The sequence below is a fragment of the Maribacter corallii genome (genome assembly GCF_047345415.1).
Taxonomy (GTDB): domain Bacteria; phylum Bacteroidota; class Bacteroidia; order Flavobacteriales; family Flavobacteriaceae; genus Maribacter_C.
In genome coordinates this window covers 1-57,671 of the sequence record NZ_JBLFEP010000008.1, presented here as the reverse complement: position 1 = coordinate 57,671, position 57,671 = coordinate 1, and the positions used below count along the sequence as shown (strand labels likewise).

The following is a 57,671-nucleotide window of genomic DNA, read 5'->3' as shown; positions in this document are numbered from 1 at the left end:
AAGACCATTTGCGACCGTTTGAACGACTCTCAGTTGTTGGATGTGCGTACGGTCACTTTGCAAGGGCACGAGCTCGTCTATTCGCAGTTGCAGCGCTCAAATGGCGCCTTGGAATATGCCCTCACCTTTTCGGTAAAAGAAGAAGGCAACACCCAACGGGTTTATAGCCTGTGGAACCTAGATGCCTACCCTAAGGGGGATTACCGCAACTTTCAAGTATGGGGCAGCTCTATGGGGCAGGTGACCAATACGGTGAACCATATTCTCAAGACCTTGGATAGCGAGAAAAAGTTATTGGCCCATAAGGGAAGCAATACATTACCGACGGTCTTTATCAAAAACGGTACCTACAAACAAGGTAAATTGTACCTGAACGTCGTCAACAAAGTAGGCGCGACCTGGATGAATATCGATGGCAACTACAAGGTGACCGAACAGGCAAAAGAACAAAACCTGAACCGCATGATCTCGTTGAGCGGTGCTTGGGAAGAAGAGGTCGTTATCGACACCGGACATTTGTTCGATATCGGGATATCGATTTTGGCGGAAGAATCTTATCAGCACGACGCAATGTATTTGGCTGACGGTCCATGGGGGGCGGATTTCAATACCGATGTAGATGCTATAGCCGCCTTCGATATTAGCGAAACGGATAGCAGCCCAACGCAAGGATACGCTATTGCACGTAATGTGAGCGCCAAAGGAGAAGTGAAGGAAACAATCAATATTTTTCGAAACCTGATGGGAGGCGACCAACGTTTGGACATCAGCGATTATAAATTTCTACAGTTGAATATACAGAACGATCGACCTATTGAGGTGAGTTTGGTCACTGATGCTACGAATCAATGGGGGGAACGTTTGCGGTATACCCTAAAGCCGAATGCGGAGCGTGCCGCTAAAAGTATCGCTTTTACCGACTTTAAAAACCACGAAGGCAGCACGCCAACCTTTACGACGCTAAAGAGCATTGTATTCTCCGTACAGGGCGATTACCAAAACTATAGTGCCTTTGAATTGGAGTTGGAGGGGTTGATGCTAACGACCAACGTGCCTAACGAAGAGGAAACCGAAGAGGAGTCGATACCCACGGAAACCGAGGAAGAAGTCTTAGATACGGTAGAAGTGACCCTAGTCGAAGATGAAGTGGAAGCCTCAAGTGAAGAAGAATTGACTGTCGCCATGAACGATGTTGCTGCCATGGAAAGCCTTTCGGAAATTACGGAAAACGAAAAACTGAGTTTGACACAATACCCAAACCCTTTTACTGCCTATACCACTATTTGTCTGCCTAGCGAAACCACGGAAGCAAGGGTCAGTCTGAGCAACCTTCAAGGGCAGCAGGTATTCGATGCCCAACTGCCCACGGAGAATGGCAGTTGCGTACGAGTAGAAGCAGGTCATCTCGCAAAAGGGCTGTATATCTATACCGTTTACAACCCTACAAGTAACACGACCTACCAAGGAAAGTTGGTCAAGAACTAAAGGTTTATGATAAAAAGGGGTTCAAACCCCAAGCACTCCCTTTTATGGTTGGGTTCGGGGGAGTGCAACTTACAAAGAGCAATCTTACGTTTAGCGTAAGGTTGTTCTTTTTGTTTAGGGAAAGAGGTATTTTTGTTTTCAACCGCCCTACCAAAAAAGGGTTTAGACAAAAAAGAAATAAGCATACGGGAGTATGTTTAGCCAATTGTTAGCTGTAATTTCAATGAACCACTACATAATAATTTTTATACTTTCTTTTTCTCTCCTAAGTTGTTCAGCCGACAGAGAAAACATTATTGTAAGTGGTAAAGTGATTGAGAAAACGAATGGAAAACCAATAAATAATGCTGAAGTAGTAGTTCTTTGTTGGTACGAAGCCAGCTTTGAGGAAGTAAGCTTTAAGAAAAAAAAAGTAACAACAGATGGAAATGGCTTTTTTAAAACCTCATTTGAAAAAGGACATAAAATTGACGTTGCTTCTAAAACTAAAAACCATCTACCTAGCCGAAGTTATAACACCTTAAATGAAAACAGACTTGAAGTTATATTACAATTAGCGAAACAAAAGAATAACCCAACTTTAGTTCAACTCTTGAGCACAGAAAATGGATTTTATCCCGATAACAAAGATTTTCCTTTTCTAAGAGTTCGAGTTCATTTTAAGGACAATCAACTAGATTTTAATAATCAGGAAACTTTTGGCTTCAATTTTGATCAATTAACTATGACAACTGACACTTCCAAATCAGATTTTTGGTTTGAGCCGATTGAGCAAGAGGTTCCACCAAGTGTAATTAGAACTAACCCCAATGGAGGAGTAATTCCGATTTTTGAGAATGAAATAAGCTCAGCAGTTCTCTATGAAAAAGCAATAGCTCCAGATAAAGGGTACAAGAATAAATATGTCCTCAATGGAAAAGAAGAAGGTTTTTTTGTGTTGTGTAAAGATGGAAAAACCGTTGGTAAATTAATTTTTGTAAAATCTAGTATTAGTGCTGGTGGTTCAGATGATGTGGGAAATAATTATACCGAGTTTGGTAAACATTTCAATTGGATTCATCAATCAAATGGTTCTAAAAATTTATCATATCCAAATGCTGAAATTGATTTGGAAAACTTTTTAGTTGATTATAGATTACGTTAGTAAAAACTACAGCTAACAAAGCCTAAACGTAATGTGGACTTTAGGGCAAAACCGAAAGGTCTGTGTATATTTATGAAGTCGCTAAATCTTATGGATTTAGCTTTGGACAAAAAGAGAAAAAGCAAAACAATAAGCTTTAGCTACGGCGGCAGACGGAAACGAAAAGTTTCCTTGCCTCCGCACTACGCTTAGCTCAACCGTTGAGTCAATTTGAACCATATAGACCAATTAAATGAAAAAATTGAAGTACATCCTTGTAGTAATTTTTGCTATAATGCTGGTACTATCAATTGTTGCACATATTCCTGAAAATCGAAAAGAAGCCAAAACCACACATTTTACTTTTCTATTTAGTAGTAGTATCGACGCTTCAAGTATTTTTGAACTGTCAAAAGCATTAGAGCACAGCTATTCAAGAGTTAGTGCTGACCTGAATACAATACCTGCGGAGAATATCGAAGTGAACGTCTATGCCCAAAGATGGAGATATGTGAAAGCGACCGGACATTTTAAGGCTTCCGGAAATGTTGAAGGGGTTTCTAAACTACATTTCGTGGAAGATACCTGGTTAGATACTGAAATCTCAAAAACAGCTATTCATGAATTTGTTCATGCCGTAGTCCTCAAATTGTTAATTGACCAAGAACCTAAGCCATTAAACGTAAAGAAGTTCGATGATAAGTTTGCAACCTTTCCTATATGGCTTTGGGAAGGGCTTAGCGTTTATGAAGCGGGGCAATTTTATGAACCCAAAACCTTAGCGTATCTTAACAGTGGAAAGTACCCAGAAGTATCGGAATTGAACAATCGCTCAAAAGGTCAAAAAATTTATTCTTGTGGATATACCCTAATTGAGTACATTTTGGCAGAGTACGGAAAGGATAAACTAATTACACTTATTGCGTCCTACGGGGACTTGCAAAATGTTTTGGGGCTGACAGAAGAAGAATTCTCAAGTAATTGGTATCATTTTATAAAGAATAAATACAACTTGAAGTGAAAGCTTCAAGCGACAAGACAATCGACCAGGAATACAATTGGAAGTATTGTAAGTGAATAAATAGCTACCTAACCAGTTAACCGCAGATGGACACTGTCGATTTGAAAAGTCTATCATCATACGGTACTAGGGCGAACAAAGCTATCCTAATGAAGCTACGCGCAGTCTTGACACGTTCCGGTCAAAACACAATTCACTGTTTCTAAGGTATAGCTGACGGGCAGGTTAAACTGCACGGGAATCGGCAAACATTCGATGGTTTTACAGTTTTTACAACGAAAATGAAAATGGTGTAGCGGTAATTGATTTTCATCACATTCGATACACAACGCAAAATACTGCTTGCCATTGTCGGCAACAATCCGATGCAAAACACCATCTTCACAATACCTGTTTAATACACGGTAGATCGTCGCTCTATTGATGGCAACACCTATTTTTTTTTCAATAGCCGCCTGACTCATCGCTTTTCCCGAGGAATGTAGCACCGCTAGTACTGCTTCTTTGGTAATCGTATTTCTTCTTTTCACTATAGCTAGTTTATTATTGCGATGATGTTGCAATAATAACGAATGTTTATATATTTGCAAAACAATTAATTGCGACAAAGTCGCATTTGTTAAATCGGTATGACCAGAAGGGAAGCTATAGAACTAGAAGTTATCGTTATACAGCATTACTCTTCCGATTCACATACCGAGTTTCAAAAAATAGGATAATATGAATACGAACACTGAAAATTTTGATGTAATCATACTAGGTGGAAGCTTTGCGGGACTATCAGCTGCCATGGCACTGGGTAGGTCGCTCCGTCACGTTTTGATCATCGATAGCGGCCTTCCTTGTAACAGGCAAACCCCACATTCACATAACTTCCTTACCCAAGATGGTGCGACGCCAAGTCAAATTGCGCAAAAAGCAAGAACACAGGTTTTAAAATATGATACGGTAACTTTTATCGAGGATCTGGCCATTAAAGGGAGCGCCGCTGATGACGGTTTTTACATTCTTACAGCATCAAATAAGGAATTCCACGCTAATAATTTAATTTTTGCAACGGGGATCAAAGATATCATGCCTAACATTAAAGGGTTCCCGGCCTGTTGGGGTATATCGGTGGTTCATTGTCCATATTGCCATGGGTATGAAATAAAAAACAAAAAAACCGGAATTATCGCCGATGTTGAAACAGTAATGCACATGGCACCTTTGGTCAAAAACCTGACCCATGACCTCAGTGTGTTAACTTCGGAAAAATCGGAATTTAATGAGGAACAGATCTCAAAACTCAGTAAAAACCGGATACGGATTATTGACAAGGAAATCACGGAAATTGAACATAGGAATGGTTATATCAAAAATGTGATTTTTAGTGATTCCACTACGGAGCCTTTTGAAGCGTTGTACGCCCCACTTCCATTTCGACAACAGTCGGATATACCCGAATTACTGGGTTGCGAACTCACGGAGCAAGGGTATATACAAGTTGATATGACATACAAGACAACAGTAAAAGGCGTTTTTGCCTGTGGTGACAACAGCTCTAGAATACGTTCAGTGGCGAATGCAGTGGCATCGGGCAACATGGTAGGGGCCATTGTAAATATGGAATTATCGAATGAACGGTTTTAGTCGAATCATAAATGATACCTATGGTTGAAGTGTTTATTACGGACATAAAAAAACAAACCCAGGTCAAGAAGATGGTGAAAACCCTTAAACGGTTGTTTTCTGAACTGAAGATTAGTTTTGATATGGATGAAACGGGCTTGCCTTTCCCACAGGGACATACCGTTTTAAGAGCGGAGGGAGAACCTATTGATGCTAACGCAATCGTATTGCAGGTCAAAAAATCAGGATTCATGTGCGACATTATGGAAGATATGCGCCATGAAAAAACTTCGAACAAAACGGTGTGTCCTTAAATTAGGGCCTGCATAGCACGAATACGAACAAATTCTTTAACCGCTATGCCATGCACTGATAGTAGTTAGGGGGGCAATTCGCCGGAATCTGTAATCGGAGTTAGAAAACTTGGCACCTATACTTGCTGTATCCGAACCTTCATTCGAAAGGTAGTGACATGGTATCAAGTATTGATTGCTGTAAAACCCTTAACAACTTGTCCTTCAGGGAACCTTCATTAATCCCGATCCACAACAAACAATGGTTTATCCTGAAACAACCACTTCAATTGCAGTCCCACTTCGGTAAATTCAAAACCGGCAGCTGTGTCGGAGGCAATATTACTGTATTTGCCATACATGCTGCCACTTAATCGTTTGGCGAACTGATGGTTGAGCTTGGCTTCGGCCCTAAAAATAGGAGTATTGGAGTCGTTTTCAACTTGTTGGTAACCCGCTGCTGTGCTGGCCATATACCCTGTTTTTTCTGAAAACTGACCGCGTACATCTGCAAAGAGCTCTACCGCCTGGTACTGTTCTGGGCTAAAATAAATCGTGGGTAATTGTTCGGCAAAGGTGATGTATTGGTAGTTGAGCCCCATCTTGACCGCTGGCTTTTGGCTGAGGGTATAGTACAGAGAGGTAAACAATAGATTACGGGTATTGGCATCGCTTTGTTGTGTATGCATAATTTGCGTATACCACCCCAAATTGAAGTTGGTTCCCAAATTATAATTCAAGCTGTAATGGTTTTGTACGATCTCGCGTTCGATCAGATCGGCATTGAAGTTTTGTACCTCACGTTGATACCCTAGATTGAGGTGCTGCATTTTCAGGGGTTGCAATTGCAATTGCGCGTCCAATACGGGTTGAGTATAGGCCTCGCTCATAAAACGGGAATTGTTCACACCCACGACTGTTTTTAGGGTAGTTTTGGGCATTAGCTTGTACTGAAGACCTGCCAAGGCCACATGCGAACTGGCTTGGTTGCCCGTAACCGTATTTTCAGTTGTTCGGTACATATAGGAAACGGTCGTCCGAAATTTAGTGGAGAGGGCCAGATCAGCCGTCGTATTTGTATAAAAAGCGACATTGTTGCCATTGTCAAATGTATAGGCCGCATGTTCGTTCACACTGGGAGTGTAGCTCAGGTCGAGTTTTTCGACAAAGGCCTTGGCATCCTTTTGATCTGCATAAATAGCCAAGGTTTTATAGGCGGCCCGGTATGCTGGTATGATGCGGTCAGCTGCGAAAAGAGCGTTCGCTTTTCCAAGGTTCCCATCAAAAGAGGTACTGTCTTGCGCTAGAATGGCATTATAATTCGCTAGACTGGTTTTGGCGTCCCCGGTATAGAGTCCTAGAGTCGCCTTTAGGGCGAAAACCCAATCGCGGTCGGCATATTCGGTTTCCAGGCTATCGATTTGTGTCTTGGCAGTTCGGAACTTTCGGTTCCAGATCAAGGCTTGTACGTAACGATTGAAAGTACGTTCGGTCAATTCATGATCGGCAAACCGTCCTACAGTACTCTTAGCGGTCATGGCAGCAGTCAAGGCTGCTTTCTCGTTCGCCGCAATGTGCTCGGCCAAGCTGATACCGTTCCATGCGGTAACGGAATCGATAGGGGAGGTGGCATATCGTGCATAGGTGGCCTTGGCGCTATCCGTTTGTTTGGCAATGAGATAAAGGTTGGCCAGGTTGAGTAGTGCCTCTTTGTCCTCCGGAAAATCAATAAAGATGTCTTGTAGCAAAGCCTTGCCTCGTGAATAATCCTGTTGATTTACAAATTGATTGGCATAGCCTAAGTGCATATATTTCCTGGAAATTTTGGCGCTCTGGTTGTTCGGTTGAATTTGCAAGGCCTTTGCTATCCAGTTAAGGGCTTCCTCATATTCCTTTAAATTACTTAGGGTATTGGCATAGCCCAATACGGCACCAAACTCATTGGGATGATCTGTTACCATTTGGGCGTACAAGGGCTTGGCGTCCGCATATTTCTTGTCCCACAAGAGGGCTTCCGAATAGTTGAGGGCCACCTCCATATCCTTGGGATAGGTTTCCAACAATCCTGCAAAGAGAATGGTCGCTTTTTCGGGCTCCCCGCTCAGGCCGACAGCGCGTCCGTAACAGATTTGGGCCGTTTTACTGGTGGGCTCTTCCTTTAAGGCATTTTCAAAGAAAGTTTCGGCCGCTTCGAACTTACCGGTTTCCAAAAGGGTAAAGCCTTCCTGAAAGGTATTCTGCGCATAAATACCCTGCACGTAGAGAAGGAAAACAACAAGGCGAAACCACCATTTCATGTTTTGTAGGTTAAAAAGTACAGGTGTAGAACGCATTTAGATGTCGTTTATTGGTTCGTATTGCAGAAATAAAAATACAACGGATGGTGAAAATTCAATCGAAAGAAAGCCTGCCACTGGTCTACAGTAATACGCGATTGGTCGATAGTAGTTGAAACGAAACCGCTAAAGAAGCCAGTAAACCGAAAGAAAACGAGTTGTTTTTAAGAATTACGATGATTTCAACGAAGACTTACAATAAAAAACAATATATCGGAAAAAAAAATGTTAATAGTAAGAAAATGACGATAATGTAAATCAATATTCTTACAACCTCAATACCGTCCCAAACCTAACCTATCTATGAAAGTCCTAACTATTGATGATCAGACCCTGATTCTCTTGTCTGTTGAAAAAAGACTCCAAGAACTGGGGTATACGGTCAAAACCGCTGCTACTGGAAAAGATGGCATTGCTATCTTTCAATCCTTTGAACCCGACTTGGTCCTAGTCGATATCAACATGCCCGACATGAATGGGCTTGAAGTCGTACAACATATTCGAAGCATAGAAGAAAACCGAACACCCATTTTGGTGATGTCGGGCAATACCAATGAAGATGTGATCATGCAAGGCTTTGACATGGGTGTAGACGACTATATGAAAAAACCGGTCAGCCTGAATGAGATGGTTGCACGGATCAAACGCCTGATCGGGAGCCCGGAAATACAAAAGACGTCACTCAGCTCAGAAGCACGCATGTTGCAAAAACACTGTGTCGGGGTGGTGATTCCCTGCTATAATGAGGAAGAACGGCTATCAAGTCAAGAATTCAAGGACTTTGCCCATAAGAATTTAGGATACCATCTCTGTTTCGTAAACGATGGCAGTACGGATAATACGCTACAAGTGCTCAATGAATTAAGGACAGGCCATGAGGAGAACATCAGTATCTACGATTGCGCCAAGAATGGCGGAAAGGCCGAGGCCGTGCGGCAAGGCATGCTACATTTGGAACAAGATCCGCAATTGGACTATATCGGTTTCCTAGATGCCGATCTCTCTACCGATTTCAGGGATTTTGATGAGCTCGTGCAAACCTTGGAAAAATCTGATTTTAAAATCGTCAGCGGTTCTAGAATGAGCCGCATGGGTGCTGATATCACTAAGGAGTCGGCTCGTAAGCTAATTAGTATGACGATCAATATGATCATTCGTACAATCCTTAAAATGCCCTTCAATGATACACAATGCGGGGCGAAGATCATGGAGCGTGATATGGTGAAAATGCTGTTTACCAAGCCCTTTATCACCAAATGGCTCTTTGATGTGGAAATCTTTATGCGCATGCGCAAATTCTATGGAAAACAACAGGTGCGTCAATACATCTGCGAACAGCCCCTGAAACGTTGGATTCATGCTGATGGTTCCAAGCTTTCCATGAAAGACTCCGTAAAGATTGTAGGGCAATTGGCAAAGATCGCCATCGCCTACAAATAGACGAATACTACCTACACACCAATCCCTAAAACAAACGCGCATGAAATTAGCAATCATAACGGCCTATCCGCCGAGTATGGTAACCCTGACCGAGTATGGATATTATTTGGTCAAACATTTCAGGTTACACGAAGCCATCACCGAAATCTATATACTATGCGACCATACCGATGGCCCCAAGGAGCTGGACTTTCAAGAAGAAGGCAGTACGATTATTGTCAAGGAATGTTGGGATTTCAATCGTTATACCAGCTTCTTTAGCGTTGCACGTTGCTTATCCGAGATACAACCCGATGCCGTGCTTTTCAATTTACAATTCCTGAAATTCGGGGATAAGAAGATTCCAGCGGCCCTGGGATTACTTTTGCCCGCTTATTGCCGGTACAAAGGTATTCCTACCATCTCCCTTTTGCATAATATTCTTGAGCAGGTCGATTTGGAAAATGCCGGTTTCACCAAAAATAAGCTCTTACAAACCGTCTATAATTTTATCGGGTCGAGCCTGACGCGTTTTGTGTTGGCCTCTGATGTTTTGGCGGTCACCATAAGCAAATATGTGGGTATTTTGGAGAAGAAGTACGGGGCGCGAAATATCGCCCTGATTCCCCATGGCACCTTTGAAACCCCGCCGGAGCCCACCTATGAATTACCGGAAGGACCGAAACAGGTAATGGCCTTTGGTAAGTTCGGCACCTATAAAAAAGTGGATATTCTCATTGAAGCGGTGGAGCTCATTCGAGCGCGTACCGACGAAAATATCGAAATTGTCATTGCAGGTACCGATAGCCCCAATACCCCAGGTTATCTCGAGGCGGTCAGTGAAAAGTACGGTCATGTACCCCAAATACGGTTCACGGGCTATGTGCGCGAAGAAGAAGTGCCCATCATTTTTTCACAAAGTGCAGTGACGGTTTTCCCGTATACCTCTACCACGGGAAGTTCAGGGGTACTGCATCAGGCCGGAAGTTATGGCAACGCCGTCGTCTTACCTGATTTGGGTGATTTGAGCATCTTGATACGGGAAGAGGGTTATGTCGGGGAGTTTTTTGATGCTTTGAGTGTGGAATCCCTTGCGGATGCCGTTCAAAAGATCTTGACCGATGAGGCCTATCGCATACGCTTGGGAGAAGCAAACTATGCAGCGGCCTGTTCCTTGCCTATGTCTGAGATCACCCAAATGTATCTTGATTATTTCAAGGCCGTGCAGCTGTCAAAGACCGAAGGACTTCCCTTCGTTTTGGAACAAGGAAAGAAACCAGAAAAAGTGGAGGCCTAGGGCGAGGTGTTTTTGGGACAAAGGAACCTTCCGTCCATTCGTCTATAGCAACGGGCTATCTACCGAAGCTGGTCATATTTAGAAGGTAATCCGACGGATATTTGCCTTGTGACCAGAGAATAAACTTAACCTAATCCATAGAATGTATGGCCTTACAGATTACCCAAATCAGAGACATGTTTGTAGTCATGGGAGAATTGAATAGTACAAACATCGAAATCTTGAACCGTCATATGAAACGGCATATTCGCTCGGGTTATCCGGTAACCTTAAACCTCGAAAGAATCAAGGGTATGGATGCCATTGCGACGAAGGTGATACAACAAATGGTTGAATGGGCCATGTATAAGAATAGTAGGCTATCTGTTCAAGGATTGGGCACTGAACAGATCATGCCCATGCTTAATAGGGCAAAAACCGCTTAAATAGTAAGTGATGACCGCATTTAAACTACTCTTACAAAAAGTTCCCCCGGAAAGGTTGTTTATGGGTAGTGTGCTTCTGGTCAACGGAGGCAACTACTTGTACAACCTGATTTTGGGGCGATTATTGGGTCCTGAGGCTTTTGCCGATGCCGCACTTTTGGTCACCTTATTATTGGTATTATCCTTTTTGGGAATGACCTTTCAGCTAGCCACCGCCAAATTTGCGGTGCTTTTCTCGGAAAGTGACTGGGATGCCTTTCAACAACTCCAATATAAATATGCCTTGACCTTCGGTATGGTCATTGGCCTTCTACTTTTTGGTTTTGCTGAAAACCTCAGTATCCTTTTTCAGACAGACTCCCCCCTGATGTTCAAGACTTTCGCGGCCGCAGTGCCCTTATATTTCTTCATGTCGGTTAACCGTGGCACGTATCAAGGACGTCAAGACTATGCAAAACTATCCGTTACCTACCAAGCGGAAATGTGGAGCCGACTGGTCTTAACACTAGTGCTATTGTGGCTTGTTCCCTTATCACCGGCCTTTTTGGTCGCCTTGGGTATCGCTATTTCATTCGTCTTCGGTTTGATTCCCACGACCTTTGATAGTAAACGACTGTTTAAAAAAGTCAGGCTGTCGGCGCCCCATAAAAAGCGCGTGATGCAATTTATGGTACTTACCGCCTGTTATGAACTGACCCAAATCATTATCAATAATAGTGATGTACTAATGGTCAAGCATTACTTCGATACTTTAGACGCCGGCCTATATGCTTCGCTGGCCCTAATCGGAAGGGTAGTGTATTTCGTGGCCTGGATGTTCGTGATGTTATTGCTACCCGATGTGGTGCAAAAACAGAAGAATGGAGAAGCCACAGCTCCGGTGCTCTTCAAATATGTGGGGTATATAGGTTTTCTGTCTTTGGGTATTGTACTCTCTTGCGCCTTGTTCCCAGAACTGATCGTACAATTGATGTTCGGTAAAGCCTATCTATCCATCGCTCCCTTGTTGTGGCAGTATGCCCTTGCGACCTCCTTATTCGCCATTTCGAACATCTTTGCATACTACTTTTTGTCCTTGGACGAATATCGGCCAGTGCTTATGTCCGGTCTTATCGGAGTCTCCCAAATTGGCTTGATCGTCTTTTTTCATAGCAGTTTGCAAATGGTGGTCGGTGTACAGATTATCGCGATGGTGTTCTTGTTGGTGACTCAACTGATTTATTTCCTTCAAAAGAACCAAAAAACATAAGTGTTGGGTATCGTGTTTTGATGTGTAGTAAACCCAAAGACCTTATGCTCTTTGGGTTTTTCTTTGGTATTGGGCTTCATTTTGATGGGGTGTGAAAGCGTAGGGTTTTGTGAATCGGATAGGGGGCGTTCGGGTTCATCCGTTGCGAGTTACCATTCACCTACAGCAAAGGCCCACCCGTCGCAAGACACCCTTACAACCCACAACTTTAGAGGATATTTGTACTAACGAAACCAATGAACCCTTTAAAACTTAACCTGATGAGACTGGCAATTGTAACCGCGTATCCCCCGAGTAAAGTAACCCTAACGGAATACGGATACCATTTGGTAAAACACTTTAGACTTCAAAAAGAAGTCACTGAAATTATATTGATTACCGATAAGACGGAAGCAGAAAAAGACTTGACGTTTGAAGAAGAAGGTTGTAAGATCACGGTACGGGAGTGTTGGGGTTTTAATGACTATACCAACGTCCTAAAAATCAATAAGGTCATCTCGAAAACCCAACCTGATGCAGTACTTTTTAACCTGCAGTTCCTGAAATTCGGGGATAAAAAGATTCCCGCTGCCTTAGGATTGATGCTGCCGTTGATCTGTAAACTTAAAGGTATCCCTACCATATCACTATTGCATAACATATTAGAGCAAGTGGATTTGGATAATGCCGGAATTACGGCCAATAAATGGTTGCAACGCGCGTATAATTTTATTGGAAGTACCTTGACCAAATTCGTGCTGACCTCCGATGTCTTGGCGGTGACCATTAGCAAATACAAAACTATCCTTGAAAAGAAATACAAGGCCAGAAATGTGGCCCTGATTCCCCACGGTGCTTTTGAGACGCCCCCTGAACCTGATTATTGTTTGGGTGAGGGACCAAAGCAGGTTATGGCCTTCGGTAAGTTCGGTACTTACAAAAAGGTGGAGATTATGATCGAGGCCGTAGCGTTGATTCGAAAACGTACCGGGGAGAATATCGAAATCGTGATTGCCGGAACCGATAGTCCCAATACACCTGGGTATCTAGAATCCGTACAAAAGAAGTATGCCCATGTTTCACAACTTCGGTTTACCGGTTATGTGGCCGAAGAGGACGTGCCTGTTGTCTTTAGGGAAAGTGCCGTTGTCGTTTTTCCATATACCTCTACGACAGGAAGTTCGGGAGTATTACATCAAGCGGGAAGTTATGGAAAGGCGGTCGCCCTACCAGACTTGGGAGACCTCAGTATTCTGGTCGAGGAAGAAGGCTACAAAGGAGAGTTCTTTGATCCTAAAAGCAAGGAGTCATTGGCGGACGCCATAGCGAACATCTTGCTCTATGACAGTTATAGAATACATTTGGGTAAAACCAATTACAGGGCGGCTTGCTCATTGCCCATGGCCGATATCACTCAAATGTATGTGGATTATTTTAAGGCCATACAGTTTTCCAAATCCACGGGAAGAACGTTGAATTTGATGACCGAAAAACGAAAGGAAATGGTTTAGTTTTTTTATATCTGGTTAAGTCGAGGAGAGGTGGTCTGGTTAGCTGCCTCTCTTTATTTTTTTTCGATCAGCGAATAATAGGCTTTTTTGGGTTGCCCATCGCCAGCTAATACACCAAAATGACGTTGCCTGGCCTTGCGCCACGGCAAACGGCCCACCACCGAATTTGGAACGGACTCAAAATCGTAGAGCGTCCAAATCATGAATGGAATGCTTTCCGAATCCAATAGTTTTTGCATTTGTATGACGTATTCCGCCTGATTTTCTTCTGAGCCCAGATAAGCATTCCAGATGCCATCATAAGAGGAATATCCATACTCTTGAAGCACCAAGGGTTTATCCGGTACATTCGTTTTCAATTCTTGAAAAGCTACCATGAATTGATCGGGTTCCCGGTAATAATGAAAGGAAACGAAATCGACCTCTTTAGCCAAGTTCGTTGCAGCCTCTGGACTTGACCACCCAATAGTTACAGGGTGTTGGTTATCCCAAGACTTCACTTCCGAAATCATTCGTCCTAGCCATGCCGTAACCTGGGTCTTACCTCTTGTTTCAAAGTCAAGATCGGGTTCGTTTTTAATATCCCATGCCAATAGGGCAGGGTGGTCCTTAAGTGCTGTGACGATTTGTTCGGCATGTCTATGGGTGAGGGTCCAATCTCGAAGGCTATAGTCCCCATAAAAATCGAACAAGGTCAATACCACTTTGAGGTCGTTCTTTTCGGCCATATCCAAAGTGTGTTGCAACTGCTTCATTTTTTCGATCTCTATTTGAGCCTTTCCGAATGTTTTATAGGGGACAAAAATCCGCACCGTATTGAGGTCCATGTGTTTGATTTTTGCGAAATCCGCGGTGATGCTACTGTCCGAAAATGTTGCTCCGAACATATTCCAAGGATGTTTTTGGGGATAGTAATTGACCCCTTTACTTTTTGTAACAGCACTCAGATCGGGCCGGGATACCTTGGTTTTTTCTACTTCTTGGGATGGGAGTTTGATCAGATGACGTATTCTCCAGAAGCCATCTTCTAGCAAGAGCATGACCTGATAAGAAGCGATTTCCGTATGTTGGGCAATACGCTTTTGGTCCATATAGGCCTCTTCATAGCGCTCTACATTAGTATCGGTGAGTACTGCTATCTTTCCATCGGCGCTGTAGAACTCCAAGGTCGGATGATGCTTGAGGGTCGAACTCTTGAAATAAACATTGTTTTTAAGGTTGAGGTCCAGTATGTCATACAGTTGTACCTGGGCGCTATCAGTATAATAGTCTGCAGTGCCGTACCGATCGTTGGTCTCTAAAGCGATATTTCGAACATACCACGCTTTCAGATAATCCCGTTCCAATTCCGACAGGGTTTGTGAACTTATCGGTCTGCCTTCGTTGGTCAAGGGTGTCCAAACGACCTGGGGCGCATAGTTAGGGATCTGTGCTTCTGGCAGATGCAATATTGCTGAACGATCCGCTCCGGTGTTCATATAGGAGAGCACCGAACTTACCCCGGCTATGATAGCCGCATTGATCACCAAGAAAGAGAGGATGAGCAGTGTGCGATATAGGGTACGGTTCGTTTTCATTGTAAGGTCACTTTTTTGGTTTTTCGAATTCCTGCCACGTCGACCGTTAGCTGATAGCTTCCTTTCGGATAAAAATCTTCTGAAATCTTGAATTGGGCAGAACCCAATCGCGAGGTGGTACGTAGCGTCTCCAGTAACGCGCCAGCGCTGTTGTGAATTTCCAGGGAAATAGGAATTCCATCGGGTACCAGTTGTCCCATAAAACTATGCAGTTCCGATAGGGTAAGGGTACGCCCGCCGCCTGAGTAAGAGACCTTGAAATCGTTTAAGGCAGGTTCAAAATCGAGGGAAATGGAATTGCTCTGGGCGGCGCCCGTAATATAGGCGGTAACGGACCAAGTACTGGGTTTATCGGGATGTAATAGCTTGCCCTCGGCCGAACCATTAATGGTCGTTCCTGTGGTCTGAAGAATCATTCCGTAGGGGTCGGTAATGAGAAAGTTCACAAGGGTACCATCGCTAACGGTATTTCCAAACTCATCTTTGATACGTCCCGTAGTAAAGGTAATAACTTGGTTACCATCTGCATAAGCGTGGTTTCTTGCATAGGTGATATTGAAATCGACCGCTTTTGCCGGATGTACTATAGCCGTCAGTTCTTTACTTGTACTCGCATCAAAGGAGGCCGAAATAAGCAGCCAACCCGATTTTTGAGAACTGTGCAAGTTGGTCCATCCGATACCATTTTTCAAACGTATAGGTGTCTCTTCAAGTGTTGAAGTGAACTGTTTTTTAATGGTCAATCTCGTGGAATCTGCCAACGGATTGTCAAAATGGTCCGTGGGGACTGTAACCAGCATGGTGAAATCATCTCCTCCCGCAGTGATACTTCTAGGTCCTAAATACGATGCTATTCGTGCCTTTTTTATGGGATGAGACCCTATACTAAGTTTCCCTTCGACATAGACTTTTTGGTCGTGTACCAGGGTCCAACTGCACTCCCCGGATTTCTGCGTAAAAAACTTGGGAAGTGTAAAGGTCAGTAAACTTTCCTTAAGATCGGGCTGTAGAACGGAGCTGCCGAAAGCGCTGTTCAACCATAGCTGAGGAGGGGAGGCACTATTACCCTGAAATTGAATTTGAATGCTTTCTCCGGCAACATAGGAGGTTTTGGAAGACACCAGTGCAAACTGATTTTCTTCGCTAGAGGTTCTGACTACTTCAGGGGCACATCCGTACCAAGTGAGAATCAGAAATGCTATGTAAATTCCTCTTTTCAAATTATTTAGGGTTTCCGATATAACTGTTCAATTCAATCTTTATAAAGTCAAATCCATCACCCGATATGGGTTGCAGCTGTGCAGATGGATGAATCTCGTTTCTATTCGGAAAAATCTTTTCCGCAATCGAAGCATTGGGTAGGCCGTTGACAAAGCATTGTTCGAGATCGCTTTTTAGTATCGCTAACCCTTTCAGTTGACATAGGTCATATTCAAAATATTGTTTGCGTTGTATACGTACACCCTCTCGCATGAAGTGATGATCCACCCAGATCAATTCCTTGTTTTTGTTGTAATACGAAATCAGAAGCTGGGGTATGGTGACTTCCTGTACCCCTGAGTTGAAGAGTGTTCCGGTAATCTTTCTTGATTGGTGACGAAGGTCTTGTAAGGTCAGTTGCTTATAGAGATCTGTAATGGCCACATTTCCGGCACATTGCAAATCGAATTTGGTCGGTAGTTCTTTAAGGCTCAAGGGTGTAAATTCATCAGGGTCAAAGGTAGGAGGGATGGTATCTTTGGTAGACGACCAGGCGATGCCTTCGAAATCGATGCGAAAGGCAGTGATCTCCTTCGGCATTAATTTGTGCTTCAAATGGTACTTGGCATTGTGTGTGGCCAATGGTACGTCATTGTCGTTGTAGAGTGTCCCCTTAATGGTCACATCGGCAGGAGTGGTGTCAATATTCTGAACTTCCCCGATGAGGCTATACCCTCCATTGCGCTGTACCAATTTTGCACTGAGCACTTCTAAAACGGGTTGTTTCAATACATCTTCATGATGGGTCTGTTGCGTGGTAATCCGCCGTCTACCGTGATTGAAAAAGGTAGTACTATTGTTTGTCATCAACTGGTCTGGCGGCAGATCGCTATCAAAATGTTGTGGTACGATATACCAATTGCCGTTTCTTCTTGACAGGGTGTGATAGAACGTTTTATCTACTTTTTCCAAGGGCGTGATCCATTTGGTCTCCACTTTGGCCCTGGCACTATGTTCGTTCGTTGGTAACAGCTCGATGGCAATGGCATCCAATTTGGCATAGGAACTCAAAATACCATCGGTGACCGATACCTCTAACATGTATTGCGATAAGGTTAGGTCGTCGTTAGGGTCCATGTAGGAATAAGCCCGTTCAAATTCCTTGAAATCAAGGGCGTCGTAATAGGCCGTAATGACATTTTTCGGGCTCCGCTGCGCCGTATTGACGAGATAGAATCGATAGGTACCGTAGGCCATTGCTATCAATAGGAAACAAGCCCAAAGGTGATTGACACGAACCAAATTTGGAGCGAAACCACTATATGGAATGGCATAGGCTAAAAAGGGACCTTCCGGTAGTACTTTATTTTTCAATATACGGAACCATACCCATTGTATGTTGATTACAAATGCTAGTAGTACCGTAAGAAAGGGGATAATGCCCCACATCACTTTTAAGGCTTGGGATACCTCATCTTTTGGGATGATCTTTGGTAATGGTGGCACATTCAGTCGCTCCCATACCATAATGCCATTTTCCAACTGTTGTAGACGTTGCCATCCACAGAAATAGAGGATAGGGTCGTAGAACTTGTCATTCGAAAAAATGTATTTCAGGTGGTACTTTTCTGGTACCGTTAAAAACTGTTGTAGTGACCCGATGCCCTCTACACCTCTAAATTTGGAGTTTTCCAAGCGCTCAATTGCCCGAGTAGTCAATTCAGGTAGTCTCCGGGCCGAGTGGTAATTTCCATCTACGGTCATGGCATTGGTCTGTGCCGATAGCCAAGCCATCTGATCACCGAAACCTAGGGGTAGGTACCTCCATTGGTCGTGTTGATCTTGATTGAGGAAATTTACGATGGGTAACATCTTTATTTTTTGGGGCTGGGCAGGTCTGAAGTAATTCAAGCTCATCGTAAAAATAACCATCAACAATAACCCTCCGGCGATGCAACCGCCAATAACCCGGTGATAGACTGCCCCAAATCGATCTTGTAAATAGGTTTTCAAGTCTCCTTCGACCATGCGATACGCGAACTCTCCGAATATAGGTAGGGCCATAATGGTCGCCCATAGGGTAAAACGATCCAACGTTAGGATATTGAAAGCGGTTTCGCCCAATAGTTTTAAGGGAATGGGAGTGGTACCACCTGTTCCTAGCAAGGCCAATAGGGAAAAAGACAGTCCGAAAAAGAGGTATCGCTTACTGAAAAAGCGATAGAAGATATAGGGCAATAGAAAGAGCAATATTCCCCAAGGAATCAGAAAAAAGACCAACCCGGATGAGGTTACCTCGAAAAAATTGTCTCGAGACCCATGTGGAATAGGTACTTGGGTTATTGGGTTGTTTTTGGAGTTGATCCAATACGGGAGTATACATACAACGATTAATACCAGTGATGAAAACCCAAAAGTCACGATACGCCAAAACAAGCGTTTGAATACCCCCCAGAAAAGACTGAACGTTACCTTTTTATACTGGCCTACCTGATCTTTGGCCGTATCCATAAGTACCATTCCGATCAAAGGAAAGATAAAAAAGATCATGCCGAATATTGGGGTCACGTGATGCGAAGTAACCGTTACGGCAATTAACGAAAGGCTGGTCGCAAGAAATCGAAGCCTTCCGGTCTTGATCCAACTATACACTTCAGGCAAGGCATGTAACAAGACAGATAGACCAATGATGCTCGGTAATTGACCAAAAAGGTGCAAAGTTTCGATAAAGGTGGAGGAGAAGACGGCCAATAATGCCGTATAGCCGGCAATTCTTCTATTCCCCGTAAGCAATAACCCGAAACGATAACTTCCCGTGATGAACAAAAAGATGGCTATCAAGGCGACCGAAAACAGACCAAACTTCAAACCGCCGATATACGAAAGCACTGCAATTGCTTGATGAACCAGTGGAGGGTAAGCCTGAACGGTAAAACCGGTATACCATCGGTAATCCCAAGGCTCAAACCAGCTTTGGGCATAATGGTCCGCAAAAAACAAATGAATTAGTGCATCATAGGTGCTTTCCAAAGTAAAAAAGATACTGGAACCATGAAAAGCGAGCCCTATAAAGAGTGCTAAGATCAGTATGGTATTCGTTCGTTGCACGGGACTAATGTGTAGGAAATTAAAACAACTTAAAGGTATATATATTGTGTGTTTTACCGATAACCTCCGGTCGAAGGCATAAAACCGTTCGTCTATAGAAAAACGTCATCCAACTTTTACAATCATAAAAGGGCGTCATCGGTCACTACATTTGCTTTAGAAACCCTATAAAAGTTTACCAGACAACAATTAAAACTTAACCTATGAAAATCTTAACCATTGACGATCAACAACTGATTTTACTTTCCGTAGAGAAACGATTGACCGAACTCGGCTACGAGGTGTTTACCGCAAATAGTGGACAATCGGGTATTGCGGCCATTGATACCTTTGACCCTGACATGGTCATTGTAGATATTAATATGCCCGACCTATCGGGGATAGAGGTGATTCAGCACATACGAATTGTTAGAAAACTTGATATCCCTATTTTGGTGATGTCCGGTAATACCAATGAGAAGACCATTTTGGAAAGCTATAACCTCGGTATCGATGATTATATGAAAAAACCGGTCAGCCTTGACGAGATGGTGGCCCGAATCAATAGGATACTAGGAAATAATTTTATTCAACTCTACACCGAGACCAATATCGAAACCAAGATAATCGGTAAGTACGGGGTAGGTGTGGTCATTCCATGTTACAATGAGGAAAACCGTTTGTCGAGGGCCTTGTTCAAAGACTTTATTGACAAAAATGTAGGTTACCATCTGTGTTTTGTCAATGATGGAAGTACGGATAATACCCTAGCGGTACTGGAGAAACTGAGGGAAGGCAACGAAGAGAATATCTCGATTTTCAATTGTGAAAAAAATGGTGGTAAAGCCGAGGCGGTGCGTCAGGGCATTCAGTATCTGACCAAACGTGAAGCATTTGATTATATCGGATATTTAGATGCCGACCTTTCCACCGATTTCAGTGATTTTGACGACTTGGTCAAAACAATTGGGAGTTCGGACTATAAAATAGTCAGTGGATCTAGAATAACACGCATGGGTGCGAATATCGCGAAGGAATCTGCCCGTAAGCTAATTAGTAAGACGATTAACCTGATTATACAGACTATTCTTGGAATGCCTTTTAAGGATACCCAGTGTGGTGCAAAGATCATGGATCAGGAAGTCGCTTCTTTGATGTTCGAGAAAAAATTCATTACCAAATGGTTGTTCGATGTGGAAATCTTTATGCGCATGCGGAAACACTACGGTAAGAAAGTGGTCAAAAAATACATTTGCGAACAACCCCTAAAGCGATGGGTACATGTCGATGATTCAAAACTATCGATGAAAGATTCTGTGCGGATCGTAGGTCAATTAGGCCAAATAGCCTTGTATTATAAATAGTTCATATACGCACTTGATGCCAATCTTCATAAAGGGATCGATTGCATTCCTTCGGCATAATAGTGACTATGGGTTACAAGGGAAGTCATTAAAAAAGGGGAATACACCGATTACGTGTATTCCCCTTTCCTTAATAAATAACCTAAGTTGCTCTTATTAATGCAATATGTAATTCTGCTCTACGTATCTAAAGCGTTTATTTTCTATAAGCCTCTTTATAAAAGAGGGCCTTTTTGATTCCTTTGGATAGTTGATTGGGCTACCCGCAGTACGATTGAAAAATGTTTTCATGACGTTGATTGTTTTTTGATGATGATGATGTCGAATCGCACTTAGCGATTAAAGTTCCTGTACTGGGCCCATTGAGACCTTTTACAATTTCTTAGGGATGAAAAATATTGTCCTGTTTTTGATTCTGTTGCTGTTCTGTTGATTGATGCTTTCATGGTTTTAGATTTTTATGTTGTTGATTTCTTTATTAACGATTGAAGTTTCTGTACTGGGCCCATTGAGACCTTTTACAATTTCTTAGGGATGAAAAATATTGTCCTGTTTTTGATTCTGTTGCTGTTCTGTTGATTGATGCTTTCATAATTATAGATTTTATATTGTTGTTTTTTAATTGACTTACACTTACTAGACGATAGATTTTTAATTTTGTTACAGTACTATGTATAAAAAGGTACTATTTTATGGATTATTTAACATTTAAAAAAATCAATTTAAACAATAATAATCTTTAAGATATTCATTATCAGATACTTAAATTAAAATTCTGATTTTGATGTTCTTGTAGTAAAGACTAAGGATTTTCTTAATCGTTACACTATTTTCTTTTTTTTCTTCTGAGAGCTCTTGTATTGTATGTCGTTTTTTTGTGGTAAAAACTGGTTTACGGTAGTATGGGCATGTCGGTCTAAGGGTAGGGTAAAGTCGGGGATTTAATCTTTGACCGGGGGTAGTCCTAAAAATAGGAAGTGTACAACTCGGTAAGAGTTAAAATAAAAAGAAGGAAGGTGTGGCTAATGAATAGGGGAGTAGTCAGTGGGTCACGACCTTTAATTACATATCGATGTCGAATACCAAGGTATCCAACTCGGTCGCGGTCCATGGAGTGATCTTACCTTGGGTTCTAAAGCGAACGCCCCCAACTGTTCTGCTAGTCACTTCAGTACCTGAATTGCCCCATGCGTTTCTGATATAGGTCGCAATGGCTGCAATATCTTCATTTTGAAGCGTGGAAAAAGAGGGCATTTCAGGCAGGATATCTGGAGAGTCGTACATTTTTCCATCGACTTCAATGGGGCCTTGCATCCCATGTAAAAGAAGCATCGCCAGTTTTTCATCATCTTTTGTTACCCATTCCGATTTGTTAAGAGGAGGCGCAAAGCGTCTCATGCCTTCACCGCTGGTGCCGTGGCAACTAGCGCAGAGGTTCAAGTACTTTTGGCGCCCTGTCGCGAACACTTTGCTATCGATATTGGAAGGAATGCCGCTAACCATATCTGATTCAGATTCGGAACTCGTTGCAAGACCGCTCACAAGCGCATTTTTAATCCAGTGGGTTTCTTCATCCGCATAGGTAGCCGTGATTCGTCTGAGGCGATCAATGTCCGTTTCAGATTCGGAATTGACGATTGCGGTAGCTAAAAGTTCGAGCATGATCTCATTGGTTTGTCTATGCGGTACCTGCTCCTTTAATACTACCTTCAGCATATCCATTTCCCTGTTTTCTAAACTGCTCATGACTACATCCCTTGCCAGTGGCAACGGACCGTAGGTACTTAAAAATTTACGGGAGGTGGTCAAGGCCAAGGCCGAATTCAAATGATGACTTGACAAGACCATTTGCATCTTTAAAATGGGTGCCGCAGTATCATAACTATTTTGAACAAAGTCCTCTATTTCCAAAAGGATCTCGGGATTCTTTTCGGTATTTCGAATGGCAAGTCGTAGGGCGGCCTGTGCTACTTTGGGGTCCGAAGCGCTTAGGGCCGACAAATAGATATCCGCTTTATGATACCCTAAACCCTCCAAGGTCCAAAGGGCATGTAGCTGCCCTAGCGGAGTGCCCTTTTCAATCAATTCCCCCAAGAAAGGTGCTAGGCTTACGTCTCCCTGCTCCACCAATAGGCGTTGGGCCGTATCCCTAGTCCAGCCATTCTTGCTGTCCAGTTGTTCGACCAGCTCCTGAGGATTCAATTTTGATAAATCAGGGGTTCCTATGGGTTCCTTATTTTTGGAGGTTATCCGCCAAATACGTCCCATATGTATGGGTTGGTCAAGTCCACGCTTCAACGTTTCTTCCCTAAGATAATCGGTCATGTAGGGGGCGTGTTGAATAACGCCCTTGTACATGTCTACGACATAGAGCGCACCGTCCGGGCCGGAAGCCAAAGAAATCGGTCTAAAACGTTCGTCTGTCGAAGCCAAAAACTCTTTACCGTCGTAGGTGTTTTTCGCCTGTAGCATGAAACCTTCCTCCCATAGTTCATTTTGTTTGATGAGGTTGGCAGTTGGTTCGCAAACGAAAGCATCACCATAATAGTTTTTAGGTAGCGCATGTCCGCGATGGATCAATGGGCCACAGGCGGAGGCAAATTCAAGAATCCGTCCTTTTTCATCCAATGTTCCGGGAACATACCCTCTATTGATCGCGGTATTACTGCGAATGGGAAATACTCTTCTGTCTAGGGTCAGTCCGTGATCGATCCCGGTCGTGGCCGTATGATGTCGATTTGCACTCAAGGCATTAGGGGGTACCAGATCGGCATGTAGCTGTGACCAATTGTAATTGTAGAATAAGCGCCCCGCATCATCGTGGCAAATACCCCATTGTCCGCGAAACTCGGTGGTATCCTTGACCCAACTAGTGTTGATTTTCTTATAGCGGAATTTCGATTTCGCGTTATAGAACCAATTGTCCAACCCTCTTAAAAGGCCATTTGCGGAATGTTCCGGCACACCCAGACCTCCATATAAGGAATCGATCAGTATTTTTTTGTCCGCCCTGAAATCCCCATCACTATCCGAAACAAACCATAACGGCATATTTTCCGCGACTAAAATACCCCCTTTGACTAGGGCCAATGCCCGAGGTAGTATCAGGCTGTCCAAAAAAGTCTGCCGACGGTCCATTTGGCCATCCCCGTTGTCATCGAACAACACGGAAATCCGTCCAATTTTATCCTCTTCGCCCGTCCCGTCAATGTCCTGCATGAAGCCCAGCATTTCGGCTACCCAGAGTCGCCCTCCTTCGTCGAAGGTAATAGCCACTGGATCTTGTACCAGCGGTTCGGAGGCCACCAATTGAATCGTAAGGTTTGGATCGGCCAATTGAAAAGTTTTCAATGCCTCATCTGGTGAAAGGGCAGGCGAGATGGGCTTTTCACAAGCGTCACAAAAGAACAAGACCATTCCCCCTAAAAAAAAGCTGCGCGTTGTTTTTGTGAAACGGCTAAAATTCATCTTTTAGAAAATAAAACTTGCAATGTACACGCATAATGCGGCAAAAGTGCCGACCACAAGAGTACCTAAAGTATATACACGATATCCTGTCTTTACATCAATACCGGAAAATTGGGTCAAAATCCAGAAACCGCTGTCGTTCGCATGTGAGACCACCATCGCTCCGGCACCGATTGCCGCGACCACTAGAGCCTTATCAATTTCCGTAGAGAAGCCCATAGTCAGTAACAGCGGAGCTACGATAGATGCGGTAGTAATCAAAGCCACCGTTGAGGAACCTTGTGCCGTTTTGATCGCAGCACAGAGTAAAAAAGGAAGCCATATCCCTAAATTCGCACCCGATAGGGCATCTGCCAATACATCTGCAATACCGCTATTTTGAAGGATGGTTCCGAAAATTCCACCTGCACCCGTTATAAGGATGATGTTCGAGGCATCCGCCAAAGCCTTTCCGACCCAACCACTGGTGGCCAACATTTCATTATCCCATTTTTTAGGAAGTAAAAAGGCGAACAACATACCGATGATCAAGGCAATAATCGGAGAACCGATAAAGGAAATAAAAGCGATAAGTCCAGTGGCTTCTTGACCTTCAGGAAGGTTGAATTCCATGATGGACTTCCCAACAATCAGCAGGATAGGAATCAGAATGGGCAAGAAAGATTTAAAGGCGCTCGGGGCCTCTTTCATTTTCTCTTGAATGACTTCATCCGTGACTTCAGGGTTTGGGTCTATGAAGTGTTTGGACCCCATTTTTTTGCAGTAGATGATGGCCAGTATCAATGATAGGATACCGATGACCAAACCGACCAACATCACCAATCCGACATCCGCTCCGATGATTCCGGCAGCGGCTATAGGTCCTGGAGTAGGTGGAACCAAAACATGGGTAATCATCAGACCCAGAATCAATGCCGTGGCCGTACCTACTATGGAAAGTCCGGCGCGCTTGGTCAAACTCTTGTTCAAGGGATTCAGGATAATGAAACCACTATCCGCAAAAACCGGAATGGAAACAATAAAACCTACGATACCCATCGCCTCATGCACTCTTTTTTTGCCGATAACCTTTAGCACGACTTCCGCTAATTTGTAGGCCCCTCCGGAATGTTCCAGAAATGCTCCGATAATTACTCCTAAGACGATGACGATTCCTATTTTACCAAGAGTTACCCCAAATCCATCGTTTACGAATTTTACAATGTCGTCCAATGACATTCCTGAAAAAAGGGCAAAGAAAATTGCTGCGGCCAGGAGTGCTAAAAACGGATGCACTTTAAGCCGTACAGTGAGTAAAATAATAAGGAGTACACTAAGAACTAATAGGAGTATTGCAATCATAATAAGGTTGGTTTAATGTGCATCACGTGTCACTTTTGAACTGGATTTTCCCACCAGAAAATCAAGGTCGGCACCTAGGTGGGCTTGTTCAACAGTACTCGTATAAAGTTTGGTATAGCCTCTTTTCGCCTGAGGTTCTGGCGCTTTCCATACCGCTCTTCGCTTCTCAAGTTCGGCATCGGTTACTTCAAGATGTAATTTTCGATTCGGTACGTCCAGTACAATGTAATCACCACTTTCGACGAGACCAAGTACGCCTCCGACCGAAGACTCCGGTGATACATGTAGTACAACGGTTCCGAAAGCCGTACCGCTCATTCGGCCATCGGAAATACGGACCATATCCTTGATTCCTTTTTTCAGGAGTTTTTCCGGTATTTCCATGTTGCCTACCTCAGGCATTCCGGGGTACCCTACGGGCCCGACACCTTTGAGTACCATGACACTATTTTCGTCGATATCCAGATCAGGGTCGTCGACGGTGGATAGAAATTCTTCTATAGTCTCGAATACCACAGCTTTTCCACGGTGTGACATTAGCTCAGGTGTTGCTGCGGAAGGCTTAATGACCGCACCATTCTCGCATAAATTACCATATAGAACCGCAATTCCCGCTTCTTTGATAATGGGGGAGTCAATCGGTGATATAACCTCTTTATTAAAGCACTCGGCATGCTGGTTGTTTTCTCCAATCGATTTACCATTGACCGTTATGGCATCGTTGTGTAAATGATCGGTCATTTCCTTGATGACAACGGGTAGCCCGCCAGCATCAAAAAAGTCTTCCATTAAAAAGGTGCCGGAAGGCATAAGGTTCACCAGTAGCGGGATTTTACTCCCCAAATCGTCAAAATCCTTTAGATCAAGTTGCACACCTATTCTCCGAGCTATCGCCGTTAGGTGAATGATGAAATTGGTGGAACCGCCTATTGCGGCATTTATTTTTATAGCATTTTCAAAAGCTTCCCGGGTCAATATTTTCGAGAGCTTCAAATCTTCTCTGACCATATCGACAATACGTCTTCCTGATAGTTGGGCCATCACTTTTTTACGTGAATCCACAGCAGGAATGGCCGCGGCCCCAGGCAAGGTCAACCCAAGGGATTCGACCATGCATGCCATGGTCGATGCTGTACCCATGGTCATACAATGTCCGGAACTTCGAGCGGAACAAATCTCTGCTTCGATTTGATCTGCTTCGGTAAAACCTTCATTTTTGATTTTGTCTTTCAATTGCCATACAAAAGTTCCTGAGCCAATACGTTCACCTTTATACTTGCCGTTCAACATGGGGCCTCCGGGAACCACAATGGTGGGTAAATCTACGCTACAGGCGCCCATTACCGTTGAAGGCGTGGTCTTATCGCAACCAGTAAGTAGCACTACGCCGTCGAGCGGATTGGCGCGAATGGTTTCCTCCGTATCCATGGCTGCCAGATTTCTAAAGAGCATGGCCGTCGGGCGCATTAAAATCTCTCCCAAGCTTGTCACCGGAAATTCGAACGGAACTCCTCCCGCTTCCAAAACACCGCGTTTGACGAATTCCGCAAACTCGCGAAGATGTCCGTTACAAGGTGTGAGATCGGACCAGGTATTACAAATACCAATGACCGGTCTGCTTCTAAAGTAATCATCAGGATACCCCTGGTTGCGCAACCAGGAACGATGGATAAAGGCAGATTTCGGATCTACGGGACTGAACCAATCCGAACTGCGTAATTTTTCCTTATTCTTTTTTTTCATTTAGTTATTGGGATGGTATGAGTGTATTAAAGTAAACATCTTTGTGCTAGTTCGCAAAATGGAACGACTTTAAATCGAACTTCCCATCTTTTTTGGTTGTAGTATTCAAAATGGGAAAGGAGCTTATGACGCATTACCCTGATTCTTTTTAAATAGGTCGCACGCCACAATAAAAATCCTTACTTTAGAATGGTGTTTTTGTGAAAGTGAACAATATACATGAGACGGAGAAGGTTTATCAAAAATTCTGCTAGCGGTGCCTTGGCAATGGGATTCCCCCTGATTTCTGCCTTGCCCGCTTCTTTGAAAGAAACTAGATTCGGGGCGGCAGAGGCGACCTTTATGATACGTAGGTATCGCAACTTGAAGAGTGCGAAATACCCGCAATACGATAACGCACTGCAAATGATCGAACATTTTAGTTCAATGGGTTTCAAAGGTGCCCAATTGACGATGTATGGGCTCGATTCCGCACTAGCCAAAAAAATTCTCCGACGTCGTGAAGAATTGAACTTCTTTATGGAAGGGCAAATCAAATTACCAAAAGACACCAATGATATTGACCGCTTTGAACAGCAGGTACGAGAGACCAAAGAAATGGACGTTGATATTATTCGAACGGTCTGTCTCTCGGGAAGGCGCTATGAGAACTTTGACACGAACGAAGCGTTTCAAGTATTCAGGAAAGCCTCGGAAACTTCCTTGCAACTGGCCGAACCGATTATGCGGAAGCACCGTATACGGCTAGCCGTTGAGAACCACAAAGATTGGCGTGCGACGGAGTTTCTTGAAATCTTAAAAGCCCTTGATAGTGAATGGGTCGGGGTGACTCTTGACACGGGCAATAATATTTCGCTTCTGGAAGACCCCATGGAAGTCGTAAGAGCTCTAGCACCCTATGCCTTTACGGTACATTTAAAAGATATGGCCGTCGAGACGTATGAAGACGGATTTTTACTGTCGGAAGTGAATTTGGGCGAGGGGTTTTTGGATATCGAAGGAATGATTTCCGAAATCCGTACCCATAACCCTGATATCCGGTTTAATTTGGAGATGATTACTAGGGATCCACTTAAGGTTCCATGCTTGACGGAAGCTTATTGGGCCACATTTGGCGCTATTTCCGCTGCCGAACTTGCTACTTTTCTCGGAAAGGTCAGGAAGTATGAATCAAAATCGGCCCTGCCTCGAATTTCGAATAAATCCGCAGATGAACAATTGGCTTTGGAAATCGAGAATAACAAAACTTCGGTACAGTTTGCCAAGAAAAATTATGGTTTTCGTTAACTAATGACTCAAAAATAAGATGATAGATACCACATTACCCGGAATAGCACTTTTTGATTTAAAAGGTAAAAATGCGATGATTACAGGAGGCTCCAAAGGATTAGGTCTTGCTATGGCCGCTGGCTTGGCCTCGGCCGGTGCCAATATTGCCCTGGTCAATAGAAAGCTTGACGAAGGGCAGGCCGCCGCCGAATCACTTTCAAAAACTTACGATATCGAGGCAAAGGCCTATGCCGCTGATGTCACTGAGGCTTCGCAGATCAATCAAGCCGTAGCTTTGGCCCAGAAGGATTTCGGCAGTGTTGATATCTTGATCAATAGTGCCGGCATTAATATTCGAGGGGCGATCGATGAACTTTCGCATGATGAGTTTCACCAGGTGATGAAAGTCAATGTAGATGGTATCTGGTTGGCTTCCAAGGCCGTAGTGCCCCAAATGAAGGAAAACGGTTGGGGGCGCATCATTAATATGGCGAGTACACTTGGTTTGGTGGGGCTTGCCAATAGAACTCCCTATGCGACTAGTAAAGGTGCAGTGGTTCAAATGACGCGCGCCCTAGGTCTTGAATTGGCACCGTTCAACATAGCGGTCAATGCGATTTGTCCGGGACCTTTCTTGACGGAAATGAATATTCCCATAGCGGGTACGGAAGAGGCCAAGAAGTTTATTGTTGGGGCTACAGCCTTGGCGCGGTGGGGAGAACTCAAGGAAATTCAAGGTGCCGCTCTTCTTCTGGCCAGTGACGCAGGCAGTTATATGGTGGGCTCGATGCTGACCGTTGACGGAGGATGGACGGCTAAATAAGGCCTCCTGTTTCTTAAGCTGCCCAATTGCCCGTGTAGTCCTTTTTCTGGACCCTACCTGTTTTTTCCGCTTTCATTTTATAATAAATAGCGCTATTTTTGGTTATTGTAGCACGACTATGATACCCCCCTGTTTATAACCATTAGGACGGTATCATTAAACCAAAAAGCATACAATGCAAGTAGAGAATGTGGGCGAACAGCTATTGGAGATTCTCCAGAAAAATGTAGCTGTTGAATCGAACAAGTGGTTGATGGACAAAATCACCGGTATTTGTGCGGATAAATCAACGAAACAGCTCTACCTCACCTACAGTCTCATCGGATCTAAAATAGTTGCGAATCAGCGCATTGAAATACCTGGGGAATCGGCCTTAAATGAGTATCTATCAATGCAAGGGGCTACCTGTACCCAAATAGCACGAATTTACCTGCTGATTCGTGTATTGAACTTCGATCACCAGTTTTTTTCACCCAAGGTGGCCAATATCATACAAGTAGCGGATACTGGGGAATTGGAGACTTTTCTAAAGTTTTTGATTCTGTTGCCACGGCCGGAAGACTACGTTGCCACAGCTGTAGACGCTTTACGGACGAACATCTCTACCGTGTTCAATGCGATTGCATACCACAATCCGTATCCAGCCCGTTTTTTTAACGAGCAACAGTGGAATCAAATGTATTTGAAAACAGCTTTTATGCAAGGTGACTTAAGTGCTTTGGCTCAAATCGATAAGCGGGCCAACGCCGAGTTAGCTCGAATAATTGCCGACTATGCGCATGAGCGATGGGCGGCCTCACGTGATATCGATCCCTATTTTTGGCGTCCGGTCAGCCGATTTTTAGATGAAGCTTTGCTAGAGGATATGAAGCGCTTGTTGTCCAGTGAAAACAGTAAGGAGAATGCTGCAGGGGCACTATGTTGTTTTTATTCCGGAAATCCATCGGCCAAGGCCCTATTGGATGATTACCAGGATCTAACTATTCAAATAGAAGAAGAAAAATTAAGTTGGAATACACTTTAAAGAAAGCGTTATGGAAGAAAAAATGATGATCATCGACCCGCATGTGCATATGACATCCCGAACAACGGATGATTATGAAGCCATGGCAAAGGCCGGTGTGGTTGCCCTTATCGAACCTTCTTTTTGGTTGGGCCAACCTCGAACACAGGTGGGCTCTTTTCAAGATTACTACAGCAGTCTGGTCGGTTGGGAACCCTTTAGGGCCAGCCAATTCGGTATTCAGCATTATTGTACTATTGGTCTGAATTCGAAAGAGGCCAACAATGAGGCATTGGCCGAGCAGGTAATCGAATTATTACCCCTCTATGTTCATAAGCAAAATGTGGTGGCTATCGGTGAAATAGGTTATGATGACCAAACCCCGGCGGAGGACAAGTATTTTAGAATCCAATTGGAGATGGCCAAGGAGCTCGGTATGGTGGTACAAGTACATACGCCACATCGTGACAAAAAAGCCGGTACCATAAAAAGTATGGAAGTCTGTTTGGAACACGGTCTGGATCCATCCATGGTTGTAATCGACCATAATAATGAGGAAACGGTACAAGAGGTTTTAGATCGCGGCTTTATCGCCGCTTTTACCATTTACCCCAAAACAAAGATGGGCAATGAGCGAATGGTAGAGGTGGTCAGGAAATTCGGCAGTGATAATATCATCGTCGACAGTTCTGCAGATTGGGGTGTCAGTGATCCGTTGGCAGTTCCGAAAACGGCTTCCCTGATGCTTAAAAGAGGCATCGATCGCGCAGATGTGGTTAAAACCTGCTATCAAAATGCACTCGATATTTTCGGAAAAAACGGAAAAATGAAGGAGTCGGACTGGTTGAACCCAAAGGGAATCAATCAGACACAGTTGTACAATGATAATAGTGTACTACGCGGACAAGAACCCAAGGTGGATATTGATAAGATCGTTTAAATGAACCCGATTCTTATAGGGTATTTGCGATTAATGCGCCCGGCCAATTTGCCTACGGCAGCGGCCGATATTTTGGCAGGGGTCGCCCTATCAAGCTGGTTCATCGGTGCCGGGGTGTCATCTACATCGCTTTTTCCCATTCTTTTTTTGGTGATTGCTTCTGTATTTCTATATGCTGGTGGTGTAGTGTTGAACGATGTATTCGATTTTGAAATCGATAAAGTAGAGCGACCGGAGCGAGCGCTTCCTAGTGGTTTGATCTCCGTAAGGTCCGCGGCTCTATTCGGGGCGGTTTTGCTGAGCATTGGAGTGGTTTTTGCCTTTTGGGTGACTTCCCTGAGTGGCCTAATTGCAATCGCCTTGGCTTTAGCTATATTGGCCTATGACGGTTTTTCAAAGAAATATGATTTTTTAGGTCCCTTGAATATGGGACTCTGTAGGGCATTGAACCTGTTGCTTGGTATTTCGATCGTTTCTCAATTGCCGAATTGGGAGTATGCCTGTATTCCTTTGATTTATATTTTTGCGATAACATTGATCAGTAGGGGGGAAGTGCACGGTGATAACAAGAAACATTTGGTATGGGCGGGCTTCGTATACGCTTCGGTAATTTTTATCGTTGTGGTTATGGCCCTCTATAGAACCGATAGTGTTATGCAGACCATTCCCTTTCTGACGCTTTTCGCATTTTTGGTCTTTCGACCTCTGGTCAAGGCGTATCATGAGAATTCTCCAATGAATATCAAAAAGGCCGTTATCAGCGGAGTACTTTCAGTGGTGGTCTTGGATGCGGCAATTGCATCGGGTCACACCGTGTGGTGGTATGCTGTACTCATTCTTTTGTTGTTGCCATTATCCATACTTTTATCAAAACTATTTGCAGTTACTTAAATTCAGTTGATGTCGCAGACACCTATAAAACAAAACTTTTCCGTTACTTTTACGTATCAACTCTACTTTACGGAGCATCTTTTCAATATTGAAAATCCACTCTTCAAAACGGTGGTGGAAGGGTACAAAACACACACCCGGCTAAAAGTACTTTTTGTCATTGACCATGGGGTGGAACGTGCACATCCTGAACTTCGGAATTCAATAGTGAACTACTGTAAGTCGCATTCGGAATGTTTGGAGTATACTGCAAGTTTGGTCATACCTGGGGGTGAAGTATGTAAAAATGACCCAGAAGCCGTGCAAACCGTACTCAGGGCTATCAATGAAGAACATATTGATCGGCATTCCTTTGTTGTTGCCATTGGAGGTGGTGCTATCATTGATATGGCTGGTTATGCCGCGGCAATAGCACACAGAGGCGTGAAGCTGATTCGAATACCGACCACCGTACTCTCACAGAATGACTCGGCCGTAGGGGTGAAAAACAGTGTCAATAGTTTCGAAAAGAAGAATTTCCTGGGCACCTTCGCACCCCCTTATGCCATTATAAATGACACGGTTTTTTTACACACCTTGGAGCAGCGAGATTGGATTGCCGGTATTGCAGAGGCCATCAAGGTAGCCTTGATCAAGGACCGTGCTTTTTTCGAGTATCTTGAAGGGAATGCAGAGGGGCTCAAGAATCGCGAGATGATTCCAATGGAATATGTCATTTATAAATGTGCTGAAATGCATATGCACCATATCGCCCAAGGGGGTGACCCTTTTGAAAATGGATCGTCGCGACCTTTGGATTTTGGGCATTGGGCAGCACACAAGATGGAACAAATGTCCAACTATGAGTTGCGACATGGCGAGGCTGTGGCCAAAGGTATTGCTTTGGATATGGTCTATGCCCATTTAACGGGATTGGTGTCAGAAACCGTTTTGAATCGTATTCTTAACGTGATGAAGGCCATCGGTTTCGATTTGCGGATACCGGTTTCTACGGATCAGGAGATGGACACTCTCTTATTGGGCATCCAAGAATTTCAAGAACATCTTGGAGGCGAGCTTTGTATTACCCTGATTTCTGAAATAGGAGTAAAGCACGATGTCAACAGTATTTCTTACGATACGATGAAAAGAGCCATTACGGAATTGAATCATACCTATCTAAACTAATCTCAAATGCGCATCAACGATAGTGCTCATCTGACCTATTGCACCAACATTCATCCCGGTTCAAATTGGGAACGCACGTTCAGCAGCTTGAAAGCTTATGTACCCTTGATCAAAAAGGAAGTGGCGAACGAGCAGGCTTTTGGTCTGGGGCTGCGCCTGTCTAACAAGGCCAGTGAAGAATTAGGCCTGGGCCCTCGGCTCAGTGAATTTAAAACCTGGCTGCAAGAAAATGATATATATGTGTTTACCATGAACGGTTTCCCCTATGGGAATTTTCATGATGAGCGCGTAAAGGATAATGTGCATGCGCCTGATTGGACAACAAAGGAGCGCCTAACCTACACCAGACGTCTCTTTACCCAATTGGCGGAGCTACTTCCCGATGCTATGGACGGGGGGATTTCGACCTCTCCCATTTCGTACAAACACTGGCATATATCGCAAGATGCAAAGCACCAAGCGTTTACAAAGGGAGCTGCGCATTTGTGCGAAGTTGTGCTACAACTACATGATATTGAACTGCGCACAGGAAAATACCTGCACCTTGACTTGGAACCGGAACCTGATGGACTCATCGAGAATAGTGACGAGTTCTTGTTCTTTTTCGATACCTATCTGCTTCCGATAGCGCAAGAGGCCTTGGTCAAAGAACTATCCATTTCAACGGAGGAGATTGTAGCTTTGGTGAAGCGCCATATTACCATGTGCTATGACATCTGCCATTTTTCATTAGCCTATGAAGAACCAGAAAGCACATTTCAAAAGCTTTCGGAATGCGGGATCGGCATTGGAAAAATCCAGGTCAGCGCCGCATTGAAGATTCTATATGCCGAGGACGAAATGGAGGCCATTTGGGAATCACTGGCCCGCTTTGATGAACCGACCTATCTGCATCAAGTCACTGAAATGATCGACGGAAAAGTACATACCTACAATGATCTGCCTATTGTTTTAAAAGAGCGCAAGGTGTTTACCGAGCTGCGCGCGCACTTTCATGTACCCATTTTCTTGGAACAATTCGGCAAATTGTATTCTACCCAAGATCATATTCTAAAGGTGACCGAATATCTTAAAGGGAAGACCATATCGAATCATTTGGAAATAGAAACCTATACTTGGGATGTGCTACCGAAAGAGTTGAAGAAAGACCTATCGGATTCCATTGTCCGAGAAATCGAATGGTTAAAGAAAATAGTGATGTTCAATGCGTAAGACAGTCGTAATCAATGTGGTCGGTCTGACCAAGCGCTTGATCGGGGAACACACTCCCCGTATCAAATCCTTTCTTGAAAAAGGAAAACAGGCGGTAATCCATCCGGTATTACCGGCGGTCACCTGTGCCGCGCAATCTACTTATCTCACTGGAAAAAATCCTTCCGAACATGGTATTGTGGGTAATGGTTGGTACTTTAAGGACGAATGCGAGGTCAAGTTCTGGCGGCAGTCGAACAAGTTGGTGCAAGGTGAGAAATTATGGGACGTACTCAAAAGAGAAGACCCAAAGTTCACCTGTGCGAACATGTTTTGGTGGTATAATATGTATTCTACGGCGGACTACAGTGTCACACCCCGCCCAAACTATTTGGCCGATGGCAGAAAGATTCCCGATTGTTACTCTCACCCTGCGGAACTGCGAGATACCCTACAAGACCAACTGGGCACTTTTCCGTTATTCCATTTTTGGGGGCCTAAGACCACGATTAAGTCGAGCCAATGGATTGCAGATGCCACCATCAAAACAGATGAGTTGCATCATCCTACGTTGACCTTGGTATATCTGCCCCATCTCGATTATAATATACAGCGCTACGGACTTGACTTTAATGTCATTGGCAAAGATTTGGAAGAAATCGATGCGGTCGTAGGCCAACTCCTATCACACTATGAAAATCAGGATGCCCATATCGTCCTGCTTTCGGAATACGGTATTACGGATGTTGACCATCCGGTTCACCTCAATCGCGTGTTGCGAAAGGAAGGATATGTAAATATTCGTACAGAAAGAGGGCTTGAACTCTTGGATGCAGGAGCCAGTCAGGCTTTTGCAGTAGCTGATCATCAAGTGGCACATATCTATTTAAATGACACTACATTGAAGGCGAAAGTCAAAAAATTGATTGAAGACTTGGATGGTGTCGAAAGGGTATTGTCAGACGAAGAAATTGCCAATGCAAATTTGGATCACCAACGCTGTGGTGACCTCGTGGTCATTGCCGATTCACGCTCTTGGTTTACCTACTACTTTTGGTTGGATGATAAGAAAGCACCTGATTTCGCACGTATGGTGGATATTCATAAAAAGCCAGGGTATGATCCTGTCGAAATGTTGACCGACCCCAAAGACCCATTTGTGATGCCCAAGGTTATCGGAAAACTGATTCGCAAAAAATTAGGGTTTAGAACGGTGATGAACATCATTCCCTTAGATGCCAAATTGGTGAAGGGCTCGCATGGAAGAATTCCAGAGGATGAAGATGACTACCCCATTTTTATAACGAATGCGACAACAATGGAAATCGACCCGAAAATTGATTCGACAGCGGTTTTCGAGGTGTTAAAGGCTCATGTTACCTAATCTTGCTTGTTCGGCCGATAGCGCTCGTTACATTAAGCCCTAAGTGAAGAGAATTCACTTTTCAGTAGATTGAGTTTTAGCTGCAACTCATTTAGATGTTGAGCAGAGACCGATTCTTGGGATACTAAGCGGTTGGCCTGAAAAATACCATAATTCAAAGAAATTGTGAATGCTCGGGTTTCTTCATACTTGTGACTTCTCAACTTTCCGGAATAATCCGCTTCAAAGGCCATTCTCAAATTATAGAATTTTTGCACTAAGCTTGTCGTACGATCATTGATGTTTTTAGACTTTGAAGTTTGCTCTTTCGTGGTCATCATAGGGTTTACGGAATTAAAAGTTTGGGTCGATATTTGAAAGTTATCATTCGAATACCTCTTCAAATACGCACTAATTATTTTTAGAGCCAACAATAATCGACAAAACACAATAATCTGATGTTAAGAAGTTTAGATATGATCCTCGAAAAGAAATGGGTTGCTATCGGAAATTCGCTTTTTGGTTTGAGCGGTCTAAGCGCTATTCCGATGCGAACGGTTTTGAAAAATGAGGAGCACCAAACGACCCCTCCTATCTAGAATTTAGTGTCCCGCGAATTTGGGCTATTCGACCAAAATAAACTCGCTTCTTCTGTTCTTTCGGTGTTCTTTCTCCGTACATTTTATGGTGCCATCGCAACGGTTCGTTAGTTGCGATTCTCCCATTCCAACACTGGAAACCCGTGTAATGGAAATGTCTTTAGATAGCAGATAATTTAAGGTTTCCCGAGCCCTTTTTTGAGAAAGTACTTTGTTGTAAGCCCTATGTCCTCTACTATCGGTGTGTGAACGAATTTCAACTTTGGCCTTGGGATATGTATTGAGATACGCGATTATTTTTTCCAAGATCATTTTGGCATCATGTCGCAAATAAGATGTATTGAAATCGAAATAAATGGGGTTCGTGCCTAGGTGTTTTGTCAAATCGGTGCCGATTAGGGTTCCATTGTCTTCCGGTACAAGGTGCAGTGCGATATTGGAGAAATCCATTGTACCCATTGAAATTGTTCTCTTATCTGACGCATATCCATCTTTTGAAGCGACCAATACATAATCGGTTTCTTGGCACTCAGTAGTCAGGGCATATTCGCCGTTGGCATCGGAATGTGTTTCATCTCGGATACTGCCGTTTCCATCCAGTAAGGTGACCGTAGTATTTTGTATAAAGGCATCCGTTTCCTTGTCTTTGACAACTCCTGCTAGATGAATAAAGCAGCGCGTATCCAAGGCTTTAAGCTCCGTAAGGGCATAAATGTCATCGCTTCCCATTCCGCCCGCTCGATTGGATGCAAAATACCCCTTCTTGGTATTCGGATTGATAATGAAAGAGAAATCGTCGGCAACACTGTTCAGCGGCTCCCCCAAATTAACGATTCGGCTACTTTCTATAGTTTTCAAATCCACGGCAAATATATCAAGCCCTCCTAAACCCGGATGACCATCTGAAGCGAAATATAGAATGTCATCTTCAGTAACGTATGGGAAAGTTTCACGACCACCGGTATTGATTTTTGCCCCAAGGTTTTTTGGTACGCCAAAACTCCCATCGGGATGGATATCCACCACGAAAATATCGGATTGCCCTTGTGTCCCTTCGATATCCGAAGTGAAGTAGAGCTTGTCTTCCGCTTTGTTCAATGCTGGATGGGCTACTGAATACCCTTCTTGATTAAAAGGAAGTTGCTGTATTCTTCTCCATTTTCCATCCTCGAACACGGCGCTGTAGAGCTTTAGTCTACTGATTCCTTTGGAGTCTCTTCCGAATGTTTTTCCCTTTTCCCTATTCCGCGTAAAGTACACGGTTTTACCATCTTGTGTAAAAGCTGTTGATGACTCGTGTAGTCTGGTATTGAGCTTATCGGAAAAGCGCATGATCCTGCGAAAGCGGCCTTCCTCAGTACGCGTTGCCATATATAGGTTCAAGAAGCGTTTTTTGTTCCAGTTGTGGGTACTATTATAGATAATCGAACTATCTCGCGCCGTGGAGAAAACAATACCATCTAGACGAAAGGAAGGGGCGAAATCCGATTCTATCGAGTTAATGGCGATATTTTCAATTTCGTAACTCCCCTGTTTTTCTTCAATACTCCTTTTGAAACCCTCGAAGGTCATCCCCATTTTTTCACCGTTGCGTTCGTATATTTTACGTAAAACGGCCGAGGACGCCTCATAGTTCTTTATAGACCCCAAGCTATTGGCGTAGCGGTACATATGTTCGGTACCTAGAGGTTCGGTATCGTTCTCCGAAACCAATCCATACCATTTTGCTGCTTCTGAATAGTTCGCGTTGAAATAGTTGGCGTCACCAAGATTACGATAGATTTCCGGAGAAGTGGTTCCTTTCTTTACCAGATCCTCATAGTTTCGAATGGCTTTGATAAACTCATAATTTTCGAAACTCGTTTTAGCGCGGCGTTCTCTTCGATCTTGCCCTTGAACTGCAAAGACCAAGAATAGGGTTGCGAGAATTGGATATGTTCGTATGTTTCTCATGGGTTGTACTTTAAAAGAACCTTGGGGTCAATACGCCATTCTTACCGTCGAACAATTCAAAACGCAGGAATACTTCGAAAGTTCCGTCGCTGAACGCGGTATCTCCCAATTCGGTAATTTCACGGTCGTAGGCCAACCCCAATAGCAACTGGTCGCTGATCTGAAAGCCTGCTAGGGCACTAAAGGCCGCTTCCCAACGATAGGCTGCCCCAAGACTGAAGCTGTTATTGATCAATAGGTTGCCGGAAAGATCCATTTGCACAGGAGCGCCCTTCACCGCTCGAAAGAGTAGGGCCGGCTTGAACCTCAAGTTGTTGTTTATATCGAATACATAACCTAGAATGGTATACCAGTTGATACGTTCCCTGGCCAAATACGAAGTGGAATTCGCTGAACCATCAAAATGTTCGGTCTCCAAGAAATTGGGCACGGATAAGCCCGCATAAAAGCGATTGGTTCGGTAATAGATACCAGTTCCGAAATTTGGTGAGAAGTTGTTGTCGACGTTCGAAAAGCCATTGTTACGCTGTTCTTCCAGAAAACCAGAGAGTTTTGAAAGGTCTAAGTTGAGCAGATGGCCACCGGCCTTCAGACCAAAGGACAAGTGTCCTTCAATGCCAATAGGCACCCTATACGAAAAGGCTAGATCGAAAGACGTTTCCTTAAGGGTACCATTGCCGATTTGGTCGTTCACGATTGACATACCCATCCCGACTTGTTTGCCCATAGGGGAATGTAAATTGAAGGTTTGGGTTTTTGGTGCTCCATCAAGACCGACCCATTGCGAACGGTGCAATGCTGCAATACTCAACACCTCTCTAGAACCTACGTAAGCAGGATTTATAGCGACCGTGTTGTACATATATTGGGTAAACTGCGCATCTTGCTGTGCTGCCATTTTGAATATGGCGGTGGTGGCTAGTACCCATATGATGAAGGACTTCCTCATTTTTACTAATTTATAAGCTAGATTTCCGATAGGTTAGGAGTGAGCTTGGTGGAAAGACCCTTACGGATTCTTACAAGGGTAACATAGGTCATCGAATATATAAGTTGTTTCATTTAAGAATAGTATTGAGAATTGTAATGGTACGGTGAAATGGACCTCTAGGCTCCCAATAGCAATGCAATAAAAAACTATTTAATAAGAATAGTACTACATTTGTTGTGTAAGTAGTCATTTTGGTTGTCAACTAAGATAGACCTGAGGTTTGCGATTCGATATTGATTACCGCGTGGTGTAGATAGCTTTTGACTTCTATGCACAAAAAAACCCCGCAATCTTGCGGGGTCCAAACATGCATCGCATGTTCAACTAACCTAAAACATGCCCGTGCACGTCCCTTTACACGGACAATTTCTTTACGCTACATCTTGCCATAAATCCGTAACTTTCAATATATCAGCGGGTTGTCTCTTAACACATGCTATTTTGAAATCGGGTAGAGGACTCCTTTTAGGCGGAGTGCACATAGCTATTTGTTGATTACTTATCATAGTGAGTAGGTGGTATTTTGTATTTTAGTATGATGTTCAAATCGTTGTAGCTCACCATAGTTTTATTTTTATCACGCAACTATAGCGATATGTTTACGAAGTGCAATTACCTACATATTTATAAGAAAATACTTACAAATGTTGAGAAGTGTTTGAGTTTTGTTGTGAAATGTGCGGATGATGTGGTTGACGTGACGAAAAATGGTGATTTTTTAGGTCTTCAGTAGTTGTAAAGTATTTTTTACATCTACTTTTTTATGATTAGTTTGGAAGGAGTGTCGATTCGTAAATGGGCTTTAAAAAGCTGAATCACGGATGGCTTGTTCGATTTTTGATGACACTCGCATAGATTATATTTTATTTGGAATACCGCGGTCCCTACAAACGATTTGGCACATATTGTCTTATTTTTGTGCTCTAATCCCATTACATATGCGATTCGTCCTCCGGTTTGGCTTTTTCTTCTTTCTTTACATTTTAATAATGATGTCCTACTCCTGCAAGGAATCTGTCGGTCAAAACGAAGAGCATGCCTTTACGAACGATTTGATACGGGAAACAAGTCCTTACCTACTTCAACATGCACATAATCCGGTAAATTGGCAAGCCTGGAACGAAGATGTTCTTGAAAGGGCAAAAGAAACGAATAAGCTTATTCTCATCAGTATCGGTTATTCTTCTTGCCATTGGTGTCATGTAATGGAAGAAGAAACTTTTGAGGACTTGGAAGTTTCAAAATTGATGAACGAGAACTTTATCAATATCAAGGTAGATCGAGAAGAACGACCTGATATCGATCAGGTATACCAAACAGCGGCGCAGCTGCAGGGTCAAAATGGGGGATGGCCTTTGAACGCGATCACCTTGCCTAATGGCAAGCCGTTATACCTTGGTACCTATCACACCAAAGACCAATGGATGCAGGTTTTGGCCAATGTCAATAAACAATTTACGGAAGACCCTCAAAAAGCGGCACAATATGCAGATAGATTGGCTGCAGGAATCGAAGCGACCAATGTGTTCGAACCTTCTTCCGAGTTTGAAAAACTCACTAAGGAGGCGCTGCAATCGGCCACTGTTACATGGCAACAAAACTGGGATGTAACGTTAGGCGGAGATAAGGGGCAGCAGAAATTCCCGGTTCCCAATAGTCTTGACTTTCTTTTGGATTATGCCTTAGTCAACGAAGATCAAGCAACATTGGATCATGTTAAGAACACCTTGGATCAAATGGCCAACGGGGGGATTTATGATCATCTAGGTGGCGGATTTTTTCGCTACAGTACGGACCCGAATTGGAAAGTACCGCATTTTGAGAAAATGCTTTACGACAATGCACAGCTGGTCGGCCTTTATGCTAAGGCGTATGCCGTTTTCAAGGAATCGAGGTACAAAGAGGTTGTTTTTGAAACCATCGATTTCTTGAACCGGGAAATGAAGCATTCGGAAGGGGGCTATTATGCCGCGCTGGATGCCGATAGTGAAGGAGAGGAAGGCAAATTCTACATTTGGAGAGCAGAAGAGCTCAAAAATCTTTTAGGAGCGGAATTTACGCTGTTCAGCTCGTACTATGCCATTGAACAAGGAGAGGCTTGGGAGAATGACCATTATATACTTCATAAAAAACGCTCGGATGCCGCCTTTTTACAAGAACACGAGATTGGAGCGGAAGAACTTCTACAATACAAAAACAAATGGTCTGCAGCATTGATGGAGGCCAGAAATGCCCGCGTTAGACCGAATACCGACGACAAGGTATTGACCTCATGGAACGCACTTTTAATTAGTGGTTTGATCGAAGCCCATAGGGCCTTTAATGAAGAACGTTTTCTGGAACAAGCCATAGCCACCTACGACTTCATCACTGAGAAGAGCTATTCCGACAGTCAATTGAGACATTCGTACAAAGTAGGTAGCAAACGTTCCGAGGGATTTTTGGAAGACTATGCTTTTCTGACCCAAGCAGCGATCCAACTTTATAAGGTCAGCCTCGATAGCTCCTATCTCGATTTTGCTACTATCTTAACCAAAACTACCCAAGAAAAGTTCTTGGATTCCAATTCCGGATTGTTCCGATTCAACGATAATGAAGACCTGATTTCGAATATCGTCAAAACCCATGATGGTGATATTCCTTCCCCGAATTCGGTCATCGCCAATAATTTGTTCCAGTTGGGGCATATCAATTACAACGTGGCCTATATGAAACAATCGAAAACGATGTTGACCACACTGTTGCCCTACGTGACCGGATATAGTTCTAGTTATGCCAATTGGAGTCACCTGCTATTGAAGGTGGTATATCCTTTTTATGAAATTGCCGTGGTAGGGGAAAACGCGAAGTCGGACATAAACGATTTACAGACCCGATTTATTCCCAATACACTTATTGTTGGAAGTCTTAAGGAAAGTGAGTTGCCACTTTTTGAAGATCGGTTTGTAGACGGGAAGACCTATATATATGTATGCCAAGACCGTGTGTGCAAATTACCGGTGACCACTGTCACCGCGGCATTGGAGCAACTGGAGAATTTTTAAGCCCTATTTTACTTTAAATCTACGGCCAAGATATAGTCGTCAGCGGTCATAAAGAGCTTTTTTTCGTCCTTTCCAAAAGCACAATTCGCCGTTTTTTGTCCAGTTCGAATGCGAGCTAGGACTTTCCCTTCTGGGTTGAAAACCCAAACACCGCCTGGTCCAGTGGCAAAAAGAATTCCATCCTTATTGACCTTGAGTCCATCAGGAAGTCCGTCTTCATTTTCCTTACCCACCAAATGGGTCACGTCAAATAGTAATTCCTTTTTGTCAACGATACCTGGGGCTTTCAGATTGTATGTTTGCCAGACCGCACCTTCTGGATCCGATACGGCCACGTACAGCGTATTGTTGTCGGGGGAAAGTCCCACACCGTTGGGTCTGCTAAGTTTATCGACCAACACCAGTTCTCCTGAGGTCAATAGGCAGTATACGCCTTGAAATTCGAGCTCTTTTTCGGGATCTTCCATTTGCCCAGGTAAGCCATATGGGGGATCGGTAAAATAGAGGTTGCCCTCCGTATCATAGACGCCATCATTCGGACTATTGAATCGTTTTCCTTGATACCTATTTACTATAGTCGTATAATCCACTTTCGGACTTGCGATAGGCGCATTCATCTTAGCGACCTGTCGGTTTCCGTGTTGCATTATTACGAGATCTCCTTGAGGGCTCAGTAGCAAACCATTGGAACCCGGTTCGGCTCCAGTAAAATCTTCACCCGAAAACCCGGAAGGGTGCAGATACGTAATCGTATCGTTTTGCGCGTTTAATTTATAGACCTTGTTATTCGGAATATCCGAAAACAAGAGATAGTTGCCATCTTCAACATATAAAGGGCCTTCCGTCCACTCAAAACCGCTCGCCAAAACCTCGATTTTAGCATCGCTATTTATGATTTCAATCGCGCGGTCATCGAAGATCTCGATCGCGAATTTGGAGGTTATATCCGATGGGGCCCTAGTTTCCGATGCTGTAATACCGGTAGCATCTTCAGGCGCTTTTTTTTGCTGCTTACATGCGAGGGCCAGCGTAAGTAGTAGCGCCATGCAGGTGACCTTAAACTGTATTATAGGGTTGTTTCTCATTTTTGTTGTACGTCTTGTTTCTTAAAAGTAATTAATCTTAGGCTATCATTGTTTAACGCGAAGAGGAAAGCTTCGGTTTTACCCTCGCCCAATTCGATTTTCGAAATTGCCTTTATCTCCCCTGGAACAATAAGTTCACTTGTTGAGGGGGAAACAACTTTGGGTTGCTGAGCATCACCTTGCACGATAAGGCCGACACTAGCATCATTTCGTGGGGTCTCTACTTCTGATCCATAAAGGTTGCCCCCAATCAAGATATCAGGGTACCGATCGTCGTTGTAATGAAATACCTCCATGGTGTTAATGGATGAAAACTGGACTTGACTCGGAAGAGGATTCAACTTGAACGAGCCATTTCCCGTATTCTCGATCCAATAATGCTGAAAGGTATCTGCCGTGTAATGCAATGACTCATCCAACATGCTTTTGCCGTAGATATCGTTTAGATCCGCATCTGCAAAAGATTCAAAGGTTTCAAAGCGCTGTTTGATGGCGGGCACTTGCTGAGAGGAGCATTCACGGCCCCGAAGCGGCAATTGAACTCCCTTTTTCTCATAACTCAAGACGATATCGAGCGTACCGTTTTCATCAAAATCATTGGCGTATACCTGAAAGGGGGTTTCCGTGCTGGTTCGGTATTTGTAGTTCAGGCCCAGATTTCCTGCTATATAATCCATATCCCCATCACCATCGAAATCTACTTTTTCAAGACCGTACCACCATCCTTTACTCTGATTGAATCCTAATTGTTCGGTAACATCCTCAAAATCTTCCCCCGTATTTTTGAAAAACCGTAGGGGCATCCATTCGCCAGCGATGATCAAGTCGATCATTCCGTCGTTGTTAAAATCATCCCACAGACTACTGGTCACAAGCCCGGGCTGAACAAGTTGCGGTGTCAATTGCTCTGTGACATCGGAGAATCGTGCGGCTTCATTGCGCCCTCCTTCGTTTCTTAGAATATAACTTCTAGCGGCTTCCGGGTATCGGCCTGGTACTATTCTACCTCCAATAAAAAGGTCTAGATCCCCATCGGAGTCATAATCGGCTGCGGTCACGTTCAACCCACTAGCGGTAATATTCGGCAGTGCTTGATCGCTCTTGATGAAACCTTGCTGCGTATTGATGTATAAGCGATCTTGGTAATAAGACGGCGCCTTCCTTCTATCATTTCCACCGTTTACTACATACAAATCCAGATCTTGATCACCATCAGCGTCAAAAAATAAGGCTCCCGTATCTTCGTATTGCATGTCTTGTTCCCAAGGGCCGGACATCGAATCAAAACTGCCATTTCGGTTCTGAATGAAAAGCTTGGCACTACTTCTGGCTGCATTGCCTATAAAGAAATCATCAAGGCCATCATTATTGACATCGCCTACGGCCAACGCCGGACCCATAGCGGAGTTCTCATGGGGTAGTAGCGGTTCGAAAATGTAGTCGTCATAGTAGTCTTCGGTATGCTTGAAATCGAGATTCCATTTATCGGTAATATCCTCAAAAATAGCACTGTGCTGTTCCTTCTTAGATGTAGCATTGGCGATACTATCTTCATAGGTGATTACTTTTAAAATATCCACTTCAATACCACTCAATAGTTGGATGTTCCCATTGGGCCAGATCACCTTTAATTCATCTATCCGATTGGCTTGGCCTAGACCAAAGTGTACAATAGGTTCCGTGCTTGATTGATACCCCCTGGTTAGGGTCAGTTCTTGAAACTGCTCTGTAGAATCGGTGCGAACGGAAACCTTGGCTCCTAAGCCGAACGGATTTTCCTTTGGCCCTTCCAATTTTACCTTTATAAAATGACTTCCTTTTGTTCCTTGGTTGCTATAAATCGAAGCAGGAGTATCAATGTTATTGATGACAAGGTCTAAATCTCCATCGTTATCTAGATCAGCAACGGCAAAACCATTGGAAAACCCTTTTTCATCAAAGCCCCAAGGTACTGTTGTATTGGTAAAGGAGTAGTCTCCATTGTTTTGAAACGCATAATTGGCAATAGGTGTGCTAGGTAAGAGTCGAAAGTCTTTTTTTTTCGGTGCCCCAAAGGGACTTATCACATTATATTTTTCGTTCGTATCATTATGATTCACATCTCGCTTCACTCCGTTGGATATAAAAACATCCTTCAGGCCATCATTGTTGAAATCAGCGAAAATGGTTCCCCAACTCCAGTCGGTGGTTGCCATGCCGGCAAACCTCGAGATATCCGAAAAAGAAGGAGTTCCACCCTTATCGACCCCATTGTTCAATTGTAATGTATTCTGCATGTATTGATAATTAAATCCGAGTTCGACCCCTTCATAAAAGGTTTCGGGACTCATGCTCGCCATGTTGGTCTTCGATCTTTTATAGTCCTCAGCGGTCATGTCAACTTGAAGTAAATCTATTTGTCCATCATTATTGAAATCCCCACCATCGATTCCCATACCGAACATTGCCGTATGTCGCATCGCCGATTTTGATATTTCGGTAAATGTACCGTCACCATTATTTTGATAGAGATAATCGGGAACGTTAAAATCGTTGGAAAGATACAGGTCTTTATAGCCGTCATTATTGAAGTCATTGGCGATTAGCCCTAAGGTAAGGCCAAAATTTCGCACCCCCGCCTTATCGGTCATATCGGTAAAGGTCCCGTCACCGTTATTGTGGTACAAATGCCCTGAGTTTTCAAAGCTATTTAACCTCATTTTTTCATAGTAATAGGCATTGCCCATACTCACTTTTACAATAGGATAGTTTGCGACAAAAAGATCTAGTAGGCCATCATTGTCATAGTCAAAAAAAGTAGATTGAATCGAGGTGCTGCTATCGGCAATACCATATTCTTGGGCACTTTCCGTGAAGGTGTTGTCACCATTGTTGATGAACAATTGATTGATGCCCTCGGATGCATAGCGAGATACGCTTACATAAATATCCAAGTAACCATCGTTATTCACATCGGCCATCGTACTGCCCGTATACCAACGATTGTCACCGGCAACCCCTGCCGTATCCGAGATGTCTTCGAATACGAGATTTCCTTTGTTGAGATAAAGTTTATTGGGCACCTTGTTCCCTGTAAAATAGATATCCGGTAGGCCGTCATTATTAATATCCCCAATGGATACCCCACCACCAAGATATAAATACGGGAAATTGAAATAATTCAATGTGTCATTTTCAATAATGGTATTGACAAAATGCACATTTGATGACTCTGGTGCTACTTTGGTAAATCTGAACGTATTTGCCGATGCATCGGTATCGGTTTCAGTAGTACCACAAGAGAAAAGGAGTAGGGCAGTGGTGACTAAAAATATAGTTCTTATCATATACTAAAGATAAAAGGAACCACTTAAACTAAGCGGTTCCTTTTTATTAAACTAACTCAACAAACTTAATATCCATCATTCTGAACTAGGTTGGGGTTTTGATCCAACTCGTTCTGTGGAATGGCCATATACTCTCTCCCGGGTTTATAAGCACTGGTTCCTGCACTTCTCGATTTAAGATCAGGATTGTTGACAATGACATCAACAACTTTATCCCAACGTAGTAGATCAAAATACCTCGTACGCTCGAAAGTCAATTCTTTGATTCGTTCATCTTCAATGTCCTTCATGGTCAACGAAGTGAAGGCCGGCATATCCGCCCGTGCCCGTACTTGATTAATGGCATCCAATGCCGCGGCAGAAGAACCACTTAGCTCAAACTCTGCCTCAGCGAACATTAACAATACATCAGCATAGCGCATCATTCTTAAGTTATTGCCCGCACCATGCCAACCTTCTGCCAAAGATTGGGAAAGTCCGTTAAATTCCCAATCAAGCCATTTATTACCATAAATATCAGTAGCTGAAGCATCGTAAACGTCGGTGTAAGATTGATCGAGGTAGGTTTTAGATTCAAGAACTTCTCCCTCATAGGTTGTGGTCTCATTGGTATTCCAAAAGAAAGTGACGAACGTTCTCGGGTCAATTTCATCATTTATTGTCCTTTCGTCCAAAAACAGGTCGAGTGCCCATTGGTTTACGGTCATACCATCTTGGTTGGTGAAACCGGCCGGAGCAAAATCAGGTTGGTAACCCGACCCTTTTCCGCGATTTGGTGCATCACCACCCCAAGCACCATTGCCATCGGCAATGAGTTGAATCTCGAATAAAGATTCAGCGTTATTTTCAAACTCCTCGGTAAAATTATGAGCGTAATTATCCATTAACTGGTAGTTGCCACTGCTTATTATTTTTTGAAATTCTGCCTTGGCTTCCGCAAACTTTTGCTGATACAAAAAGGCTTTACCTAAGTAAGCTATGGCGGCGCCAGAGGTCGCTCTTCCCGTTTGATCGGAAGGCCAAGATTCAGGCAATAAGGTTTGGGCGGCTTGTAAATCGGATTCTATGAGGGCCCATACCTCCGATGGATCCGCCTGCACTATTGCTTGTGGATCTTCTATTTCAGTAAAGGGTATAGTAATTAGGGGAATATTTCTCCAATTGTTCAACAAATTGAAATAGTTAAAAGCCCTGATGAAGTGAGCCTCACCAAGAATGTTGTCTTTGGTCGTTTGATCCATTTCAATATCGGGTACCCTAAAAAGAACTTCGTTGGCTCTTGTAACACCTTGATACATGGCCTGCCAAACCCATTTTATGGGATTACCTGCAGGGTCTGTGTTGAAATAACTTGCCTGTGTTCTATCAGATGTGCCAAAACCATTGATGACATCATCACGATAGTCCGATAAGAAAACTTCAAATCTGGAATAGTACAGAATGTTGGTCAATGGACTATATGCGCCAATTATTCCTTTTTCCGCATCTTCGGCGCTCTGCCAAAAAGATGAAGGGGTCAATGCATTGGGGTTGGGTTGGTCTAAAATGTCATCACTGCAGTTCACAGTGAATGCAAAGACCGCAAGCAACGCCAAACTAATCTTAAGTTTATTCATTCTATTTTTCATTTTGCTATTTTTTTAAGTTAAAAGGAAATTTGTAAACCAGCCTGGAACGTTCTTGGTGTAGGAATAACACCTTCGTCCACTCCCAGGTTGAATTGTCTCTGATCTTCCCCACCTCTGGTATTTCTACCGATTTCAGGATAGTATCCCGAGTAATCGGAAATGGTAAATAGATTAATTGCGGAAACGTATAATCTAAGTTTACTGAGTTTGATTTTATCTAAGATCGTGTCTGGAAGACTATACCCTATCTGGGCATTTCGTAGTCTAAAGTAAGCACCACTCTCAAGATAGAAATCAGACATTCTTCTATTGAAACCGTTATCGGCCTGCGTATTTCTAGGTATAGTAGTATTAGTGTTTGAAGGGGTCCATGCATTTAAGGCCTCCGCCAAGTAATTTCCATCCGTATCGAAGAAACCTCGATATCTATTACTGTTTAGGAGTGTATTTCCTGAAACGCCATTGAAGAACAAGTTCAGATCCCATTGCTTGTAGTTCGCCCCAAGGTTAATACCGTATTCAAAATTAGGGATGGCACTGCCCAGATAGGTTTGATCATCCACATCTATATCACCATCGCCATCCAAATCCCTAAATTTCAAATCCCCGGCCACAGGGGTCCCTGATGCATCATTGGCCGCAGCGGCCTCTGCATCGGTTTGATAGATTCCGTCGACAACGTAACCATAAAAGGAGCCGATGGGTTCTCCGATATCCGTTCGCTTGCTATTTAGACTGTTTGATGTAAAGCTTCCCGTAATTATTGGCGTAGAACCCCCTAGACTTGTTACTTCATTATTCAAGGTAGAAAAGTTGAATGACGCATTAAAAGAAAAATCATCACTTAATTGATCTCTGTAATTCGCCGAGAATTCGAACCCTTTGTTATCCACACTGGCGGTATTGAAAGGGACGTCATTATCAAAACCAGTGTAAATCGGTAGACGAATACCTACTAAGATATCCTCTGATTTTTTAATGAAATAATCCATTGATATATCAAGCTTATTGTTGAAGGCAGCAAAATCCAAACCGATATCGGTGGTCTTTGTGGTTTCCCAAAAGATGTTGGGATTGACCCCCTGCGTAATCGAGTAGCCCGTAACTCGACCTGGAGTGTCGCCTAAAACATACTCACTAAATAGATTTAATTGCGGGTCAACGGCGTAGACCTCAACGTTGTTCGATCCGATTTCACCATAACTGGCTCGAAACTTCAAATTTGAAATTGCCGAGACATTCTCCATGAATTTTTCATTACTTATGTTCCAAGCAAAGGCCGCAGAAGGAAAGGTACCCCATCTCAAACCTTCAAGAAATAGTGAGGAGCCATCTCTACGTATCGTAGCGGTCAACAGGTATCGGTCATCAAAAGAGTAATTGATTCTACCAAAATAGGATTGTATTGTCGAAGTATTATCGAAAGAGGGCGCATTGGAAACTTCTTCAGCGGCCGAGGGAACGCGTATGTCATTGGAAGGAAATCTTCTCGCATCCGCACCAAGTCTTCTGGTGTTGTTCTCTTGTTGGGTAAAACCACCGATCACATCTAAGCCATGTTTGCCAAAGGTCTTTTTGTAGTTCAGGGTATGTTCGATCAGCGTCGATAGAAAAGTATCGTTTCTTTCACTAATTTCAGCGAAATTACCCAAATTCCCATTGACGAAAACTGCGTCTTGAGGTCTAAATCTATAGTTGTTGTTCAGATTGAACTCCAATCCTAAATTCAATTTATACGTAAGACTTTCGAAAAGGGTATAGGAGGCCGCCAAATTTCCCAAGACATTGCTGTTGGTTACGGTTCTGTCCTCTAAAGCGGCAACTCCTAACTCGTTAATAATAGTTCCCGGGCCGTAGAATGTTGCCAGGGCCGATCCTGGAGCTAAATCGGAAGAGTTCCAATTCCCATCACCATCTTTCAAACGAATGGTAGGGAGTAAATTACGCTCTTTGTTAAAGTAGGGGTTAGGATTATTGACCGAACGGGTCAAACCAATAGTGTTTTCAAGTTTGAAATTACCCTTGGTAAACGAGCCATTGGCTCGTACCGTATATCGTTCAAAATCGTCATACTTGACCACACTTTCATTATCAAAATGACTTAGCGAAAGGCTAAAGAGGGTATTCTCGCCCCCGCCTGCTAACCGAAGGTTCGTATTGGTAATCTGACCCGTTCGTAGTGATTCATCATAAAGATTACTGGTACGATTTGGGTTAAACTCGGTATCATTCGCGGGAGATCGGGGAGTGCCATCATTATCATCGGCCCTGTTTACAATATCGGCATATTGCCTTGCATCGGCCCAGTCAATGGTATTTATGACATGGTTGAAACCATAATTGGTATCTAGATCGATAGTCAATCTGCCTCGAGTACCTTTTTTGGTTGTGATGATGACCACCCCATTGGCGGCCCTAGAACCATAAATAGCGGTTGAAGACGCATCTTTCAAAACAGAAATGGTATCGATGTCTTGAGGGTTGACAGAATTCATATTCCCTGTAATAACACCATCAATAACGAATAAAGGACCAGCTGCGGACAAGGTCCCTGTACCTCTAATTGTAATGAGGGATGTAGCCCCGGCCGCTCCGCCTTGAGCTTGAATATTGACACCGGCCATTCTACCTTGGAGCGCCTGTGCAGGGTCGCTGTAGGTAAGATTTTCGATATCATCTCCTCCAACGGTACCTACCGCACCGGTCAAATCAGATTTCTTTTGAGAGCCATAGCCGATAACGACAACCTCTTCAAGTTGACTCGCATCTTCTTCAAGTGATACATTGATAGCCGATCGTCCATTGACCGCTTCTTCAAGTGTAGTGAAACCGAGATAACTGAATACCAAGGTGGCGTCGGATGAGGCATCTATGGTATAATTACCATCGAAATCCGACTGGGTTCCGTTTGTAGTTCCCTTTACCAAAACGTTAGCACCGGCCAGGGGCTGACCTGTGTCATCAGTAATCGTACCGCTAACGGTAGCATCTTGCGCATGACCTACGACGCAGACGGAAAACCATACAAACGCGCAGAGTAACATGCGAATCGAACATTTTTTTTGAGTTAATTCAAACATTTTCATAAACATTTAGTTCTTAAAAGGTTATTTAGATAGTTTTAATTGGGGATAAAATTACATCCAACATAAACTACCTTACGTCACAAACATCTTGTATGAAATAACAAATGGTTTCCTTTGAAAAACATCCGCTCCATTTTTTTTCTAGGGGAATCAAGGCGTCCAAAACCATTTGTTCTATGAATTTGGACGAACTTCTAGGTGGTTCAAATGCAGCATCTTGTAGACGCTTGAATCCTTTGGAAGAGTAGGTTCAAGTAAAATACCGTAGTTGCGATTTATGCTGAGTGATCTGTTTAAAACAATATGCGGCTATCCTATAAATGCAACCAAAATTTGTAGAACTACATATCTGTTTTACGAATAAAGACATGCGTGACCCTTCAAACTTTTTGATTAGGTAATCTTTGTGTTACTGAATTTTTTATAGTGGACCATTTATTCATCTACCATGTCAGTTTTATTTGTTCGTAGCCGTACCTCAGCTTGGTCTGGAACCAAGTTTTGTATCCCTTGCTTAGTTCTTTTCCCCACTTGGATTAGTGCACAATCAGTGGACTATGAAGCTACTTGGCCATCATTAAGACAGCATCAGACCCCAGAATGGTTTAAGGATGTCAAGTTTGGCATATCTAACTTGCGGTTATTGGGAAGGACTCTTCAACCGAAATACAAAAAAACACCAACGAGCATACTGGTCATTTTCAGAAATGAGAAAATAGGGGAGTACGCCTTTGTATTGAAATAGAACAAAAAAAGTAAAATACGTAACGATTATGAGGAACTTAAAATGTGTGATTCTTTTTGTAGCGATAGAATTTTTGATGACCCCTATCCTCAATGCCCAAGAAGCGGAATGGACCCCTTTGTTGGACGATGAGCTTTCAAGGTGGGATGTTTTCATTGGCGTTCCCCATCATACGGTCAAAGGTTTGGATGAGGCCCCTAAGGGAGACGGCATGGAAGGTACCCCGTTAGGTTTGAATAAAGACCCATTACAAGTGTTTTCGATGCATCAAGTGGATGGGGAAGAAGTTCTTCATGTAAGTGGTGAAATTTATGGCGGGCTAACCTCCAAGGAGATCTATGAAAACTACCACCTGAAGCTTGAGTTCAAATGGGGTGAAAAAAAGTGGGAGCCCAGATTGAATGACAAGCGCGATAATGGTCTTTTATATCATTGCAATGGTGAACAGGGCGCTTTTTGGAATGTTTGGATGGAGTCTCAAGAGTTTCAGATTCAAGAAGGGGATATGGGTGATTACTTCGGCTTGGCCGGCGGCGTGAATACGATTCGAACCCGTATGAATGAAACAGGTTTTTATGAGTACGACCCATCAGGGAGTCCCACGCGACTGGGTATCGGCCTTGAAGGAAAGAATATGTATCGAGGTGTAAGGCGAGGTAATTCAGAAAAGCCTTATGGGCAGTGGAATACTTTAGAATTGGTCTGTTTCAATGGACAATCGTTTCACATTGTAAATGGTACGGTAGTGATGATCTTAGATAAAGCGGAGCGCCGCACCGAAGTGGGTTACGAAATCGTAACACGCGGAAAGATTCAACTGCAGTCCGAGGCCGCCGAGGCGTATTATCGAAATATTGAAATTCGAAAGATAACCGAGTTGCCAAAGTTCTTGAAATAGGCAAGAGTTGCGTTATAATGGATAGCCATGAACAAATGATAATTGGGTCGACAAACCATTTGTTGTGTTATTTTGGTCAAAAAATAATAGGCGATGGAAAGAAAATACTGAATTTAGCTTTTGCTTTTTGTGGCGATATTGCTGCGTTAACCAACCTGATAAATAGATGATTTTAATGAGAAGAGTTTCTACAATACTATTAGTTTCCATCCTCTTGTTTTCGTGTGGATCAAAAAAGGAAGATGCAAAAAAGGACATGGCATCCAAAATGGATTCTGTAGCACTTTTTGAACCTAATTGGGAGTCCATCAAAAAAAATTACAAAGATCCTGAATGGTTCAATGATCAAAAATTCGGAATATTCATTCACTGGGGGCCCTATTCCGTTCCTGCACACGGCTCCGAATGGTATCCGCGTCGAATGTATATGGACAGTGCTACATTTACGGCCCAATTGAAACCTCAGCAAGACGGTCCGAATGAGACCTATCTCCATCACAAGAAAACCTATGGCAATCTAAAGGATTTTGGATACAAAGACTTTATTCCGATGTTCAAAGCGGAAAAATTCGACCCAAAAGAATGGATTTCATTGTTTAAAAAAGCGGGCGCGAAATACGTGGTTCCAGTTGCCGATCATCATGACGGTTTTGCCATGTTCGCTTCAAAAGCAACCAAATGGAATGCGGCCAATATGGGACCTAAACGTGATGTACTTGGTGAACTTTTCGCTGAGGGCCGAAAACAAGGACTGATTATGGGCGCCTCCTCACATTATGCGTTCAACTGGTCTTATTATAATAAAAAAGACCACTTCGATACCGTGGATCCGGAGTATGCCGATCTATATTCACCGAAGGGAAAAGATTTAAAGGAGCCCGTTTCGGGAGAGTTCAAAAAAATGTGGTGGGACCGCACCGTTGACCTGATAGACAATTACCAACCTGAAATATTGTGGTTCGATTTCTATTTGGACATACCCGATTATGAAGAGTACCGTCCTAAATTGGCCGCTTATTACTACAATAAAGGTATTGAGTGGGGTAAAGAAGTGGTCATAAACGATAAGAACTTATTTCATGAAGCATTTCCGGAAGGTACTGTTATCTATGACCTTGAACGCGGTAAGCTTCCAGGGATTCGAAAATTACCTTGGCAGACCGATACCTCTATTGGAAAAAATTCTTGGGGTTACGTGACGAACGAAGAAGCGAAAACTCCCAACTCACTTGTTGATGACCTTGTTGATATCGTATCGAAGAACGGTAACCTATTGCTTAATGTCGGACCAAGGGCAGATGGGACCATACCTGAGGACCAGCAAGAAACCCTTTTAAAGATAGGCGACTGGCTGGCAACGAATGGGGAGGCCATCTATAATTCCGAATATTGGAAAACTTTTGGGGAAGGCCCAACGGAGGAAGAGGGTGGATATATGTCGGAGCATGCGAAGAAAAAAGATTTCACCGCACAAGATATACGTTTTACCACCAATGGTAATAAGCTCTATGCGATTATGCTTGACTGGCCCAAAGATGCTAAGATAAATATCAAATCATTGGGTGCCACAAGTGAACATGCCAAAGATATCGATATCAAAAGCATACGACTTTTGGGTAGCGATGCGAACCTTACTTTCGAAAGAACCGATGCTGCACTTGAAGTATCGGGTCTAGGGGCTAAAACAGGCAATTTTGCCCATGTTTTGGAAATAACGTTGTAACATAAAAGTAGCAGCTCTTTGAATAACGAAAAGGCGCACTGGGGTTGAACTCAACTTTGGTGCGCCTTTTAATTTCAATTCGATTGTCGCTTTTGATAGGCTAGGAATTCACTGGGAGACATTTGTTTGATGGCCCTGAATTGCCGATTGAAATTTGAAATCGTATGGAAACCCGATTCGTAGCAAATAGCTGAAATAGTGCTTTTGTTTTCAATCAACTGTTTACAGGCATATCCGATCCTAACCTCATTCAAGTATCTTGAAAAGGTCTTGCGATTGACTCTTTTAAAAAATCGACTGAAGGCCGAAGGGTTCATATTGGCTACCGCTGCGACATCGTCCAATGAGATAGGCTGGGCGAAATTTTCGAAGATGTATTCATATGTTTTATCCAAGTTTTGATTTTGATTTTTTTTGAAGGAATGTACAAATCCCTCACTGGCCAACAATTCAAAAGTTTGATGTTGGGCCAATTGGTACAGCACCTTTGTAAATTTCATGGTCCTTTTGAAACCGGCCTCCAATCGATTTATTTTCAAGATATCCCGAATCACTTTTTTGGGTAACGCAATGAATTTTATTCCATGTCTTGATTTCTGTAAGAGTTCCGCAATGGGTCGCATTTCGTCCGTTTCCAAAAAGCCATTCCCCAAAAACTCCCGATTAAAGTGAATCACGATATCCTCTGCGAGTAGATTACTATCTTTTTGAAAATAGACATCATCGTTGAGCCACATGTGTGGCAGGTTCTTTCCGATAAGTACCACATCACCCTCTTCGAATTTTTTGATACTATCGCCAACAAAACGAGTGCCCGTACTTTTTAAGGAGAGTACCAGCTCTAATTCCGGATGATAGTGCCATACCTTGAGAAAATAAGGTTCGACATGGTGGGTTACCATGAACGAGCTATTTTCAGGTTTATCGCGATGTAATAGGTGTAATTTCATCTATTTGCCAAAGGTTGATGTGAAAATACCGCTATTTTAAATGCAAAAAAAGCGAACCGAAGATGGTTTGGGCAAAAAAAGTACTAGAATTAGTGCGATTTGTGGTAGCCGGAAAGCGTTCCTTACTGTATTTTTGATAGTACAATATTTTTTATTCCAAGTTCAATTATGAAATACATTGTCTGTGAAAAACCGGGGGAGTTCCTTCTGAAGGAAAGAACAGCTCCGGTCAGAAAGAAAGGTGAGGCACTTCTAAAAGTGACCAAGGTAGGTATCTGCGGTACTGATTTGCATGCTTTTGCGGGCAACCAGGCCTTTTTTACCTATCCCAGAATCTTGGGGCATGAATTGGCCACACGAATAGAAGAGATCGAAGACAATGCCTTGGGGTTGAAGGCCGGTGATAATGTAGTCGTTATGCCCTATCTCAACTGCGGCACTTGCGTCGCTTGTCGCAATGGAAAAACCAATTGCTGCACCAGTTTAGAGGTCTTGGGTATCCATACCGATGGGGGTATGCAGGAGTATATCACGGTACCTATTTCCATATTGCTACCTGCGCAAAAATTGAACAATAATCAAATGGCCCTAGTTGAGCCGTTGGCTATTGGAGCACACGCGGTTAGACGCGCAAGGATAACGAAAGACGAAACCGTTGTGGTCGTTGGTTGCGGACCTATAGGTTTGGGTTTGATGAAGTTTGCGCAAATAGCGGGAGCCAAAGTCATCGCAGTGGATATGAATGAAGAGCGCCTTCAGTACGCGAAAAACGTCTTAGGTGTAGATGATACGGTTTTGGCAGGTGCCGATACCGTGCAAGAGGTTGCTGATAAGACCGACGGTGATATGGCCGCAGTGGTTTTCGATGCAACAGGGCATAAGGGAGCCTTAGAGGCCGGCCCCGACTATATGTCCCATGGCGGACGCTATGTATTGGTGGGCCTCTCAAAAGGGGAGCTGACCTTTACCCACCCGGCGATTCACGCCAAAGAAACCACTATATTATGCAGTAGAAATGCTGCTCTTGAAGATTTTGAATACGTGATATCCATATTGGAACAAGGACGTTTCCCGGTAGATTCCTTCATCACGCATAATGTAGATTTTAGTGAGATGATTTCTAATTTTAATAGCTGGCTGGATCCTGCTACCGGGGTGATAAAGGCTACGGTTAATTTTTAATAAATCAAGCTTTATAAAGAATAAAACAACAAATAGTCAACCATGAAAAAAGTAGTAACCTTCGGAGAGATCATGCTCCGTTTGTCCCCTCCGGGATTCCTGAGATTTTCACAGGCGAGTTCGTTCGATGTGGTCTACGGCGGCGGGGAGTCCAATGTCGCGGTGTCCCTGGCCAACTATGGGGTACCGGTGGATTTCGTGACCCGTCTGCCCGATAACGATATCGGCGCATGTGCCCTGATGGAAATGCGCAAGCGCGGCGTGGGCGTGGACAAGATCGTCCAT

Annotated in this window: 41 protein-coding genes (1 of these 41 running past the window's edge); 25 read left to right on the top strand and 16 right to left on the bottom strand. The window is 43.4% G+C overall.

The genetic code is table 11. The features are described 5' to 3' along the window. From ACKWCA_RS23560 to ACKWCA_RS23550, 3 genes are all read left to right on the top strand, one after another. A protein-coding gene (locus ACKWCA_RS23560) for a DUF4114 domain-containing protein (protein ID WP_413980709.1) crosses the window boundary here: on the top strand, nt 1-1,485 show its 3' portion. It extends 1,095 nt beyond the left edge of the window; the window shows 1,485 of its 2,580 coding nt (coding positions 1,096-2,580); its start codon lies beyond the left edge, outside the window; it ends in the stop codon at nt 1,483-1,485. A gap of 223 nt (nt 1,486-1,708) precedes the next feature. Beyond that, complete coding sequence (locus ACKWCA_RS23555) at nt 1,709-2,629, top strand: hypothetical protein (protein ID WP_413980708.1); 921 nt, start codon at nt 1,709-1,711, stop codon at nt 2,627-2,629. A 274-nt stretch (nt 2,630-2,903) separates the two neighbouring features. After that, nucleotides 2,904-3,629 carry a gluzincin family metallopeptidase gene (locus ACKWCA_RS23550; RefSeq protein WP_413980707.1) on the top strand — a complete coding sequence of 242 codons (726 nt, stop codon included), beginning with the start codon at nt 2,904-2,906 and terminating at the stop codon, nt 3,627-3,629. Nucleotides 3,630-3,784: 155 nt separating this feature from the next. On the opposite strand, the gene ACKWCA_RS23545 is transcribed toward ACKWCA_RS23550, so the two are convergent. Beyond that, a complete protein-coding gene (locus tag ACKWCA_RS23545) occupies nt 3,785-4,159 on the bottom strand; it encodes a Fur family transcriptional regulator (RefSeq protein ID WP_413980706.1) in 375 nt (124 codons plus the stop codon). A 190-nt stretch (nt 4,160-4,349) separates the two neighbouring features. Here ACKWCA_RS23545 and ACKWCA_RS23540 point away from each other — a divergent pair, with 190 nt between their 5' ends. Both ACKWCA_RS23540 and ACKWCA_RS23535 read left to right on the top strand, forming a co-directional pair. Continuing rightward, a complete protein-coding gene (locus tag ACKWCA_RS23540) occupies nt 4,350-5,261 on the top strand; it encodes an NAD(P)/FAD-dependent oxidoreductase (RefSeq protein WP_413980705.1) in 912 nt (303 codons plus the stop codon). Nucleotides 5,262-5,281: 20 nt separating this feature from the next. Beyond that, entirely contained in the window at nt 5,282-5,554 is a 273-nt protein-coding gene (locus tag ACKWCA_RS23535; protein ID WP_413980704.1) for a hypothetical protein, read from the top strand. 218 nt (nt 5,555-5,772) lie between these two features. On the opposite strand, the gene ACKWCA_RS23530 is transcribed toward ACKWCA_RS23535, so the two are convergent. Next, the gene (locus tag ACKWCA_RS23530) at nt 5,773-7,830 is read right to left on the bottom strand and encodes a tetratricopeptide repeat protein (RefSeq protein ID WP_413980703.1); all 2,058 of its coding nucleotides are present in this window, start codon (nt 7,828-7,830) and stop codon (nt 5,773-5,775) included. Between the two features lie 342 nt (nt 7,831-8,172). Between ACKWCA_RS23530 and ACKWCA_RS23525 the strand changes: the two genes are divergently transcribed. The 5 genes from ACKWCA_RS23525 (at nt 8,173) to ACKWCA_RS23505 (ending at nt 13,749) form a co-directional block, all read left to right on the top strand. Continuing rightward, nucleotides 8,173-9,309, top strand: a complete 1,137-nt coding sequence (locus ACKWCA_RS23525) for a response regulator (RefSeq protein WP_413980702.1) — start codon at nt 8,173-8,175, stop codon at nt 9,307-9,309. Between the two features lie 40 nt (nt 9,310-9,349). Next, on the top strand, nt 9,350-10,585 hold the full coding sequence (locus ACKWCA_RS23520) for a glycosyltransferase (RefSeq protein ID WP_413980701.1): 1,236 nt from the start codon (nt 9,350-9,352) through the stop codon (nt 10,583-10,585). Nucleotides 10,586-10,731: 146 nt separating this feature from the next. Then, the gene (locus tag ACKWCA_RS23515) at nt 10,732-11,010 is read left to right on the top strand and encodes a hypothetical protein (protein WP_413980700.1); all 279 of its coding nucleotides are present in this window, start codon (nt 10,732-10,734) and stop codon (nt 11,008-11,010) included. Between the two features lie 10 nt (nt 11,011-11,020). Beyond that, the gene (locus ACKWCA_RS23510) at nt 11,021-12,259 is read left to right on the top strand and encodes an oligosaccharide flippase family protein (RefSeq protein WP_413980699.1); all 1,239 of its coding nucleotides are present in this window, start codon (nt 11,021-11,023) and stop codon (nt 12,257-12,259) included. A gap of 260 nt (nt 12,260-12,519) precedes the next feature. Beyond that, entirely contained in the window at nt 12,520-13,749 is a 1,230-nt protein-coding gene (locus tag ACKWCA_RS23505) for a glycosyltransferase (RefSeq protein ID WP_413980698.1), read from the top strand. 53 nt (nt 13,750-13,802) lie between these two features. Here ACKWCA_RS23505 and ACKWCA_RS23500 read toward each other — a convergent pair whose 3' ends face one another. From ACKWCA_RS23500 to ACKWCA_RS23490, 3 genes are read right to left on the bottom strand one after another with little or no spacing between them, the layout of a single operon-like run. After that, nucleotides 13,803-15,326, bottom strand: coding sequence for a cellulase family glycosylhydrolase (locus ACKWCA_RS23500; RefSeq protein WP_413980697.1), 1,524 nt, complete (start codon nt 15,324-15,326; stop codon nt 13,803-13,805). Next, nucleotides 15,323-16,546: a hypothetical protein gene (locus ACKWCA_RS23495; RefSeq protein ID WP_413980696.1), complete on the bottom strand. Its 1,224-nt coding sequence runs from the start codon at nt 16,544-16,546 to the stop codon at nt 15,323-15,325. Before ACKWCA_RS23495 ends, ACKWCA_RS23500 begins: the two co-directional genes overlap by 4 nt. A gap of 1 nt (nt 16,547) precedes the next feature. After that, nucleotides 16,548-19,634, bottom strand: a complete 3,087-nt coding sequence (locus ACKWCA_RS23490) for a hypothetical protein (RefSeq protein WP_413980695.1) — start codon at nt 19,632-19,634, stop codon at nt 16,548-16,550. A 203-nt stretch (nt 19,635-19,837) separates the two neighbouring features. Here ACKWCA_RS23490 and ACKWCA_RS23485 point away from each other — a divergent pair, with 203 nt between their 5' ends. Continuing rightward, nucleotides 19,838-20,977 (top strand): response regulator, encoded by a 1,140-nt coding sequence (locus ACKWCA_RS23485; protein WP_413980694.1) that lies wholly within the window; start codon nt 19,838-19,840, stop codon nt 20,975-20,977. 1,062 nt (nt 20,978-22,039) lie between these two features. Here the strand turns inward: ACKWCA_RS23485 and ACKWCA_RS23480 are convergent. From ACKWCA_RS23480 to ACKWCA_RS23470, 3 genes are read right to left on the bottom strand one after another with little or no spacing between them, the layout of a single operon-like run. Beyond that, nucleotides 22,040-24,445: a DUF7133 domain-containing protein gene (locus ACKWCA_RS23480; protein ID WP_413980693.1), complete on the bottom strand. Its 2,406-nt coding sequence runs from the start codon at nt 24,443-24,445 to the stop codon at nt 22,040-22,042. 3 nt (nt 24,446-24,448) lie between these two features. Continuing rightward, complete coding sequence (locus ACKWCA_RS23475; protein ID WP_413980692.1) at nt 24,449-25,786, bottom strand: GntP family permease; 1,338 nt, start codon at nt 25,784-25,786, stop codon at nt 24,449-24,451. A gap of 12 nt (nt 25,787-25,798) precedes the next feature. Beyond that, nucleotides 25,799-27,529 carry an IlvD/Edd family dehydratase gene (locus ACKWCA_RS23470; protein WP_413980691.1) on the bottom strand — a complete coding sequence of 577 codons (1,731 nt, stop codon included), beginning with the start codon at nt 27,527-27,529 and terminating at the stop codon, nt 25,799-25,801. Between the two features lie 219 nt (nt 27,530-27,748). On the opposite strand from ACKWCA_RS23470, the gene ACKWCA_RS23465 reads away from it, so the two are divergent. From ACKWCA_RS23465 to ACKWCA_RS23430, 8 genes are all read left to right on the top strand, one after another. Continuing rightward, nucleotides 27,749-28,816: a sugar phosphate isomerase/epimerase family protein gene (locus ACKWCA_RS23465; protein ID WP_413980690.1), complete on the top strand. Its 1,068-nt coding sequence runs from the start codon at nt 27,749-27,751 to the stop codon at nt 28,814-28,816. A 19-nt stretch (nt 28,817-28,835) separates the two neighbouring features. Next, on the top strand, nt 28,836-29,621 hold the full coding sequence (locus ACKWCA_RS23460) for an SDR family NAD(P)-dependent oxidoreductase (RefSeq protein WP_413980689.1): 786 nt from the start codon (nt 28,836-28,838) through the stop codon (nt 29,619-29,621). A 175-nt stretch (nt 29,622-29,796) separates the two neighbouring features. Next, the gene (locus tag ACKWCA_RS23455) at nt 29,797-30,645 is read left to right on the top strand and encodes an EboA domain-containing protein (protein WP_413980688.1); all 849 of its coding nucleotides are present in this window, start codon (nt 29,797-29,799) and stop codon (nt 30,643-30,645) included. A gap of 10 nt (nt 30,646-30,655) precedes the next feature. Beyond that, on the top strand, nt 30,656-31,564 hold the full coding sequence (locus tag ACKWCA_RS23450) for a TatD family hydrolase (RefSeq protein ID WP_413980687.1): 909 nt from the start codon (nt 30,656-30,658) through the stop codon (nt 31,562-31,564). Further along, nucleotides 31,565-32,455 (top strand): UbiA-like protein EboC, encoded by an 891-nt coding sequence (eboC, locus tag ACKWCA_RS23445; protein ID WP_413980686.1) that lies wholly within the window; start codon nt 31,565-31,567, stop codon nt 32,453-32,455. Nucleotides 32,456-32,464: 9 nt separating this feature from the next. Further along, nucleotides 32,465-33,622, top strand: a complete 1,158-nt coding sequence (locus tag ACKWCA_RS23440; protein ID WP_413980685.1) for a 3-dehydroquinate synthase — start codon at nt 32,465-32,467, stop codon at nt 33,620-33,622. A gap of 6 nt (nt 33,623-33,628) precedes the next feature. Continuing rightward, a complete protein-coding gene (gene eboE / locus ACKWCA_RS23435; protein ID WP_413980684.1) occupies nt 33,629-34,834 on the top strand; it encodes a metabolite traffic protein EboE in 1,206 nt (401 codons plus the stop codon). Next, the gene (locus ACKWCA_RS23430) at nt 34,827-36,197 is read left to right on the top strand and encodes an alkaline phosphatase family protein (protein ID WP_413980683.1); all 1,371 of its coding nucleotides are present in this window, start codon (nt 34,827-34,829) and stop codon (nt 36,195-36,197) included. Before eboE ends, ACKWCA_RS23430 begins: the two co-directional genes overlap by 8 nt. A 32-nt stretch (nt 36,198-36,229) precedes the next feature. Here ACKWCA_RS23430 and ACKWCA_RS23425 read toward each other — a convergent pair whose 3' ends face one another. After that, a complete protein-coding gene (locus tag ACKWCA_RS23425; protein ID WP_413980682.1) occupies nt 36,230-36,517 on the bottom strand; it encodes a hypothetical protein in 288 nt (95 codons plus the stop codon). 117 nt (nt 36,518-36,634) lie between these two features. Here ACKWCA_RS23425 and ACKWCA_RS23420 point away from each other — a divergent pair, with 117 nt between their 5' ends. Next, a complete protein-coding gene (locus tag ACKWCA_RS23420) occupies nt 36,635-36,775 on the top strand; it encodes a hypothetical protein (protein ID WP_413980681.1) in 141 nt (46 codons plus the stop codon). A gap of 24 nt (nt 36,776-36,799) precedes the next feature. Here ACKWCA_RS23420 and ACKWCA_RS23415 read toward each other — a convergent pair whose 3' ends face one another. Both ACKWCA_RS23415 and ACKWCA_RS23410 read right to left on the bottom strand, forming a co-directional pair. After that, nucleotides 36,800-38,728 carry an OmpA family protein gene (locus ACKWCA_RS23415; RefSeq protein ID WP_413980680.1) on the bottom strand — a complete coding sequence of 643 codons (1,929 nt, stop codon included), beginning with the start codon at nt 38,726-38,728 and terminating at the stop codon, nt 36,800-36,802. A gap of 10 nt (nt 38,729-38,738) precedes the next feature. Next, nucleotides 38,739-39,677, bottom strand: coding sequence for a PorP/SprF family type IX secretion system membrane protein (locus ACKWCA_RS23410; protein WP_413980679.1), 939 nt, complete (start codon nt 39,675-39,677; stop codon nt 38,739-38,741). A gap of 1,031 nt (nt 39,678-40,708) precedes the next feature. On the opposite strand from ACKWCA_RS23410, the gene ACKWCA_RS23405 reads away from it, so the two are divergent. Further along, nucleotides 40,709-42,763: a thioredoxin domain-containing protein gene (locus ACKWCA_RS23405; protein WP_413980678.1), complete on the top strand. Its 2,055-nt coding sequence runs from the start codon at nt 40,709-40,711 to the stop codon at nt 42,761-42,763. A gap of 8 nt (nt 42,764-42,771) precedes the next feature. Here ACKWCA_RS23405 and ACKWCA_RS23400 read toward each other — a convergent pair whose 3' ends face one another. From ACKWCA_RS23400 to ACKWCA_RS23385, 4 genes are all read right to left on the bottom strand, one after another. Further along, nucleotides 42,772-43,809, bottom strand: coding sequence for an SMP-30/gluconolactonase/LRE family protein (locus tag ACKWCA_RS23400; RefSeq protein ID WP_413980677.1), 1,038 nt, complete (start codon nt 43,807-43,809; stop codon nt 42,772-42,774). A 35-nt stretch (nt 43,810-43,844) separates the two neighbouring features. Further along, nucleotides 43,845-47,174 (bottom strand): VCBS repeat-containing protein, encoded by a 3,330-nt coding sequence (locus ACKWCA_RS23395; protein WP_413980676.1) that lies wholly within the window; start codon nt 47,172-47,174, stop codon nt 43,845-43,847. Between the two features lie 65 nt (nt 47,175-47,239). Continuing rightward, on the bottom strand, nt 47,240-48,790 hold the full coding sequence (locus tag ACKWCA_RS23390; RefSeq protein WP_413980675.1) for a RagB/SusD family nutrient uptake outer membrane protein: 1,551 nt from the start codon (nt 48,788-48,790) through the stop codon (nt 47,240-47,242). 29 nt (nt 48,791-48,819) lie between these two features. Next, entirely contained in the window at nt 48,820-51,882 is a 3,063-nt protein-coding gene (locus ACKWCA_RS23385) for a SusC/RagA family TonB-linked outer membrane protein (protein ID WP_413980674.1), read from the bottom strand. A 779-nt stretch (nt 51,883-52,661) separates the two neighbouring features. On the opposite strand from ACKWCA_RS23385, the gene ACKWCA_RS23380 reads away from it, so the two are divergent. Beyond that, a complete protein-coding gene (locus ACKWCA_RS23380) occupies nt 52,662-53,531 on the top strand; it encodes a 3-keto-disaccharide hydrolase (protein ID WP_413980673.1) in 870 nt (289 codons plus the stop codon). A 166-nt stretch (nt 53,532-53,697) separates the two neighbouring features. Then, a complete protein-coding gene (locus tag ACKWCA_RS23375) occupies nt 53,698-55,254 on the top strand; it encodes an alpha-L-fucosidase (protein ID WP_413980672.1) in 1,557 nt (518 codons plus the stop codon). A gap of 74 nt (nt 55,255-55,328) precedes the next feature. Here the strand turns inward: ACKWCA_RS23375 and ACKWCA_RS23370 are convergent, their stop codons facing one another. Further along, the gene (locus ACKWCA_RS23370) at nt 55,329-56,204 is read right to left on the bottom strand and encodes an AraC family transcriptional regulator (RefSeq protein WP_413980671.1); all 876 of its coding nucleotides are present in this window, start codon (nt 56,202-56,204) and stop codon (nt 55,329-55,331) included. 168 nt (nt 56,205-56,372) lie between these two features. On the opposite strand from ACKWCA_RS23370, the gene ACKWCA_RS23365 reads away from it, so the two are divergent. Beyond that, entirely contained in the window at nt 56,373-57,386 is a 1,014-nt protein-coding gene (locus ACKWCA_RS23365) for a zinc-binding alcohol dehydrogenase family protein (RefSeq protein WP_413980670.1), read from the top strand. 42 nt (nt 57,387-57,428) lie between these two features. Next, the coding region (locus ACKWCA_RS23360; RefSeq protein WP_413979497.1) for a PfkB family carbohydrate kinase at nt 57,429-57,671 on the top strand (243 nt) is incomplete at its 3' end.

What these genes read in the sequence shown, in the direction of transcription:
- ACKWCA_RS23555 (WP_413980708.1), top strand. Translation starts at nt 1,709, where the DNA reads ATGAACCACTACATAATAATTTTTATACTTTCTTTTTCTCTCCTAAGT.
- ACKWCA_RS23550 (WP_413980707.1), top strand. Translation starts at nt 2,904, where the DNA reads ATGCTGGTACTATCAATTGTTGCACATATTCCTGAAAATCGAAAAGAA.
- ACKWCA_RS23540 (WP_413980705.1), top strand. Translation starts at nt 4,350, where the DNA reads ATGAATACGAACACTGAAAATTTTGATGTAATCATACTAGGTGGAAGC.
- ACKWCA_RS23535 (WP_413980704.1), top strand. Translation starts at nt 5,282, where the DNA reads ATGGTTGAAGTGTTTATTACGGACATAAAAAAACAAACCCAGGTCAAG.
- ACKWCA_RS23530 (WP_413980703.1), bottom strand. Translation starts at nt 7,830, where the DNA reads ATGAAATGGTGGTTTCGCCTTGTTGTTTTCCTTCTCTACGTGCAGGGT.
- ACKWCA_RS23525 (WP_413980702.1), top strand. Translation starts at nt 8,173, where the DNA reads ATGAAAGTCCTAACTATTGATGATCAGACCCTGATTCTCTTGTCTGTT.
- ACKWCA_RS23520 (WP_413980701.1), top strand. Translation starts at nt 9,350, where the DNA reads ATGAAATTAGCAATCATAACGGCCTATCCGCCGAGTATGGTAACCCTG.
- ACKWCA_RS23515 (WP_413980700.1), top strand. Translation starts at nt 10,732, where the DNA reads ATGGCCTTACAGATTACCCAAATCAGAGACATGTTTGTAGTCATGGGA.
- ACKWCA_RS23510 (WP_413980699.1), top strand. Translation starts at nt 11,021, where the DNA reads ATGACCGCATTTAAACTACTCTTACAAAAAGTTCCCCCGGAAAGGTTG.
- ACKWCA_RS23505 (WP_413980698.1), top strand. Translation starts at nt 12,520, where the DNA reads ATGAGACTGGCAATTGTAACCGCGTATCCCCCGAGTAAAGTAACCCTA.
- ACKWCA_RS23500 (WP_413980697.1), bottom strand. Translation starts at nt 15,326, where the DNA reads ATGAAAACGAACCGTACCCTATATCGCACACTGCTCATCCTCTCTTTC.
- ACKWCA_RS23485 (WP_413980694.1), top strand. Translation starts at nt 19,838, where the DNA reads ATGAAAATCTTAACCATTGACGATCAACAACTGATTTTACTTTCCGTA.
- ACKWCA_RS23480 (WP_413980693.1), bottom strand. Translation starts at nt 24,445, where the DNA reads ATGAATTTTAGCCGTTTCACAAAAACAACGCGCAGCTTTTTTTTAGGG.
- ACKWCA_RS23475 (WP_413980692.1), bottom strand. Translation starts at nt 25,786, where the DNA reads ATGATTGCAATACTCCTATTAGTTCTTAGTGTACTCCTTATTATTTTA.
- ACKWCA_RS23470 (WP_413980691.1), bottom strand. Translation starts at nt 27,529, where the DNA reads ATGAAAAAAAAGAATAAGGAAAAATTACGCAGTTCGGATTGGTTCAGT.
- ACKWCA_RS23465 (WP_413980690.1), top strand. Translation starts at nt 27,749, where the DNA reads ATGAGACGGAGAAGGTTTATCAAAAATTCTGCTAGCGGTGCCTTGGCA.
- ACKWCA_RS23460 (WP_413980689.1), top strand. Translation starts at nt 28,836, where the DNA reads ATGATAGATACCACATTACCCGGAATAGCACTTTTTGATTTAAAAGGT.
- ACKWCA_RS23455 (WP_413980688.1), top strand. Translation starts at nt 29,797, where the DNA reads ATGCAAGTAGAGAATGTGGGCGAACAGCTATTGGAGATTCTCCAGAAA.
- ACKWCA_RS23450 (WP_413980687.1), top strand. Translation starts at nt 30,656, where the DNA reads ATGGAAGAAAAAATGATGATCATCGACCCGCATGTGCATATGACATCC.
- eboC (WP_413980686.1), top strand. Translation starts at nt 31,565, where the DNA reads ATGAACCCGATTCTTATAGGGTATTTGCGATTAATGCGCCCGGCCAAT.
- ACKWCA_RS23440 (WP_413980685.1), top strand. Translation starts at nt 32,465, where the DNA reads ATGTCGCAGACACCTATAAAACAAAACTTTTCCGTTACTTTTACGTAT.
- eboE (WP_413980684.1), top strand. Translation starts at nt 33,629, where the DNA reads ATGCGCATCAACGATAGTGCTCATCTGACCTATTGCACCAACATTCAT.
- ACKWCA_RS23430 (WP_413980683.1), top strand. Translation starts at nt 34,827, where the DNA reads ATGCGTAAGACAGTCGTAATCAATGTGGTCGGTCTGACCAAGCGCTTG.
- ACKWCA_RS23425 (WP_413980682.1), bottom strand. Translation starts at nt 36,517, where the DNA reads ATGATGACCACGAAAGAGCAAACTTCAAAGTCTAAAAACATCAATGAT.
- ACKWCA_RS23420 (WP_413980681.1), top strand. Translation starts at nt 36,635, where the DNA reads ATGTTAAGAAGTTTAGATATGATCCTCGAAAAGAAATGGGTTGCTATC.
- ACKWCA_RS23415 (WP_413980680.1), bottom strand. Translation starts at nt 38,728, where the DNA reads ATGAGAAACATACGAACATATCCAATTCTCGCAACCCTATTCTTGGTC.
- ACKWCA_RS23410 (WP_413980679.1), bottom strand. Translation starts at nt 39,677, where the DNA reads ATGAGGAAGTCCTTCATCATATGGGTACTAGCCACCACCGCCATATTC.
- ACKWCA_RS23405 (WP_413980678.1), top strand. Translation starts at nt 40,709, where the DNA reads ATGATGTCCTACTCCTGCAAGGAATCTGTCGGTCAAAACGAAGAGCAT.
- ACKWCA_RS23400 (WP_413980677.1), bottom strand. Translation starts at nt 43,809, where the DNA reads ATGGCGCTACTACTTACGCTGGCCCTCGCATGTAAGCAGCAAAAAAAA.
- ACKWCA_RS23395 (WP_413980676.1), bottom strand. Translation starts at nt 47,174, where the DNA reads ATGATAAGAACTATATTTTTAGTCACCACTGCCCTACTCCTTTTCTCT.
- ACKWCA_RS23390 (WP_413980675.1), bottom strand. Translation starts at nt 48,790, where the DNA reads ATGAATAAACTTAAGATTAGTTTGGCGTTGCTTGCGGTCTTTGCATTC.
- ACKWCA_RS23385 (WP_413980674.1), bottom strand. Translation starts at nt 51,882, where the DNA reads ATGTTTGAATTAACTCAAAAAAAATGTTCGATTCGCATGTTACTCTGC.
- ACKWCA_RS23380 (WP_413980673.1), top strand. Translation starts at nt 52,662, where the DNA reads ATGAGGAACTTAAAATGTGTGATTCTTTTTGTAGCGATAGAATTTTTG.
- ACKWCA_RS23375 (WP_413980672.1), top strand. Translation starts at nt 53,698, where the DNA reads ATGATTTTAATGAGAAGAGTTTCTACAATACTATTAGTTTCCATCCTC.
- ACKWCA_RS23370 (WP_413980671.1), bottom strand. Translation starts at nt 56,204, where the DNA reads ATGAAATTACACCTATTACATCGCGATAAACCTGAAAATAGCTCGTTC.
- ACKWCA_RS23365 (WP_413980670.1), top strand. Translation starts at nt 56,373, where the DNA reads ATGAAATACATTGTCTGTGAAAAACCGGGGGAGTTCCTTCTGAAGGAA.